Genomic DNA, 56963 nt, shown 5'->3' with positions numbered 1-56963 from the left:
CAGCCGCCCGAGTGGCCTCCCGCGGGCGGTCGAGGACGGCATCATCCCGTGGAAGCTCATCTCCACCTCCAGTCACTACCACCGCGCCGTGACCGGCCTGCGCCCACCCAATGGCGTGCGCGCACACGTCAGCGGCATCGACCTCATCCGCGACGAGGAGGGCACCTTCCGCGTCCTCGAGGACAATGTGCGGGTGCCGTCGGGCGTCTCGTACGTCATCGCCAATCGTCGCGCGATGACCAATGTCTTCCCCGAGGCCTTCGCCACCATGCGCATCCGGCCGGTGCACGACTACCCGCGGATGCTCCTGCAGGCACTGCGCGCCTCGGCGCCCGAAGGGAGGGCCGACCCGACGGTCGTCGTCCTCACCCCCGGCGTCTACAACAGCGCCTACTTCGAGCACACGCTCCTCGCCCGGATGATGGGCGTCGAGCTCGTCGAGGGCCGTGACCTCGTCGTCCGCGGTGGCGAGGTGCGGATGCGCACCACCCACGGGGAGGAGCGCGTCGACGTCATCTACCGACGCATCGATGACGACTTCCTCGACCCGGTGCACTTCCGCCGCGACTCGATGCTCGGCGTGACCGGACTGATCTCCGCGGTCCGCGCCGGCCGCGTTACCCTGGCCAATGCCATCGGCAACGGCGTGGCCGACGACAAGCTCGTCTACTCCTATGTGCCGGACCTGACCCGGTACTACCTCGACGAGGACCCGATCCTGCCCAATGTCGACACCTATCGCCTCCAGGAGCCAGAGGCCCTGCAGGAGGTCCTCGGGCGCTTGGACGAGATGGTCACCAAGCCGGTCGACGGCTCGGGTGGCAAGGGCCTGGTCATCGGCCCGGCAGCCAGCGGTGAGGAGCTCGACGCGCTGCGCACCAAGCTGCAGGAGGACCCCCGCGGGTGGATCGCCCAACCGGTGGTGCAGCTGTCGACGGTCCCCACCCTCATCGACGGCAAGCTGCGTCCGCGACACGTCGACCTGCGGCCCTTTGCGGTCAACGACGGCAACGACGTGCAGGTCCTGCCCGGCGGACTCACCCGCGTCGCGCTCCCCGAGGGGCAGCTCGTCGTCAACTCCAGCCAGGGAGGCGGGTCCAAGGACACCTGGGTCCTCGCCGGTCGCTACAACCGGCTGACCCCTGATGTCGACGAGCGTGAGGTCATCTTCCTCGGTACCGGCGCCGGGACGCACGAGCGTGATGCCGCGCCGGGAGCGACCCAGAGCCAGTCACAGTCGCAGTCGCAGGACCCCAGCGAGGAGGAGCTGTGATGCTCAGCAGGATCGCGGACTCACTCTTTTGGATCGGCCGCTATGTCGAGCGGGCCGACGGCACCGCCCGGATCGTCGACGTCCTGCGCCTGCAGCTGCTGGAGGACCCCGCAGCGGATGAGCAGACCGCCTGCACGATGGTGCTGCGCGGGATCATGGGCTACGAGGAGGTCGGCGAGGTCGACTACACCGGGACGAGCCGGATGCTCGTCTTCGATGCCAACAACCCCAACGCCGTCTCCGGGTCGTGGCACCAGGCCCGCGAAAATGCGCGGCGGGCCCGCGAGACGGTCTCCACCGAGATGTGGGAGGCGATCAACACGACCTACCACCGGTGGAATGCCTTCACCCCCGGGCGGGCCACCCAGCACCACCTCGGCTGGGTGCGGGAGCGTGCTGCGCTCCTCGACGGGCTGACGGACACGACGATGAGCCACGACGACGCATGGGACTTCCTCGTGCTCGGTCGCGCGCTGGAGCGTGCTGACATGACCGCCCGGCTCGTGGCGACGGGTGCCAGCGACTTCGGGCCCGGCTGGGGCTCGGTCCTGGCCAGCTGTGGCGCGCAGCAGGCCATGCTGCGCACCATGCGTGGAGTCGTCACCGACCGGACGGCCGCGGCCTTCCTCACGCTCGACCGGCGTTTCCCACGCTCGGTCATCGCCGCGCTGAAGGAGGCGGAGGACCGGTTGATCAACCTGTCGCCGGACAAGGACCGGGTGGGCTTCTCCGACGAGGCCCGTCGCATCCTCGGTCAGATCCGCACCTCGCTGGAGTTCAGCAACCCCGCCACGGTCCTGCACGACCTTCCCGAGCGGATGCAGCTGGTGCAGGACGCCGTCATGGCGGCATCGGACGCGATCGGCACGCGGTACTTCATGTCCGCGCCGGTCCAGGAGTGGACGGGAGAGATCGTATGAGCAGCAGGCGTCACCGGATCGTCCACCGCACGACCATGCGCTACGACGGAGAGGTCACGGCGGCACACAACGAGCTGCGGATGATCCCTGTCAGCGAGCCGGGCCAGGCCACCCTCGAGGCCCGTGTCCGGGTGCGTCCGCTCAGCTGGAGCAATGTCTACGAGGACCACTGGGGCACGCAGGTCATGGCGATGGAGTCCCAGACGCCCCACGGCGTCCTCGAGATCGAGGCCGTGAGCACCGTCGAGCGCTCTGAGCTGCCGGTCCAGGCGGATGCCGCAGGGTGGGACACCGTGCGTGACGAGGGGACGATCGACCGGCTCAGCGAGTACCTGGCGCAGACGGGGCGCACCGATCCTCCGGAGGAGGTGGCGGCGCTCGCCCGCGATCACGCGGACGCACCGACCCCGCGCGCCGCGGCCATCGCCATCGTCGGGCGGGTTCACGAGGCGCTGAGCTACGAGCAGGGCATCACCGGGTGGCAGGCCACGGCCGCCGAGGTCTGGGAGCGTCGCGGTGGGGTCTGCCAGGACTTCGCGCACCTGACCCTCGGCGCACTGCGGTCCATCGGGATCCCGGCCCGTTATGTCAGTGGCTATCTCACCGTCGAGGACGGCGAGGTCGAGCGTGGCACGACGGTCCAGGCGCGCAACCACGCGTGGATCGAGCTGTGGGACGGCGGGTGGCACCCGCTGGACCCCACCAACGTCGGTCCGGTCGGGCTCGACCACGTGGTGATCGGCCGCGGCCGCGACTATGACGACGTCTCTCCCTTCCGTGGCATGTTCGTCGGCCCGGAGGTCACCGACCTCGAGCTGGAGATCACCTACACCCGCATCGGGTGAGCGGACGTACCCTTGGTGGGCCATGACTGCATCGCCCAAGACCTATGACGTGCGCACCCACGGGTGCCAGATGAATGTCCACGACTCCGAGCGGCTGGCCGGTCTCCTCGAGACGGCCGGTTACGTGGACATCTCGAGCCTGCCCACCGACGACCGGGGTGAGGTGGCTGATGTCGTCGTCTTCAACACCTGCGCGGTGAGAGAAAACGCCGACAACAAGCTCTACGGCAACCTCGGGATGCTGCGTCCCTTCAAGCAGCGCAACCCCGACATGCAGATCGCTGTGGGCGGCTGCATGGCACAGAAGGACCGCGACACGATCGTCGATCGCGCGCCCTGGGTGGACGTCGTCTTCGGCACGCACAACATCGGCTCGCTGCCGGCGCTGCTGGATCGCGCGCGGCACAACGAGCAGGCGCAGGTCGAGATCCTCGAGTCCCTCGAGACCTTCCCCTCGACGCTGCCCACGCGGCGCGACTCGGCCTACTCGGGCTGGACCTCGATCTCGGTCGGCTGCAACAACACCTGCACCTTTTGCATCGTCCCGGCCCTGCGCGGCAAGGAAAAGGACCGCCGCCCCGGCGAGATCCTCGCGGAGCTCGAGGCGCTCGTGGCCCAGGGCGTCCTCGAGGTGACCCTGCTGGGGCAGAACGTCAACAGCTATGGCGTCGAGTTCGGCGACAAGCTGGCCTTCGGCAAGTTGCTGCGCGCCTGCGGTGACATCGAGGGGCTGGAGCGGGTGCGCTTCACCAGCCCCCACCCGGCGGCCTTCACCGATGACGTCATCGAGGCCATGGCCGAGACGCCCAATGTCATGCCGAGCCTGCACATGCCGCTGCAGTCCGGCTCCGACCGCGTGCTCAAGGCCATGCGGCGCAGCTATCGCTCGGAGCGCTTCTTGGGGATCATCGAGCGGGTGCGCGAGCGCATCCCGGACGCAGCGATCACGACCGACATCATCGTCGGGTTCCCGGGGGAGACCGAGGAGGACTTCGCCGAGACCCTGCGCGTGGTGCGCGAGTCGCGCTTCAGCTCCGCCTTCACCTTCCAGTACTCGATCCGCCCCGGCACGCCGGCGGCGACGATGGCCGACCAGGTGCCCAAGGAGGTCGTCCAGGAGCGCTACGAGCGTCTCATCGCGCTGCAGGAGGAGATCTCCTGGGCGGGCAACCGCGAGCAGGAGGGGCGGGAGCTCGAGGTCCTCGTCGCAGTGGGGGAGGGCCGCAAGGACCGAGCCACGGCGCGCCTCAGCGGTCGTGCGCCCGACAACCGTCTGGTCCACTTCGCGCTGCCCGAGGACCTGCCGGAGTCGGAGCGTCCGCGCCCCGGGGACATGGTCACCGTCGGCGTCACCTACGGGGCCCCGCACCACCTTGTCGCGGACTCCGCCCTCGACGGGGGGACCTTCTCGGTCCGTCGGACCACGGGCGGTGACGCGTGGGCAGCCTTGCAGGGCAAGGGTGCCGAGGGCGCGGTCGCCAAGCCGGGCGTCTCGCTCGGCATGCCGAGCATCGGCGCTCCCGACCCGGTGCAGGTCAGCGCACCCGCCTGCGGGGCCTGAGCGCACGCCCGAGCACGCTCCTCAGAGCACGACGAAGGGGGTCGGTCACCACAATGGTGACCGACCCCCTTCGTCATCAGGAGCGGAAGCTCACTCGCCGATCTTGCCGTCGAGGAACTCGCGACCCTGGTCGCTCTTCTCGGAGTCGAGGCCCTTGCCCTCAGCGAACTCGCCAGCCCTGTCGAGGCCCTGGTCGCTCACGCCCTCGACCTTGTCGCCGTGCTCACCGAGAGCGTCAGTGGCCTTGCCCTTGAGATCGTCGAATCCCATGGTGTTCTCCTTCTGTCGTCGGTTGCCCGGAAGGGCTGTGTCTCCACCCAAACACGACATTCCCTGCTCTTCAACCGCTGGCGGCGTATGGTGAAGGTGGTTGAAAAACCAATAGTTGACACAACAACCAAATACCTCTAATGTCGTACGTGTTCACCACACCACCTGATTCGCCCACAAGGAGCTCCACATGACCGATGTCGCCACCACCACCGCCCTGCAGGACCTCGCCGCCGGCACCTACGTCGTCGACGCCAGCCACAGCGAGGTCGGCTTCGTCGCCCGCCACGCGATGGTCACCAAGGTCCGCGGCTACTTCCGCGACCTCGAGGGCACGATCACCGTGGCCGACGACCTGTCCGCCTCCTCCGCGACCGCCACGATGAAGACCGCCTCGGTCGACACCGGCAGCGCAGACCGCGACGGTCACATCAAGTCCGCTGACTTCTTCGACGTCGACAACCACCCGGAGATCACCTTCGTCTCCACGGGCATCGCCAATGTCGAGGGCAACGAGTTCGACCTCAACGGTGACCTGACCATCATGGGCATCACCAAGCCGGTCACCCTCAAGGCCGAGTTCGAGGGCACCGCCCAGGACCCCTTCGGCAACGTGCGTGCGGGCTTCTCCGCGTCCACCGTCGTCGAGCGCGAGGACTGGAACCTCTCCTGGAACGCCCCCCTCGAGACCGGTGGCGTCCTCGTCTCCAAGAAGATCACGCTCAACCTCGAGATCTCGGCCATCAAGCAGGCCTGAGTCCCACCGCTCCCGACGAGCCCCGACGCCACCACGGCGTCGGGGCTCGTCCGCTGCGTGGCGACACAGGTGAGAAGATGCCGCCCATGACGATCCACCCCATCACCATCACGGGAGAGCCGGTCCTGCACACCCGTGCGGAGCCGGTCACCGAGTTCGACGCCCGGCTGCGCACGCTCGTCGAGGACATGTACGCAACGCAGGAGGCCGCCCACGGGGTCGGCCTGGCCGCGCCGCAGATCGGCCTCGGCCTGCGGATCTACACGTGGAGCATGGCCAACGACGACGGCGTCCCCACCCTGGGCCATGTCATCAACCCCTACGTCAAGGCGACGAAGCCAGCCGTCGGCGAGCCCGACCGCGACAACGAGTCCGAGGGCTGCCTGTCCGTGCCGGGGTACTCCTTCCCCCTTCGCCGTGGCGAGAGCGCCGCGGTCACGGGCTACGACTGGGACGGCAACGAGATCGCCTTCTCCGCGACCGGTTGGTTCGCCCGCTGCATGCAGCACGAGTACGACCACCTCAACGGCTTCCTCTACGTCGACCGGTTGGGCGACAAGTGGAAGAAGAAGGCCCGCAAGGCCGTCAAGGCTGAAGGCTGGGGCGTCCCCGGCCTGACCTGGATGCCGGGGGAGGGGCCCGACCCCTTCGGCCACGACGACCCGGACCTTGACGACGAGGACCTCGACACCGAGTGATCCCCCAGGTCATCGCCGTCGTCGGCGCCACGGCGACCGGCAAGTCCGACCTCGCGCTCGACCTCGCCGAGGAGCTTGGTGGCGAGGTCGTCAACGCCGACGCCATGCAGCTCTACCGCGGCATGGACATCGGCACCAACAAGCTGCCGGTCGACCAGCGGCGCGGCATCCCGCACCACCTCTTCGACGTGCTCGAGGTGACCGACGAGGCGACGCTCGCCGACTACCAGTCGCGGGCCGAGGCGACGATCGCCGAGATCCTCGGGCGTGGTCACGTGCCGGTCCTCGCCGGTGGGTCGGGGCTCTATGTCCGCGCGGCCCTCGACCATCTCGAGATCCCGCCGACGGATCCCGCGGTCCGGGCACGTCTCGAGACCCAGGCGCAGGACGAAGGGGGGAGTGACGCCCTTCGTCATCGGTTGCGTGAGCTCGACCCGGCGGCAGCGGAGGCCATCGAGCCCAACAACATCCGACGGATCATCCGTGCGCTCGAGGTCGTCGAGATCACCGGTCGACCTTTTTCGGCCACGGCGCCGACCAAGCGCTACCGCCGCCCTTCGCTCGTCATCGGGCTGCGCGACGACTGGGACGCGCTGACGCAGCGGATCGAGCGCCGGGCTCGCGGGATGTGGGAGGGCGGGCTGCTCGACGAGGTGGCCCGCCTCGACGCAGCCGGTCTGCGCGGCGGGCGCACCGCCTCTCGAGCCATCGGATATGCCCAAGCGCTCGGTGAGCTCGACGGTCGATGGGGTCGCGAGGAGGCCATCGCCGACACCTCGCGCGCCACGCGACGCTACGCGCGCCGGCAGGAGTCGTGGTGGCGTCCCGACCCGCGGGTGGAGTGGCTGGACGCCGCAGGCGCCGACCTGCGTGCCGCGGCGCTGGACCTCACCCGACGTCCGACACAATGGACACCATGAACCTGCCTTTCACCAAGGGCCACGGCACGGAAAACGACTTCGTCCTCGTGCCCGACCTCGACGGCGAGCTCGACCTGACCCCCGCGCAGGTCGCCCTGCTCGCCGACCGCCAGGCCGGCATCGGCGGTGACGGCGTGATCCGCATCGTCCGCACGGCCAAGGCCGCCGAGGAGGACATCCGGGCACTGGCCGACGAGGCCGAGTGGTTCATGGACTACCACAACGCCGACGGGACGCTCGCCCAGATGTGCGGCAATGGCACCAGGGTCTTCGCGACCTGGCTGCGCCGTGAGGGGCTGGTGGGGGAGTCCTTCGCCATCGCCACCCGGGCCGGCATCCGGCAGATCCGCTTCGAGGGTGACGAGGTCGTGACCCACATGGGTACCTGGCGCTTCGTCGACGAGGCCAAGGCGCAGGCGCAGGGCTTCGACTCGCTCGTGCACGTCGAGGAGGCCGAGGACATCACCGAGCCGTACTCCGCGCTCTCGCTCGACCTGGGCAACCCGCACACCGTCGTGGCACTCCCCGAAAACGTGAACCTCAACGGCATCCGGCTCCGTCAACCTCCGATGGTCAACCCGGTGCCGCCGGAGGGCAGCAATGTCGAGTTCGTCAGGGTCCTCGGTCCCGGCCGCATCTCGATGCGGGTCCACGAGCGTGGGGTGGGAGAGACCCGTTCCTGCGGGACCGGCGTGTGCGCGGCGGCGATCGGCACGGCCTTCTGGTCGGGCGATGTCGATGCCACCGGCGAGATGACGGTCGAGGTCCCCGGCGGGACCTTGCGCGTGCGGCTGCTGGCCGGCCGTGAGGTCGAGCTGGCCGGGCCCGCGGTCTTGGTGGCCGACGGGACGACGACGCTCATCTGAGGTCCCCCCTTCGCCATGTCTCGCGGGGCCACCGCGGTCCCCGAGGCGGGGCCACCACCCGTGGGGCATGACCTGCCCAAGATGCCGGTGATGCGAGGCGGTGGCGGGGCGGTGGCCTCCGTCGATCCCATCGTCAGCCAGATCGGGATCGACATCCTCGACAGCGGCGGCAACGCGGCCGACGCAGCGATCGGCATGGCGGCTGCCGTTGGCGTCGTCGAGCCCTACACCTCCGGGCTCGGGGGTGGCGGCTTCTTCGTCCACTACGACGCCACGTCCGGTGAGGTCGAGACGATCGACGGACGCGAGACCGCACCCGGCAGCTTCCACGACAAGGTCTTCGTCGGGGCCGACGGCGCCGCGATGGACTTCGACACCGTGGTCAACTCCGGTCTGTCCGTGGGCGTCCCGGGGACCCCGGCCACGTGGGAGATGGCGGCTGATCGCTATGGCACGAAGTCGCTCAACACGCTGCTCAAGCCGGCTGAGATGGTCGCCCGCAAGGGCTTCGTCGTCGACCAGCCCTTCCACGAGGCCACGGTCGACAACGCCGACCGCTTCGCCAAGTTCCCTGACACTGCCAAGATCTATCTCCCCGGTGGCGAGCCGATCAAGACCGGGGCGATCCTGCGCAACCCCGACCTGGCCACGTCCTATCGGTTGATGCGCACGCACGGTGCCGACGCGATGCAGCGCGGTGACCTCGGCAAGGCCGTCGTCAAGACGGCGCGCAACCCGCGCACCGCCCCCGGGGTCTCCGTGCCGCGGGGCCAGATGACGATGGCCGACATGCGTTCCTACAAGGCTCTGGTCAAGGAGCCCACGCACAGCGAGCACCGAGGTCTGGACGTCTACGGGATGCCGACGCCGAGCTCGGGCGGCATCGCGGTCAGCGAGATCCTCAACCTCCTCGAGTCCTACGAGGAGCGGACCGGCAAGCAGACCGAGGACCTGTCCGAGGGGGAGTGGGCGCACTGGTTCGCCGAGGCCTCGGCCACCGCCTTCGCCGACCGCAACCGCTATGTCGGTGATGTGCCCGGCGTCCCGGCCAAGGAGCTTGTCTCCCAAGGGTTTGCGGACGAGCGGTCGTGCCTCTTCGACGCGGGCAAGGCGATGACACGCCCCGTCCCCTTCGGCTCGCCTGATGGCTCCTACGAGGACTGCCAGACGTCTGGAGAGACCACGCAGGTGGGGGCGCAGGACCAGCACACGACCTCGCTGACCGCTGTCGACAAGGACGGCAATGCCGTCACCTACACGCTGACGATCGAGCAGTACGGCGGCAGCGGCATGGTCGTCCCCGGCTACGGGTTCCTGCTCAACAACGAGCTGACGGACTTCAACTTCACGCCCGTGACCCAGGGTGTCCCCGACCCCAACCTCCCCGGGCCCGGCAAGCGACCGCGCTCCTCGATGGCACCGACCATCGTGCTCAAGGACGGCAATCCGTGGATGACGGCTGGCAGTCCCGGCGGCGCCACGATCATCACGACCGTCGCCCAGCTCGTCGCCGGCGTCACCGACCGCGGGATGCCGATCGGTGACTCCCTGGCCGCGCCACGGATCTCCTCGCGCAACGGGTCCTCGACCGAGCTGGAACCGTCGCTCGCCGACGGGACGGTCGGCGAGTACCTGGAGTCGCTGGGACACACGACCAGGAAGGTCGATCGCCTCGGCAATGCCACCGGCATCCGCGTGCACGACCGACGTGACCACGAGGCCGCGGCCGAGCCGACCCGAGCGGGCGGCGGGTCGGCGATGGTGGTCGACCCGGACTGGTGGCGGTACCTGAGCAAGCCGTGAGGGCGTCCTAGGCTCTCGATGTGGAGCTGATGACGGATGTGACGTGCGGTGACTGGCTGCTGGAGAGGGTCGGTGGCTGGGGGCGGGTCGGTGGGGTGGCTGGCGTGAGCTTCGAGGCGTACGCGCGGGTCCTGCACCCGGTGCCGGCGAGTCTGGAAGACCTCACGATCACCGATGAGTGGGGCATCCACCCGATGCTGCAGCAGACCACCTGGCGGTGGTCACACGTGGCTGAGCGTCAGGGGCTGACCATGCACCCGCTCGTCCAGTGGAACCGGCTTGCGGACATGCACCAGGGGGTGGACTTCGAGGACGGCTGGCAGGTGGGGCAGACCCGGGAGGGTCATCTCGACCAGCATCTGCTGGCGGCGCTCGCAGAGCACCTGGCAGGCGCGACCGCGACACCGCGAGACGTCGCGGCCGGCATCTGGAACGGCTGGGGTGAGCTGCCCGCCGAGGGTGTCACCTATGCCGACGTGCTGCCCCGCACCGTGCGGCAGTGGTGGGAGGGGCGTCGAGCGCGTCGTGCCAGGGCTGCTGCCGGGGGCGACTACTTCGCGTGGCCCGATCGGGAGATGCACCTCTTCGCGACATCGGTGGAGGAGCTCGCCGGCCACCCGGCCTTCGATGACGTCAGCCCGCAGATGATCTGGCCGGCAGACCACTCGTGGGTCGTCGCGAGCGAGATCGACTGGGACAGCACGATCGTCGCCGGGTCTCGGTCACTCGTCGACGCGGTGCTGGCGGACGGGCGCCTCGAGGCCTACGAGGTGGACGAAGACGCCGATCTGACCTGGGACGGCGACCTCGTCAACCCACCTCGGGCCGGCTGGCGCGCAGGACCCTGAAGCCCTTGCTCGTCGTGACGCGCTGCGTCGGCAGGCCGAGCTCGCTGGTGATCCACGAGGCGTAGCCGTCGGCTCCGAGGTTCTTGCCGATGACGAGGTGGGCGTCGGCCCCCTTCGCCAGACGGGGGAGCCACGTGCTCAGCAGCTCCTGTACGGCCGGCTTGCCGATGCGGATCGGCGGGTTGGACCAGATGGCGGCGAAGGGGAGGTCTGCCGGGACCTCGTCCGGCCGGGCAGTCCGCACGTTGTCGAGACCCAGCGACGCGGCATTGCGGCGGGTGAGGTCGAGAGCACGCTCGGTGACGTCCACGGCCCAGACGGTGGCCTCGGGGGAGTGCATCGCGAGAGTGAGAGCGATCGGCCCCCAACCACAGCCGATGTCGAGCAGGTCTCCGGCAGAAGGGGGCTCGGGCACCTCGTCGAGGAGGATCGCCGTCGCGCGGTCGAGACCACCGGGGGAGAAGATGCCGCCCGCGGTCTCGACGGTGACCTCGCGCCCGGCCAGCTCGACGACGTGGGAGCGCCGCTGCTTGTCGGTCGCTGCGGGGGAGTCGGTGAAGTAGTGGTCGGTCACGAGGTCACCCTAGATCCGTTGTCGGTGAGCGGTGGAACACTCGTGGTGTCGAGGAGGTCGTGGGCCGCAGCGATCTGAGCGACTTCGTCACAGAGTTGTCCCCACCCCCTTGCATTGTTCGAACAGGTGTTCGATAATGGGTGGAGCGAAGGGAGGCGCGATGACCGATCAGGTGGAGATCAGCAGCGCGGCGGATGGGTCGCCGGTGCGCGAGTCCTTGTCCGGTCGGCTGGCTGCCTCGCTGGAGGTGTTGTCCGCGGCTCGCGCGGAGGGTTTGTCCGAGGCGGAGCTGTTGGAGGTTGTCTCTGTGTTGGAGGCGACGAAGGGGGCGGCTGCGGCGTTGCAGGCTCGCGCGACGGCTCGTTTTATCGAGGATCGCGATGCTCGGGTGGCGCAGGACCGTGTGGATGAGGTGATCTCGGCGCGTGAGGCGTCGTGTCGCCGGCGTGGGGCGCGGGCGGAGCTGGCTCTGGCTCGGCGGTGCGCGCCGGGGCAGGCGGATCGGCACGTTGGCCTGGCGAAGGGTTTGGTGCATGACCTGCCGCACACGTTGGCGGCGTTGACGTGTGGTGAGTTGTGTGAGTGGCGGGCGACGATCGTGGCTCGTGAGACCGCGTGTCTCAGTCATGAGGACCGCCTCGAGGCTGACCGCAGGCTGGCGGGGTGCCTGACGACGGTCAGTGACAAGGAGCTGGCGGCTGCGGCGCATCGGGCAACGGTGGATCTGGACGCAGAGGCTCTGGTGCGTCGCCGTCGCAGGGCAGTCGCTTCGAGGAATGTGTCGGTGCGTCCGGCGCCGGATGGGATGGCGTGGTTGAGCATCCTGGGTCCGCTGACGGATGTGGTCGGGGCGTTTGCGGCGTTGAAGAAGGCTGAGCAGTCCCGGTGGGTCGCGACGGGTGACCCGGCGGTCGACGCGGCTCGGGTCGCGGATGAGCGGGGCCGGGGCGCCTGGATGGCTGACACGGCCCTGGAGCTGTTGTCCGGTCGCGCGGAGGGCCAGCCCCAGCCGGTCGAGGTCGCCTTGGTGATGCGCGAGGGCGCGGTCGTGCCCACGGACAGCGACACGGAGCCTGTACCGGGTGATGAGGTCGAGGTTCCGGGGTGGGGTGCGATGCCCGGCGTGATGGCTCGTGAGCACCTGCTGCGGTTGTGCGACACCGGGACCGCGACGTGGTTGCGGCGGTTGTGGACCGCTCCGGGCGGCCGGGACCTGGTGGCGATGGACTCCACCCGCAGGCTGTTCTCCGGGGTGTTGAGGCAGTTGGTCGAGCTACGGGACGCGACCTGCCGGGTGCCCTTCTGCGGCGCCCCGATCCGCGACATCGACCACGTGACCGGTCACGCCCGTGGTGGCGAGACGTCAGCGATCAATGCGATGGGTGAGTGTCAGCTGCACAACCTGGTCAAGGAAGCCCCCGGGTGGCGAGCCGAGGTCGTCTCGACCGGGTTGGATCCCGGCGGCGGACCGCACGAAGTCACCCTTACAACACCGACCGGCAAGGACTACTCCTGCGTCGCGCCACCCGTGCTCGGACACGGGCGACCGCAACCATCTGAACCAGAGCACTCACGCTGCGCCGATGGGGCTGATTTGCGGCATCAAGGCCGCGGCTTCGACATCCAGTACTCGCCCCTCGAGGTCCACCTCGCGGGCCTGACGGATGCGGCGTAGCCCGCCTTCGCCACAGCAGGTCAGGTGGACGCGACCAACCCGTGCAGGTGCATGGCGTGCCAGCCGTCAGCATGGAGCAAGGCACTGGCAGCAGTGCCCTCAGCGCGATAGCCGCATGCCTCGGCGACACGACATGACGCAGTGTTGGCTACGGAGTGACGCAGCTCGATGCGGTGCAGGCCGGCGCCGATCGCCCACTCGGTCAGCATTCCGACGGCGCTGACGGCATGGCCGTACCCTCGGGCTCGTGGGAGTGTCCAGTAGGCGATCTCGGCACAGCCCCCGCCCAAGGTCAGCCACCGGAATCCGACCCGGCCGACGACGTGGGCATCCACCTCGCCCGCCCAGTCCGCAGCCGACTCCTGCCGCCAGCTTTCGTCCTTCGTCAGGATCCACTCCCCGGCCTCCCGAAGCGTCATCGACCGGGAGTGCCACTGGCGGATGTCGGGATCCGCATGGGCCTCGACGAGCGCAGGAGCGTCCTGCGCCACCCACGGTCTCAGGATGCGTGAGCCCGACGACAGCACGGGCTGTCGTCGGCTGCCCCACGTACCGGGCGGCACCAACGGTTGAACGAGACGGGACACGCTGCTCAGACCACGTCCTCGTCCACCCAGTCGAGGGTTTTGCTGATCGCCTTGGTCCAGTTGCGGTGCAGCCGTGCCACCTCGTCCTCGTCCATCGACGGCGACCATCGCTCGTCCTCCGACCAGTTGTCGACGATCTCGTCGGTGGATCCCCAGTACCCGACGGCCAGGCCGGCAGCGTACGCGGCACCGAGGGCCGTGGTCTCGGCAATCTTCGGCCGGACGACATCGACCCCCAGCACGTCTGCCTGGAACTGCATGAGGGTCGCGTTGGCCACCATGCCGCCATCAACCTTGAGCTCGGTGAGGCGCCCACCGGCCCGCTCGGCGTCGTCCTGCATCGCGTCCAGGACGTCCTTGGTCTGGTAGGCCGTGGACTCCAGCGCCGCCCGGGCGATGTGGCCCTTGTTGGCGAAGCGGGTCAGCCCGAGGATCGCGCCGCGGGCATCCGGCCGCCAGTGCGGGGCAAAGAGCCCCGAGAAGGCTGGCACGAAGTACACCCCGCCGTTGTCCTCGACGCTGCTCGCGAGCTGCTCGACCTCGGGGGCCTCCTTGATGAAGCCCAAGTTGTCCCGCAGCCACTGGATGAGCGATCCCGTCACGGCGATCGACCCCTCGAGCGCGTACACCGCCGGCTCCTCGCCGAGCTGGTAGCAGACGGTCGTCAGCAGACCGCTGTCACTCGTGACGATCTCGGTCCCGGTGTTGAGCAGCATGAAGTTGCCGGTGCCGTAAGTGTTCTTCGCCGACCCTGGTGTCAGGCAGGCCTGGCCAAAGGTGGCCGACTGCTGGTCGCCCAGGATCCCGGCGATCGGCGTCCCGTTGAGCACGCCGGGCTTGCACTCGCCATAGACCTCGGACGACGAGCGGATCTCGGGCAGCAGCTGCATCGGCACCCCGATCGCCTCGCAGGTCTCCTCGTCCCACGCGAGCGTCTTCAGGTCCATCAGCATCGTGCGGGAGGCATTGGTGACGTCGGTGACGTGGACACCCTCGTTTTCCCCACCGCCGGTGAGGTTCCACAGCACCCAGGTGTCCATCGTCCCGGCGAGCAGCTCGCCGGCCTCGGCCCGCTCGCGCGCGCCCTCGACGTGGTCGAGGATCCAGGCGATCTTGGGTCCGGCGAAGTAGGTCGCCAACGGCAGCCCGCAGACCTCCTTGAAGCGGTCGAGCCCCCCATCCTGCGCCAGCTCGTCGACGAGCCCCTGGGTGCGCGTGTCCTGCCAGACGACGGCATTGTGGATCGGCCGCCCGTCGGCCTTGTCCCACACGACCGTCGTCTCGCGCTGGTTGGTGATGCCGACGGCTTCGATGTGGCCGCTGTTCAGGTTGGCCTTGCCCAGTGCGCCGCCGATGACGCGCCGCGTGTGGTCCCAGATCTCCAGGGCATCGTGCTCGACCCAGCCGGCCCTGGGGAAGATCTGCTCGTGCTCGATCTGGTCGCTCGCGATCACGGTGCCATCCCGGTCGAAGACCATCGCCCGGGTGCTCGTCGTCCCCTGGTCGATGGCCAGCACGTATGTCTTCGGTGCACTCATGTCCGGCATCTTGTCAGGTCGGCTTCACCGATGGAGGGGAGCGCGACTACCGTTGTGCCATGCCGAATCCCACCCCGCTTGACCCAACGCAGCGCGCCGCAGCCTGGCGTCGCATCGCCGAAGAGGACCTGGACGTCCTCGTCATCGGCGGTGGCGTGACCGGCGCCGGCGTCGCTCTCGACGCTGCCACCCGTGGTCTCAAGGTGGCTCTCGTCGAGCAGCGCGACTTCGCGTCGGGCACCTCTTCGCGCTCCAGCAAGCTCTTCCACGGCGGTGTGCGCTACCTCGAGCAGCTGAACTTCGGGCTCGTCCGCGAGGCGCTCAAGGAGCGCGAGCTGATGCTGACGCGCATCGCGCCCCACCTGGTCAAGCCGGTCTCCTTCCTGTATCCGCTCTCGCACCCGATCTGGGAGCGGCCGTACGTGACCGCAGGGCTGACGCTCTACGACACGATGGGCGGCGGCCGGTCGGTGCCCCGCACCAAGCAACTGACGAAGGGGGGAGTGCGGCGGATCGCGCCCGGCCTCAAGCCGTCGGTCCACCACGGTGGCCTGCTCTACCACGACGCCCAGTGCGACGACGCTCGTCACACCCTGACGGTCGTGCGTACCGCAGCCTCCTACGGAGCAACTGTCCTCAACTCCGCAAAGGTCACCGGTCTGCTGCACGCAGGTGAGCGGGTCGTGGGTGCGACGGTCCTCGATGTCGAGACGGGCGACGAGGTCGAGGTCAGGGCCTCGGTGGTCATCAACTGCACCGGTGTGTGGACTGATGACATCCAGCGGATGGCCGGCGGTCGCGGCCGGTTCCACGTCCGCGCGAGCAAGGGCGTGCACATCGTCGTGGCCCGTGACCGGGTCAACTCCGAGACGGGCCTGATCCTGCGGACGGAAAAATCCGTCCTCTTCTGCATCCCGTGGGGCACCCACTGGATCATTGGCACCACCGACACCGACTGGAACCTCTCGCGGGCACACCCGGCGGCGACGTCCGCGGACATCGATTACATCCTCGAGCAGATCAACGGCGTGCTCCTCACCCCGCTGACCCGTGAGGACATTCAGGGCGTCTACGCCGGTCTGCGACCGTTGCTGGCGGGAGAGTCAGAGGAGTCCTCGCAGCTCAGCCGGGAGCACGCGGTCGCCCGCCCCCAGCCGGGGCTCATCTCCATCGCCGGCGGCAAGTACACGACCTATCGCGTCATGGCACAGGATGCGGTCGACGCGGCCCGTGAGGACCTGTCCGCGGGTGTCCCCGACAGCGTCACCGAGCACATCCCTCTCATCGGTGCCGAGGGGTACCCGGCGCTCGTCAACCAGGTGGACACGCTCAGCCGCCGGCACGACCTGCCCGTCTGGCGGCTCACCCACCTGCTCGACCGCTACGGCTCCCTCTCGGTCGACCTCTTCGCGCTCATCGACGAGGACCGCTCTCTCGCAGAGCCGCTCACCGGTGCCGAGGAGTACCTGCGGGTCGAGGTCGTCTACGCGGCGCGGCACGAGGCGACGATCCACCTCAACGACCTGCTGACCCGCCGGACCCGGATCTCCATCGAGACCCCGGACCGGGGTGTGCTGGCCGCCCGGACGGCCGGCCCGATCCTCGCTGCCGAGCTCGGCTGGGACGAAGAGCGGACCAGCTCGGAGATCGAGCACTACGTGCGTCGGGTGCAGGCCGAGATCGAGAGCCAGCAGCTGACCGAGGACGAGCGGGCAGACGCCGAGCGCACCGAGGCGACCGACATCCGCACCCTGGCCAAGGGCTGAGGGGTCACTCCCCGCCGGCAGTGCCCGAGCGCTGATCGACGGTGTGGGGAGGGAGCACGATCGGCTCCCTCCCTTCGCCACGCACGCAGCCGAAGTACGCGGCGGTGAGGAGCAGAAGTGCCCCCGCCCCGACGTAGAACGCATTGCGACCTGCGTCGGTGGTGGCCAGCAGCACGATGACACCGACCATGAAGGCGATCGCGATGGTGTTGAGCACGGGGAAGAGGGGCATGGCGTAGCTCGTCGCCGCAGCGCCCTCGCGGGTCATGCGGGCCCGCATCCGCCAGTGGGCGAGCAGGATCATCAGCCAGGTGAAGACCGTGGCGAACGTGGCGATGGCTGCGACGTAGAAGAAGAGCCGGTCCTCGATGCTCAGGTAGAGCGCGATCCCGACCGCGCCGGTGACGAACATGCACAGGACGGGCACGACGGGGATGTGGCCGTGACGTGAGAGCCGCAGGAAGGACCGCGGCGCGTGCCCCTGCTCGGCGAGGCCGTACATCGTGCGGGAGCAGGCGTAGAAGATCGCGTTCATCGCCGACAGGGCAGCGGTGAGGACGACGAAATTCATGATGTGCTCGGCGGCCGGGATGTCCAGGGCGGCGAAGACCTCGACGAAGGGAGAGGTCTCGCCGGTCACCTCGCTCCACGGGATGATCGACATGATGACCGCGAGGGCCGCGACGTAGAAGAGCAGGATCCGGAAGGGCACCGTGTTGACCGCGCGAGCGATGGAACGGTCCGGGTCATCGGCCTCACCGGCGGTCATGCCCAGCGTCTCGATCCCGCCGAAGGAGAAGACGACGACACTCAGGCTCATGATGATCCCCCACAGGCCGAAGGGGGCGAAGCCGTCGTGGCTCCACAGGTTGGCGAAGTCGGGGGTGGTCCCGCCGACCTCCTTGCCCCAGAAGATGAGTACGAGGCCGCCGATGACGAGCGCGATGATCGCCAAGACCTTGATGAGGGAGAACCAGAACTCCATCTCGCCGAAGACCTGGACCGCCATGAGGTTGAGGCAGCCGATGAAGGCGATCGCGGCGACCATCCACGCCCACCCGGGCACGTCGGGGAACCACAGCCCCATGTAGGTGGCGACGGCCGTCATGTCGGCGATCGCGACGACGGCCAGCTCGAGCCAGAACACCCAGCCGGTGATGAAGCCGGCGAAGGGGCCGAGGAAGGACCCGGAGTACTGGGCGAAGGACCCGGCGACGGGGTGGCGCACGGCCATCTCACCGAGGGCCCGCATGACGATGAAGACCATCGCGCCGGCGACGAGGTAGGCCAGCAGGACCGCCGGGCCCGCGGCCTGGATCGTCTCGGAGGAGCCGAAGAACAGACCCGTGCCGATGGCGGTGCCGAGGGCGATGAACTGCACGTGGCGGGGGTTCAGTCCCCGCTCGAGGTGGTCCGTCGCGGGAGCCGGCTGCGCAGGTGTGGTGTGGGTGGACACGAGCGCCGACCTTACGCCGACGCCTCGAGCACGGCACATCGCGCTCACGCTCCAGGCCCCTGAAAGACTGGCTTGATGGGGATCTTCGACCGCTGGCGCAGGCCACCGCAACCACCACCGGTCGGAGGACACGAGGGGTCGGTGCTGCCGGCTCTGGACCCGCAGGCCGCTGACCGGCCCATGGCCGGCCCGCGCCAACCTGATCGAGCTGCCGCTCCCTGACCACGTGACGACCCTCCTCGACGAGGACGACCCGATGTCGCGCAGGGACGCGGCGGTCTGCTCGTCGCGATGCCGTGCCGCCACGTCCTGGCGGTGCACCCGGTCACAGGGCCCTGGTGCTCGCGATGAACTTCCTGGAGGTTTGCCGAGGGGGAGTACGAGAGCGAGCCCGGCCCCGTCAGCCCGCACGTCTACCACCTGGCCAGTGACGGCCGCACGAGCGGCGTCACGCGCCAGGCGAGTCCGGCAACGGCAACGCCGTCCTCATCGAGGGAGCTTTCCAGGAGGCCCTCATGGACGCGATCGGCGACGACGAGGACTAACCATTGGCCGAAGGGCGTTGCTGGGTGAGACCCTGAGGAGAACATGACAGAACCACTTCACGACCACGACGCGCCCAGCGACGACGCCATCGACGCCACGATCGACCGAGTCCTCTCGCGCCGCGCCCAGGCACTCGCCGAGGACGACGGCTTCATCGACGGCGGAGGCTATGACGGCGACCAGCTCGACCGCGAGGAGCGCTCCGCCCTGCGCCGTGTGCAGGGACTCTCGACGGAGATGGAGGACATCTCCGAGGTCGAGTACCGGCAGCTGCGCCTCGAGCGAGTCGTCCTGGCTGCCGTCTGGACGCAGGGCAGCGTCGAGGACGCCGAGAACTCGATGCGCGAGCTCGCCGCGCTCGCCGAGACGGCCGGCTCCGAGGTCCTCGAGGGGGTCCTGCAGAGGCGGCAAAATCCTGACCCCGGCACCTATCTCGGCTCCGGCAAGGCGCTCGAGCTGCGTGACATCGTGGTGGCGCAGGGCGCGGACACGGTCGTGTGCGACACCGAGCTGAGCCCGAGCCAGCGGCGTGCGCTCGAGGACGTCGTCAAGGTCAAGGTCATCGACCGCACGGCGCTGATCCTCGACATCTTCGCCCAGCACGCCCAGTCGCGTGAGGGTCGGGCGCAGGTCGAGCTGGCCCAGCTGCAGTACCTGCTGCCGCGTCTGCGCGGATGGGGCGAGTCGATGTCCCGTCAGGCCGGTGGCCAGGCGGCCGGTGGTCAGGGTATGGGCTCGCGTGGCCCCGGTGAGACGAAGATCGAGCTGGACCGTCGTCGCATCAACACGCGCATCGCCAAGCTCAAGCGCGACATCGCGGGGATGAAGACGCACCGCGACACCAAGCGCTCCTCACGCCGCAGCAATGGCACGCCCTCCGTCGCCATCGCCGGCTACACCAACGCCGGCAAGTCGACGCTGCTCAACCGCCTCACCCACGCCGGGGTGCTCGTCGACAACCAGCTCTTCGCGACCCTCGACACCACCGTGCGTCGCTCCGAGACGGTCGACGGACGCGAGTACACCCTCGCCGACACCGTCGGGTTCGTCCGCGAGCTGCCGCCGCAGCTCGTCGAGGCCTTCCGCTCCACGCTCGAGGAGGTGGGCGAGGCCGACCTGCTGCTGCACGTCGTCGACGGCTCGCACCCCGACCCCGAGGGGCAGATCTCCGCGGTGCGCAGCGTCCTGACGGATGTCGACGCGACCGATGTCAAGGAGGTCATCGTCATCAACAAGGCCGATGTCGCCGACCCCGAGGTCGTCGACCGCATCCTCCTGCACGAAAAGCACTCGATCGCCGTCTCCGCACGCACCGGCAAGGGCATCCCCGAGCTCCTGGCGCTCATCGCCGAGGAGCTGCCCAAGCCGGACATCGACGTCGAGGTCCTCGTGCCCTACGCGCGCGGCGACCTCGTCAGCCGACTGCACGACGAGGCGGAGATCCTCTCGGAGGACCACGTCGCCGACGGCACCCTGGTGCACGCCAGGGTCAACCCCGACCTCGCGTCCGAGCTGACCCCCTTCGCCGCTGTCGGCTGAGGCGGCTCACCTCGTGACGAGGAGGGCCGCCAGCCCGATCATCGTCACGCCGATGACGGCGTCGAGGACCCGCCAGGTCCCCGGACGAGCGAGGGGGCCCGCCAGGGCACGGGCCCCCAGGCCGAGAGCGGTGAACCAGATCGTGCTGCCGAGCATCGCGCCGCCGGCGAAGGCCCAGCGCTGCTCGCCGTGGCCGTTGGCGATCGAGCCGAGCATGAGGACCGTGTCGAGGTAGACGTGCGGGTTGAGGAAGGTGATCGCCAGCGTCGTCGCCACGACCGAGCCACGTGACGTCGCAGCCGAGGTGCTCAGCCCCTCCGGTCGGGCCGCTCGCCGCAGGGCGAGCAGCCCGTAGCCGATGAGATAGGCCGCGCCCAGCCAGGTGACGGCCCGCACGAGCCCGGGCTGCGCGCTCACCAGCGCGCCGACACCGGCGGTGCCGAGCCCGATGAGCAGCGCGTCTGCCGCGATGCAGATGAGGACGACGGGCGCGAGGTGCTCCCGGCGGATCCCCTGCCGCAGGACGAAGGCATTCTGGGCGCCGATGGCGACGATGAGGGTCAGGCCGGTGAGCAGACCGGCGAGCGTGGAGAGGGGCACGCGATGACACTAGATCGCTGCTGACGTGAAGACCAGCGAATGTTTTGATCGGATCATTAGCATGACTTCATGCACCTCGATCAGCTGCGCGCCCTCTTGGCGGTCCTCGACCACGGCACCTTCGAGGCGGCGGCGCGAGCGCTGCACCTCACCCCGTCGGCCGTCAGCCAGCGGATCAAGGCACTCGAGCGCGACACCGGGCGGGTCCTCGTCGAGCGCACGACTCCCTGCCGCGCGACCGCGGTGGGGGAGACCATCGTGCGGGCGGCGCGCCAGATGGTCCTCCTGGAGGAGGACGTGCGGGTGGCCCTCGGCGACGGGGGCGAAGGGGGTGCTGCCGCCGTCCACCTGCCCGTAGCCGTCAACGCCGATTCCCTCGCGACATGGTTCGTGCCGGTCCTCGCTGCGGCGGCCACGTGGGACGACACCTTGCTCCACCTGGAGGTCGAGGACGAGGAGTACAGCGCCGACCACCTGCGACGTGGCGGTGTGGTCGGGGCGGTGACGGCCGACCCTGTGCCGGTGGCGGGGTGCCGGACCGAGCCGCTCGGTGCGATGCGCTACCTGCCGGTGGCCTCGCCGGGGCTGGCTGAGCGGTTTGCTCGAGGACGTGGCTACGCGTGGGACCAGATGCCGGTGCTGCGCTTCAACGCCAAGGACGACCTGCAGCTCGGGGTCCTGCGGGACCTCGGCGTCGCGCAGCCGCCGCCGACCTCCCAGGTGCCGTCGTCCGAGGGTTTCGTCGCCGCGGTGCGGGCGGGGCTCGGCTGGGCGATGGTCCCCGAAACCCAGCTGGGTGATGACCTGGAGACCGGGGAGCTGGTGCTGCTGCGTCAGCGGGCGCACCGTGATGTCCCGCTCCACTGGCAGGTCTGGACCCTGCAGACGCCGCGGATCGCCCGCCTGACCACGGCCGTCCACGAGGCGGCGCGGGCGCTGCGGGCCGTCCGGCGCACGGATCTTCCGGCTGTCGGTGCCCGGCACTAGCGTCGGTGCATGGCATCGACACTCAACCCGTATCTCAACTTCGACGGCAACGCCCGCGAGGCGATGGAGTTCTACCAGTCGGTCCTCGGCGGTGAGCTGCTCGTCCACACCTTCGGTGAGTACATGCCCGACGCGGGCGACATCGGCGACCAGGTCATGCACGCCAGTCTCCAGACGGAGGCCGGCTACGCGATCTTCGCCAGCGACACCCCGCCCGGCATGCAGGCCTCGTCGGGCACGAGCATCACCGTGAGCATCAGCGGCGACGAGACCGAGCGTCTCCGCGGCTACTGGGCAGGCCTCACCGAGGGAGGCACCATCGAGGTGCCGCTCGAGGTGCAGATGTGGGGTGACGAGTACGGCTCCTTCACCGACCGCTTCGGCATCCCGTGGATGGTCAACATCGCGGTCAGCGAGAGTTGAGGACCTCAGCGCTGCTGACGATCTCGATCTGCGGGGCATAGAGCCCCATGACCTGCAGGGCGGCAGCGTGGTTGTCCTCACTCGAGCCGGCGCAGGCATCGGCGGCCACCACGACGGTGGCGCCGGCGTCGGCGGCAGGCAGGGCCGTCGAGATGACACAGCAGTCCGTCGACACCCCCGCGAGGACGAGCGTGGGCGTGGCGCCGGTGAGACGGGTCAGGCCCTCGCCCCACTTGCCGAAGGTCGAGACATCGACCGTGCCCCGGCTGCTCCACCCGTTGGCGGGGGAAACGAGGTCGAAGAGCGGATCGGTGTCGGGCTGGTCGGCGAAGGGCCACCGCTCGAAGTAGGGCCCCCACGAGCCAGCGCGCTCGGTGCCCGGCAGCCATCGGGTGACGATCGTGTGGTCCGCCCCGAAGCCCGAGCGCAGGCTCTTGATCGGACCGAGCGCGTCGTCAAACATGGGCGAGCCCCACTCGCTCCTGACGTCGGCGAAGATCTTTTGCGGGTCGATGATGACCAGCCAGGCATCGGTCAGGTCGGGGAGAGCGGGCTGCGACCCGCTCTCGGCATTCATGCCGCCTCCTGACGACGCACGACTGCGCGCCGTGCGACATAGGTGATGACGAAGGCCAGCACGAGTGCGGCCAGGACGCCGAGGTTGGCATAGGACCAGTCGCCGGCCCAGTAGTTGCCACCGGGGTCCTCGACGAGGTCGGTGCCCATGAAGGCCTTGAGCAGGTAGCCCTGCCAGTTGTTCCACGTCGAGTCGGGCATGGCATTGGTGACCAGACCCCACCCGATGACCGAGGTGAGCACCATCGTGCCGACCGAGATCCAGTCGACGGCGCCGTAGCGGCCCCGGGAGTCGAAGAGCGCCTCCTCGTCGTAGTCCTCACGGCGCAGTGCCAGGTCGGACAGGAAGATCCCCGCCCAGGCGGCCAGCGGGACGCCGAGGGTGATGAGGAAGGACTGGAAGGGCCCGAGGAAGTTCTCCGCGAAGAAGACGACGTAGATCGTGCCGAGGGTGAGCAGCAGCCCGTCGAGACCCGCGGCCGCGGGGCGGGGGATCCGTACGCCGAGGCTGAGCAGTGTCAGCCCGGAGGAGTAGATGCCCAGCACGGCGCCGGAGACCAGCGCCAGCACTGCGGCGACGCCGAAGATCACGAGGTACCAGGTCGGCAGGATCGTCGCGAGGGTGCCGACCGGGTCGGCGACGATGCCGGCGCGCAGGTCGGCGTCGGACCCGGCGAGGCCGATGCCGTAGACGACGAGCAGGGCGGGCGCGAGGGCGCCACCGAGCGTGTTCCACGCCACGATCGCGCCGGAGGAGGCCTCGCGGCTCTGGTAGCGCGACCAGTCGGCGGCGATGTTGATCCAGCCGAGCCCGAATCCGGTCATCACCATGATGAGCGCGCCGAGCAGCTGCTGGATCGACCCGCCCTCCATCGCGGTGAGGGTCGGGAAGTCGATGTGCCCGACGGTGAGGGCGACATAGACGATCGTCGCCACCCCGGTCAGCCAGGTGAGCAGGGACTGCATCCGCATGATCAGGTGGTAGCCCGCCACGGAGGCGGTGACGATGAGCGCGGCCACGACGAGCATCGCGATGACCTTGGTGGGCGTCCCACCGCCCCACCCGAGCTCGCGCATGACGGTGGCGGTGGCCAGGGTCGCCATGATCGCGAGGAAGGTCTCCCAGCCGATCGAGACGATCCAGGAGACGACACCCGGAAGCTTTTGCCCCTGCACACCGAAGGCCGCCCGCGAGATGACCATCGTCGGAGCCGATCCCCGCTTGCCCGCGACGGCGACGAGTCCGCACAGCAGGAAGGAGATGACGATCCCGATGACGGAGACGACGACGGCTTGGACGAAGGAGATCCCGAAGTCGAGGACGAAGCTGCCGTAGGAGATGCCGAAGACGGACACATTGGCCGCGAACCACGGCCAGAAGAGGTCCGCGGGCCTGGCCGTGCGGTCAGCCTCGTCGATGATCTCGATGCCGGTCGTCTCGACACCGGCACGACGGACGGAGTCGAGGGTGTCGCCTCTGCGGGAGTCAGCGCTCATTCGGGCAGACTGGCATACGTGGACACCCTCAGGAGCCGATGGCACGCCGATGTCATCGCACTGTGCCCGGCTGCGGACGGTCAGCTCGTCGCGGCCGAGGGGACGAGTCTGCTCGATCGCTGGCTCGAGGACCACCGCTCCTACCACGACGCGGTGCACCTGGCGGAGGTCCTCGCGGCACTCGACGAGCTGCACGAAGGGGGCGACCTCCCTGCCCGCGAGCGGCACCTCGCGGGTCTGGTCGCCTGGTATCACGACGCGGTCTACGACCCCGCGGCAGCACCCGGTGCCAACGAGGAGGCCTCTGCGGACGTGGCGCAGGAGCGTCTGACGGCGCTCGGTGCCGACCCGAGCGATGTCGCGGTCATCGTCCGCCTGATCCGTGAGTCAGCGACGCACGAGATGACGACGTCGGATGCGACGACGCGCGCCTTCCACGATGCCGACCTGTGGATCCTCTCGGCGGATGCCGAGCGCTTCGACGCCTACTGCCACCAGGTCCGCATCGAGTACGGGATGTTCGCCGCCGCGGACTATGCCCGTGGACGGATCGCGGTGCTGACCCCCTTCGTCGAGCGGGAGCGTCTCTACCTCACCGACCAGGCGCACGAGCGGTGGACCGAGCGGGCCCGGCTCAACCTGCGTCGGGAGATCGACCGTCTCGCTGGGCCTGCGTGACGCGCAGCCCGCTGCGGATGAGCCGCCGGATCAGCTCGGAGCCGGCGACCTCGGTGGCCCCGGCGGCGACGACCTCGTCGTAGCGCTCCACCGGCACGTCGTAGTGGTCCTCGTCGAAGAGCTTGCGCGGGATGCCCAGGCCTTCGGCGAAGGCATGCAGCTCCTCCAGCGAGGAGTCGGAGACCAGGTGGCTCCAGACCCGTCCCCAGCCGGGCCAGGTGGGTGGGTCGACGAGGATCATCGTCGGCTCACAGCGGGTCGAGGATGCGCTTGAGGAAGGCCTGGGTGCGGGCCTCCTGCGGCTCGAGGATGACCTGCTCCGGTGCGCCCCGCTCCACGACGACGCCACCGTCGATGAAGAGCACGTCGTCGGCCACCTCGCGGGCGAAGCGGATCTCGTGCGTGACGACCACCATGGTCCAGCTCTGCTCCGCGAGGTCACGCATGACGGTGAGGACCTCACCGACGGTCTCGGGGTCGAGCGCGGAGGTCGGCTCGTCGAAGAGCACGACCGCCGGCCGCAGGGCCAGGGCCCGGGCGATGCCGACCCGCTGCTGCTGACCGCCGGAGAGCTGGAAGGGGTACTTGTCGGCGTGCTCGGACAGGCCCACCTGCTCCAGCAGCGACTTCGCCCGCTCCCGGGCGGACTGCGGGTCCTCGCCCTGGACGACGATCGGTCCCTCGGTGATGTTGTCGAGGGTGGTCTTGTGGGCGAAGAGGTTGTGCCCCTGGAAGACGAAGCCGGTCTGCGCCGCGAGGGCGTCTGCCTGCTCGCGCTGGGCACGTGGGAGGCGACCGTGCCGGTTGGGGGTGAGGTCGGCGAAGTCGACGGTGGTGCCGCCGATGGTGATGACGCCGGCGTCGGGTCGCTCGAGCCCGCCGAGCGAGCGCAGCAGGGTCGTCTTGCCCGACCCGGAGGGGCCGAGGACGACGGTGACGCCGCCCTCGGGGACGTCGAAGGAGATGTCCCGCAGGACCTCCAAGCCAGCGAAGCTCTTGCGGACATTGCGCGCGGAGACCACGGGCGTGCTGGCACTGGTGGGTACCTCAGTGGGCGACATAGCGGCTGAACCTCTCCTCGGCGCGGTCCTGCACGAGCGATAGGACGGTGCAGATGATCCAGTAGTAGAGGGCGGCGAGACCGAACATCGGCATGTACTGGAAGGTCGGGGCGGCCGCGAACCTCGCCGCCTGCGTCAGCTCGACGACGAGGATGATCGAGGTGAGCGAGGTGTCCTTGAGCAACGAGATCAACGTGTTGGACAAAGGCGGGATCGCCGTGCGGGCAGCCTGTGGCAGCACGATCCGGCGCAGCGCAGTCGTCCGGCTCATGCCGATCGTCTGCGCCGCCTCCCACTGTCCCTTGGGGATCGACTCCACCGCCGAGCGGATCACCTCGGCCGCGTAGCCGCCCACGTTGAGCGACAGGGCGATCACCGCTGCGACGAAGGGCGGCAGATCGATCCCGATCTCGGGCAGCGCGTAGAAGATCAGGAACAGCTGTACGAGCAGTGGGGTCCCGCGGATGATCGAGATGTAACCGCGAGCCATGGCCCGGGGCAGGGGTGACGACGACATCCGGCCCAGAGCGGCGACCAGCGCGAGGACCAGACCGGCGAGGAAGGAGACCGCCGTGAGCGGGATCGTCACCTTGACAGCTGCCACGGCCATCGGCCAGGCATTGGCCTTGATGAGTTCCCAAGAGCTCGGGGCGGCGTTGTCGGCGGTGAAGTACGTGTCGTAGATCCGCTGGGTGGTGCCGTCCGCCTCCATCTCCGCCAGTGCCTTGTTGATCGCCGGCATGTAGCCGGAGCCCTTTTTCGCGGCGAAGACCGACTGGGCCTGCTCATCGGTCTCGGCGACGATCTTCACCCCGGGATCCGGGCTGGTGGCGATGTAGTTGCGGACGGCGAGCTTGTCGTTGACGATCGCGTCGACGCGGTGCTCCCTGAGGCTGGCCATCGCCTCGTTCATGCCGTCGACGCCGACGATGTCGGCGTCGTATTCCTTGGCCACCTCTGCCCAGCTGCTCGTGATGTTCTGCGCGGACTTCTTGCCCTTGAGATCGGTGAGCTCGGTGATGCCCTTCGGGTTGTCCTCGGCGACGACGAGGACACCAGCGGTGTCGACGTACGGGTCGGACAGGTCGTAGAGCTGCTTGCGCTCAGGGTTGACGTTCACCTGGTTGGCGACGATGTCGAAGCGACCCGCCCCGAGGGCGGCAAACATCGAGTCCCACGGTGTCCCGACGAACTCGACCTCGACCCCGAGGCGCTCGCCGACGGCCTTGATCACCTCGACGTCGAAGCCGGTGAACTCGTCACCCTGCTTGATGGAGAAGGGCGCGTACACCCCTTCGGTCCCGACCCGCAGTGGGTTGGGGAGCTGGTCCGAGGCGGTTGACGGCGTGGTCGAGACCGCAGCGGGGGCCGCGGCAGCACCGGGTGCGGACAGCAGCGCGGGAGCCAGCGCGATCGCGAGGGCGAGCAGGAGGTGCGCGAGGCGCCGGGGGAGGGTGATCATCAGGCGCTCAGGATAGGCCCGATGTCACAGTCGTCGCAGGGCGGTCGCGAGGACGACGGCCTCCCCGATGCGGTCGGAGGCATCGAGGTCGACCTCGGCCTCGATGACCCAGTCGTGGTCGCCGGCGGGGTCGGCGAGCGTCTGGCGCACCCGCCACAGCCGCGCGTCGTCGACCTCGAGCGTGTCGCTGATGCCCGGCGGACGGCCGGTGGTCTCCTCAATGTGGAGGTGGTGCGGACCGCGTGCGTCCTGGTCGGTGCCGATGCGGTCGTGCTCCTCCCAGTAGTCGCCGAGGGCCGTGTCCCAGTCGTCGTAGCGCATGGCCGGCGCCCGGTCGTCGTCGGCCAGTTCCGCCGCGGCGGTCTCGATCGCGCTGAGGGCGGACAGGTCGTCGCGCGCGGCCTTGTCGACCCGCTGCCACAGGGCGCCGCGCACCATCGTGCGGAAGGGGCCGGTGCGGGCGGACAGGGGCCGCGGCGGCGGGGCGGCGTCGCGCCCTTCGGCGAGGGCTGCCGCAGACTCCGGGTCGGCGAGCGCCTCCCACTCGTCGAGCAGCGACGAGTCGGTCTGGCGCACGCTCTCGCCGAGCCAGTCGATGATCTCCTCGAGCTCGGGGGAGGAGTGCACATCGGGCACGGTGCGCATGAGCGTGCGGTAGGCGTCGGTGAGGTAGCGCAGCACGAGCCCCTCGCGCGGACCGAGGGTGAAGCGCCGCACGAAGTCGGCGAAGGACATCCCCTCCTCCCACATCAGCCGCACGATCGACTTCGGGATCAGTGCCTCCTCCGGCAGCCACGGATGGGTCTGCCGGTAGGTCTCGAAGGCTGCGGCCAGCTCCTCGGCGAGCGGTCGCGGCCAGGTGATCTCCTCGAGGAGCTTCATCCGCTCCTCGTACTCGATCCCGTCGGCCTTCATCTCGCCGATCGCCTCGCCACGGGCGGCGTGCTGCTGTGCCATGAGGATGGCGAAGGGGGCCTCCAGCACCGCCTCGATGGTGGAGACGACGTCGAGGGCGTGGGTGGGGGAGTCCGGGTCGAGCAGGTCCAGTGCCGCCAGCGCGAAGGGGGCCAGCGGCTGGTTGAGTGCGAAGTCGCGGGGCAGGTCGAGGGTGAGCGCCACGGTCCGCCCGGTCTCGTCCGGCTCCGGGAGGCGCTCCAGCACACCGGAGTCGAGCAGGCTGCGGCCCAGGCGGATGGTGCGCTGGGCCAGGCGGGTGCGTCCTCTCGCGTCCTCGTGGTTGTCCCGGGTGAGTCGGGAGAGCGCGGCGACCGGGTCGCCGGGACGGGCGACGAGGTTGAGGATCATCGAGTTGTCGACCTTCATCCGCGAGCGCAGCGTCTCGGGTGCGGCGGTCGTCAGCTTGGCGAAGGTCTCCTCGGTCCACACGACGAAGCCCTCCGGCGGCTTCTTGCGCTGGACCTTCTTGCGCTTCTTCTCGTCATCGCCGGCCTTGAGCAGCGCGCGGTGGTTGTCGATGACGTGCTCGGGGGCCTGGACGACGACATAGCCCTCGGTGTCGTAGCCGGCGCGACCCGCACGGCCGGCGATCTGGAGGAACTCCCGCACGCGCAGCACTCGGTGGCGGGAGCCGTCGAACTTGGTCAGGGAGGTGAAGAGCACGGTCCGGATCGGGACATTGATGCCGACGCCGAGGGTGTCGGTACCGCAGATGACCTTGAGCATCCCGGCCTGGGCGAGCTGCTCGACGAGGCGCCGGTAGCGCGGGAGCATGCCGGCGTGGTGCACGCCGACCCCGCGGCGCAGCATGCCGTTCAGCGTCCGGCCGAAGCCGGCGGAGAAGCGGAACCCGGCGAGCCGGTCGGCGATGGCCTGCTTCTCGTCGTTGTCGAGCAGCTTGAGGGTCTGCAGCAGTCGGGCGTGCTCGGCGGCGTTGGCCTGCGTCTGGTGGACGACGTAGACCGGCGCGCGGCGCCACTCGAGGATCTCCTCGATCGTCTCCTGGATCGGGGTGAGCGCCCACGAGAAGGTCAGGGGCACGGGCCGCTCGGCGTCCTTGACGACCACGACATCGCGGTCGGTGCGCTCGCGCAGGTCCTCTTCGATGGCGCGGGTGTCACCGAGCGTCGCGGACATCAGCAGCATCTGCGCCTGCGGCAGCTCCAGCAGCGGGACCTGCCAGGCCCAACCACGCTCGGGCTCGGCGTAGTAGTGGAACTCGTCCATGACGACGAGACCGACGTCGGCGTCACTCCCTTCGCGCAGGGCGAGGTTGGCGAGCACCTCTGCGGTGCAGACGATCACGGGGGCGTCGGCGTTGACCGAGGCATCGCCGGTGAGCATGCCGACGTTGTCCGCGCCGAAGGTCGCGCACAGGTCGAAGAACTTCTCGGAGACGAGGGCCTTGATGGGCGCTGTGTAGAAGGCGACCTCGTCCTTGGCCATCGCGTGCGCGATCGCGCCCGTCGCGACGAGGGACTTGCCGGAGCCGGTGGGGGTGGCCAGGACGACGTGGTCGTCACCGAGGAGGGCGAGGAGGGCCTCCTCCTGGTGGGGGTAGAGCGTGAGGTCGCGCCCGGCCGTCCAGGCCGAGAACCGCTCGAAGAGGTCGTCGGGTTCGGTGCCGACGGGGACGATGAGCGGATCTGCCATCCGCCCATCGTCCCAGCGGAGTTACCCGGGTGTCACCATGGGGTCCGTGACTGCACCACAGACGATCACCACCGACGCCATCTCCCTGCACCCGCCCGTCGACGACGACGCCCAGCTCGTGGCCGAGCTGATGGACGTGCCGGTCTCCGCCGACCGCCCCGCGCAGATCGTGCGCGGCTGGCGCGAGCACTGGGACGAGCACGGCTACGGCGCCTGGATCGTCCAGGACGCCGACGGACGCCGGGTCGGTTTCGTGGGCCTGCGGTCACACCCCGACTTCATCCGGGTGACCATCCGCGTCGTCGAGGGCGAAGGGGGTGACGACCTGGCCGCGCAGGCGCTGCGGCTGGTCGTCGGGCACTCCTTGGAGTGGCTGCCCGACCTGCCCCTGCGCATCCGTGTCGCCCCCGAGGACATCGCCACGCGCTTCGTCGCGGAGTCCGCGGGGCTGGTGCACGTGCCGGACCTGGACCACGTCGTCGACGGCGACGAGTGGCAGGTCCTCGAGCTCCCCTATGTCCGCATCGCCGACCGCATCCCGCCGCGGGCCCGCGAGGCGATGCTCACGATGTGGGTCGAGGTCAACGACGCGGGCGGCGCGGTGGGCTTCGTCCCCGGTGCCAGCGAGGAACAGGTGGCGGCCGTCCTCGACGGTTATGCCGCCAAGCTCGCTGACGGCAGCACGGTCTGCGTCGCGCTCAACTCGCCCCTCGGCGAGCTCCTCGGCTTCGGCTTCGTCGCGCGCGCGACCGGAGCCACCGTCGCCCACACCGCCAACCTCGAGCGGATCATGACCGACCCGGCGCGTCGGGGCACCAACCACGGCGCACTCCTCATGGCCGGTCTCCACCGCGGCGCTCGGGAGATGGGCGTCGAGCTGGTGACCCTCGACTACCGGGGCGGTACCGGGCTCGGCGAGTTCTACACCCGCTACGGCTACACCGAGGTCGGCCGCATCCCCGGTGGGGTGCGGGTCGCTCCCGGCGACGACCGGGACGGCGTGATCATGGCGCGCTCGCTGTGACGCACCTCGAGCCCTACGGGGACACGACGGCCTGGCTCGCGGTCCTGGACAGCTCCCAGGCCGAGGTCGCGGAGGCCCTCGGGCTGACCGGCGGCCGCACCGTCCCGGCGCCCGACGCCACCGGGGCCACGTCGGGGACCGGGCTGCTGCCTCCGGTGGCCGGGGTCGACGGTCGATGGACCCTCGCCGTCAGCACGGGGCTGGCCAGCATCTCGTCGAGGCGCCTGACCGCGCTCACCGCGCTCCTGGGCACACGGGTGCTCCTCTACGACACGATCAGCGATCCCGGCCGTCGGGACGACGTGCTCGCTCGTGCCGCGGCCGAGAGCGTCGACCCGAGGACCCTGTCCGGCGAGGTTCCCGGGCACGCGCTGCTCTTCGACGACCTCGACGAGGGCCTGCCGGCGGACGACCCGGTCGAGCTGCCTTCGCGCACACCGTGGCTGTGGTCCAAGCTCACTCGACGCTGACCTAGCATTCGGCGCATGACCCAGACCGATCAGGACACCGAGACCCGACCCCCCTTCGGCCTGGGGTGGCGCCTGCACGGCGACGGCCGCGAGGTCCTGCCCGGCGAGGTCGTCACCCCGGGGGAGCGGCTGTCGTGGCCGCGGACGATCGGTCTCGGGGCACAGCACGTCGTCGCGATGTTCGGCGCGACCTTCCTCGTCCCGCTCATCACCGGGCTGCCGCCCGCGACGACCCTCTTCTTCAGCGGCGTCGGCACGATGCTCTTCCTGCTCATCACGGCAGGGCGGGTCCCGAGCTATCTCGGCAGCTCCTTCGCCTTCATCGCGCCGCTCGCGGCTGCCTCGACGAGCCACGACATGCCGACCGCGCTCGGTGGTGTCGTCATGGCGGGCATCGCGCTGGCGCTGCTCGGCGTCGTCGTACAGCTCGCCGGTGACCGCTGGCTGCGCGCGATCATGCCGCCGACGGTCACGGGTGCGATCGTCGCGCTCATCGGACTCAACCTCGCACCGAGTGCCAAGACCAACTTCATCGTCTCGCCCGTCACCGCCCTGGTGACCGTCGCGGTCATCCTGCTGGTCACCGTCGCGACGCAGACCCTCTTCTCCCGCATCGCGATCCTCGTCGGCGTCGCGGCCGGGTACCTCACGGCGGTGCTGCGTGGCGAGGTCGACTTCGCCAAGGTGCAGGCGGCCGACTGGGTCGGGCTGCCGGCCTTCCACGCGCCCCACTTCGACATCGCTGTCGCTGGTCTCTTCATCCCGGTGGTCCTCGTCCTCGTGGCGGAAAACGTCGGGCACGTGCGATCGGTCGCCTCCATGACGGGTGAGGACCTCGACCCGATCACCGGGCGTGCGCTCATCGCCGACGGGCTGGCGACGACCCTCGCCGGGGCCGGTGGCGGGTCCGGCACGACGACCTACGCCGAGAACATCGGGGTCATGGCGGCCACCCGCGTCTACTCGACGGCGGCCTACTGGGTCGCGGCGGTCGTCGCCCTCCTGCTGTCCTTCTCGCCCAAGTTCGGCGAGGCGATCGCGACCGTCCCCCAGGGCGTGCTCGGCGGGGCGGGAGTCGTCCTGTACGGGATGATCGGCCTGCTGGGCGCCAAGATCTGGGTGGAGGCCAGGGTCGACTTCGGCAACCCGATCAACCTGATGACGGCCGCTGTCGCCCTGATCATCGGCGTCGCCGACTTCACGTGGCAGATCGGTGACCTGCAGTTCGCCGGCATCGCCCTCGGCACGGTCGCCGCGCTCGTCGGCTTCCACCTCATGCGGAGCATCAACCTCGTGACCCGGGCCGTGCCCGATCCGCTCACGCCGACCGACTGACCAGCCAGGATGAAGATCTCTTCATCCCACGCTCACGCAGGGCTCATCCCACCTGCCTAGGGTGACGGCCATGAAGCCCAGCCCACGCCGTCGCATCGGTCGCGACGGGATGCTCCTCGCGGTCATGCTCTGCGTGCCCTTGCTCGTCCTCCTCGGGTTCCGGGTCGCGGCGGCGCCGTCGGACCCGCCGCCCGTCGAGGAGCGACCGATCCAGCTGACGAGCGAGACCACGACACCGCGCCCGACCTCGACGTCGTCTGCGCCCACCTCCTCGAAGACGACCCCGAAGACCACCTCCAAGACCACGTCGACGACGAAGTCCTCGACGTCCACGAGGTCACGGACCTCCGCGCCGCGCTCGACGTCGACCCCGACTCGCACGCCGACCTGGACCTCCCGCACCCAGGCGCCGGCACCCTCGTACGGTGACGACGACGATGATGATGACGACGACGAGGCGGACGACGACGATGAGTGGGATGACGACTGAGCCCGCCCCCGCCCCCGGCCGGGCACGTCGTTCGCGTCCGCGGCTGGCCCGCGACACCATCGTCGGCTGGATGCTGCTCGTCCTGTGCGTCAGCCTGCTGAGCGTCGTCATCGTCGTGCGGGAGAGCCTGCACCTGTCGGTGGGTGAGCGGGCCAACGCTGCCGTGACCCAGGAGATCGAGGAGTTTCGCACCTTCACCCAGGAGGGCGTGGACCCGGAGACCTCCCGGCCCTTCACCACCGCTGACCGACTGCTCGAGGTCTACCTGTCACGGCAGAGCCCGAGCCACGGCGAGGTGATCGTCGGCTATGTCGGTCAGGAGGGGGTGGTGACCATCTCCCACGGACCGGGCGCTCCCTCGGTCGAGGAGTACGACCTGACCCGCGACTCCGCCCTGCTGCGAGCGGCGGAGCGATCGACGTCCGGTACGACGGACACCGCTGCCGGTGAGATGCGCTGGGCCCGCACGGTCGTCGACGTCGAGGGCGGTGACGACGCGATGCTCCTCGTGGCAGTGTTCACCGATGCTGATCGTGCCGAGGCCGATCGCATCGTGCGCACGCTGGCCCTCGTCTCGCTCGTCGCGCTGCTCTTTGCCGGCGTCGTCTCGTGGCTCGTCGCCGGTCGCCTGCTGTGGCCGGTGCGACTGGTCCAGACCGCGGCCGAGGAGATCACCGAGCAGGACCTCACTCGACGCATCGACGTCGGCGACGACGACGTGTCCGGGCTGGCCTCGACCTTCAACCGGATGCTCGACCGGCTCGAGGAGGCCTTCCGCGCGGAGCAGCGCTTCGTCGACGACGCCGGGCACGAGCTGCGCACACCGATCACCGTGATCCGTGGCCACCTCGAGCTGATGGATGACGACCCGGAGTCGCGCGCGGTCACCCTGCGGATCGTCACCCAGGAGCTGGACCGCATGGGACGGATCGTCACGGACCTGCTCGCCCTGGCCACGTCCGAGCGTCCCGACTTCATCCGCCCGACCGACGAGGTCGACCTGTCGATGCTGACCGTCTCGCTCGACGCCAAGATCTCCGCGCTGGCCGATCGACGCTGGGGGGTGAGCCAGGTGGCCGAGGGTACGGCCCGGCTGGACACCCAGCGGATCACCCAGGCCGTGCTCCAGCTCGCGCAGAACGCGGTGCAGCACACCGCCGACGGGGACGCCATCACGCTCTCCTCCGACCTCGTCGAGGACCCCGTCCTCGGGCGGGCGCTGACCATCTCGATCCAGGACACCGGACCGGGTGTCCCTGAGTCCGACCGTGAGCAGATCTTCCAGCGCTTCGCGCACGGCGACCTGCCCGACGGTCGGCGCCACAGCGGAGCGGGCCTCGGCCTGGCCATCGTGCGGGCGATCGCCGAGGGACACGGCGGTCGCGTCGACGTCGGCGGACGCCCCGGTCAGGGCGCCGTCTTCACCATTGTCGTCCCCGTCGCGGAGGACACCGGCCGAGCGCCGGACGAGCAGGAGGCACCATGAGCAGCATCCTCATCGCCGAGGACCACACGGAGATCTCGAGCTTCATCGACAAGGGGCTGCGGGCCAACGGATATCGCACGACGATCACGGAGGACGGCCGCCAAGCCTGGGCGCTGGCCGGCACGGGTGCCTTCGACCTGCTCGTGCTCGACGTCGGCCTGCCCGGGCTCGACGGCTTCGAGGTGCTGCGGCGCCTGCGTGGCGACGGCGTCGACATCCCGGTCATCATCCTCACGGCCCGGGACGGGATCGACGACACCGTCTCCGGTCTCGAGGGCGGGGCCAACGACTACATGACCAAGCCCTTCCAGTTCGCCGAGCTGCTCGCGCGGGTGCGCCTGCGTCTGCGCGAAGGGGGCGCCGCGCCCGCCGACGACGCCGGCCTCACCGCGGGTGACCTCAGCCTGGACATCCGCCGGCGCACGGTGCGCGTGGTCGACCGCGAGATCGAGCTCACTGCCCGTGAGTTCGCCCTGCTGGTGGCCTTCGTCGAGCATGCCGACCAGGTCCTCTCCCGCGAGCAGCTGCTCGGCATGGTGTGGGACATGGACTTCGACCCCGGGTCCAATGTCGTCGACGTCTTCGTGCGCAGCCTGCGGTCCAAGATCGGGGCCGACCGGATCCTCACCGTGCGCGGCGTCGGCTACCGCCTGCGCCCGCTCACCGGCTGATCCCGTCCACGATCCCGGCGGCTGTGGCACCGTGGTCCCGTGAGCGACGCGCAGCCGACCGCAGAGCACCAGCGACTCGCCGAGGCGCCCGGCACCGATGACGCGTGGCGCCTGTGGGGTCCCTATGTCGCCGGCCGCCAGTGGGGGACCGTCCGCGAGGACTACAGCCCCGACGGGGAGGCCTGGGCCCACTTCCCCTTCGACCAGGCCCACACCCGGGCCTACCGCTGGGGCGAGGACGGCATCGCCGGGCTCACCGACCGCTACGGCTTCCTCAACGTCGCCACGGCGATGTGGAACGGCCGTGACGACCGGCTCAAGGAGCGCCTCTTCGGTCTGAGCGGGCCGCAGGGCAACCACGGCGAGGACGCCAAGGAGTACTGGTGGCATCTGGACGCCACCCCGACCCACTCCTTCGGCGAGTATCTCTACCGCTACCCGCAGGCCGCCTTCCCCTACGCGGACCTCATCGCCCGCAACGCCGAGCGCGGTCACGGGGACGACGAGTACGAGCTGAGCGACACCGGGGTGCTCGAGCAGGACCGCTTCTTCGACATCGTCACCCGGCACGCCAAGGCGAGCGAGCGCGATGTCGTCATCGAGATCGAGGCGACCAACCACGGCCCCGACCCCGCGCCGCTCGACCTGCTCCCGCAGGTGTGGTTCCGCAACACCTGGTCCTGGGGCCGGGACGACCGGCGCCCCTCGATCACTGCGCAGGACGAAGGGGGGACCCGCCTGGTCCTCGAGCACGGCTGGCTCGGCCGCTACGTCCTGCACGCCGAGGGCAGCCCCGAGATCCTGCTGTGCGACAACGAGACCAACGAGGCTGCCACCTTCGGTTCTGCCGGCGACGACGCGTCACCGCACCCCAAGGATGCGGTCGACGCGGCGATCGTCCACGGCGACCGGTCGCTGCTCGCGCCGCCGCAGCACCGCGCGACCAAGGCTGCCCTGCGCTACCACTACGACGCCGTCGCGCCGGGGGAGAGCGTGCGGGTGCGCCTGCGGCTCGTGCAGGTGACCGAGGACGAAGGGGGCGCCCCCGCACCCTTCGCCGATGTGGACGAGATCATCGCGAGCCGCCGCAGCGAGGCCGACGAGTTCTACGCCGCGGTGATCCCGGAGCACGCCGGCGAGGAGGACCGCTTCATCGCGCGGCGGGCCTTCGCGGGGCTCAACTGGTGCAAGCAGGTCTATCGCTACGACGTGCGCGAGTGGCTCGAGGGCGATCCCGCACAGCCGCCCGCGCCGGAGAGTCGGCGGGCACCGCAGCCGCAGGGCCGCAACACCGACTGGACCCACCTCGCGCTCGCCGATGTCATCTCGATGCCGGACGAGTGGGAGTACCCGTGGTTCGCGACCTGGGACTCCGCCTTCCACGCGGTGGGGATGGCGCACATGGACCCGGCCTTCGCCAAGGAGCAGCTTGTCCTGCTGTGCCGCGAGTGGGCGATGCACCCCAACGGACAGATGGCCGCCTACGAGTGGAACTTCTCCGACGTCAACCCGCCCGTCCACGCCTGGGCGGCCTGGCAGGTCTACGCCCTCGAGGGAGCCCACGACCCGGGATTCCTCGTACGGATCTTCACCAAGCTGGCCCTCAACTTCGGCTGGTGGGTGGGCCGCAAGGACTCCGACGGGTCCTACCTCTTCGAGGGCGGCTTCCTCGGGATGGACAACATCGGGCCCTTCGACCGGTCGGAGCCGCTGCCGGACGGGCAGCGGCTCGAGCAGTCCGATGCGACGAGCTGGATGGCCTTCTTCTGCCTCAACATGCTGCGCATCGCGTGGGAGCTGGCCCGCTCCGACCATGCGTGGGACGAGGTCGCGACCAAGTTCCTCGAGCACTTCCTGCACATCGCCGAGGCTGTGGAGCACTTCGGGACCGATGACGTGCACCTGTGGGACGAGCAGGACGGCTTCTTCTACGACGTGGTGGTCGACGCGGGCGGCGGCGCCACCCCCATCCGGGTGCGCTCGATGGTCGGGCTGCTGCCGATCATGGCCGTGGCCAACGAGCCGGACTGGGTGCCTCGGGAGCTGACCGACTTCACCGCTCGCCTGGCATGGCTGCGCAGGCACCGCCCCGACCTCACCGACGCGCTCCTGCAGGTGAGCCGGGGTGAGGAGCAGGACACGACCCTGGCCCTCGTCGACCCGGAGCGGCTGCAGCGACTGCTCACCCGGCTGCTGGACGAAGGGGAGTTCCTCTCACCCCACGGGTTGCGCAGCCTGTCGGCCGGCCACCGCGACGGGGTGCACGTGGCCCTCGACGGACGCGATCTGTCGCTGCGCTATGTCCCCGGTGAGTCCGACACCGGGATGTTTGGTGGCAACTCCAACTGGCGCGGTCCCGTGTGGTTCCCCGTCAATGTCCTGCTCACCGATGCGCTGCGCACGCACGCGGTCGACGCCCACGAGCAGCTCACCGTCGAGATGCCCACGGGATCGGGCCGGCACATCTCGCTGCGTCAGGTGGCGCTCGAGCTCGAGGACCGGCTCGTCGACCTCTTCCGGCTCGGAGAGGACGGGCGCCGTCCCGCCGACCCGATCCATGTGCCGACCGGTGACCTGTGGGGGCGGGCGCACCCGACCTTTTCGGAGTACTTCCACGGCGACACCGGGCGCGGGCTCGGTGCCTCCCACCAGCTCGGCTGGACCGGCATGGTCGCGCACCTGGTCTGCACGAGCCGACGTGATGTGCACACCGAGCGCAACCGTGGGCGGAGCCGCTGAGCGTCAGCCGATCAGTCCGTCCTCACGGGCGCGGGCGACCGCGGCCGTCCGCGAGTCGACGTCGAGCTTGGTGAAGACGTGCACGAGGTGGGTCTTGACGGTCGCCTCGGAGATGAAGAGCGTGCGGGCGATCTGCTTGTTGCCCAGCCCTTGGGCGACGGCCGTGAGGATCTCGACCTCGCGGGCCGACAGGTCTGCCTGCTGCCGGCCCATCCGGGCGACGACGCGCTGGGCGAGGGCGGGGGAGAGGACGGACTCCCCGCGCGCTGCTGCGACGACCGCTCCGACGATGTCGGCCGGGTCCGCGTCCTTGAGCAGGTAGCCGGCGGCTCCGGCCTCGACCGCCCGGACGATGTCGCGGTCGGTGTCGTAGGTGGTCAGGACGAGCACGGCCGGCGCGCCGCGCATGGCACGCACCGCGCTCGTCACCCCCACGCCGTCCATCCCGTCGCCCAGGCGCAGGTCGGTGACGACGACATCGGGGCGCTCGGTCTCGACGACTGCGAGAGCCTCCTCGCCGGTGCCGGCCTGACCGACGACGGACAGGCGCTCGTCCTGCCCGAGGAGGGCCACGATGCCCATCCGGGTGACCGGGTGGTCCTCGACGACGACGACCCGGACGGTGCTGGTGCTCATGTGCGCTCCTTGGCGGTGTGCGACAACGGGATCCACGCCGACAACGCAGTACCCTCTCCGGGGGCGGACTCGATGGCCAACCCGCCACCGAGCTCGCGCAGCCGTGCTCGGGTGGCGCGCAGGCCGTAGCCCCCGTCGCGGGGGGACCCGGGAGTCGTGGCCGTCCAGAGGACGGTGTCGAAGCCGCGACCGTCGTCGACGACGTCGACCCGGACGGAGTCCTGCGTCTCGTCGAGGCTGACGACGACCTGCTGGGCGTCGGCGTGGGTGCGGACATTGGCGAGGGCGCCCTGCACGCAGCGCAGCAGGGTGACCTCGGCGGTGGTGGGCAGTGAGCTGAGCTGCCCGGAGACGGAGACCCGCGCGGCGACACCGGACTCCTGGGCGAAGCGCTCGGTGACCCGGCGGACGGCGCCGGTGAGGCTCCCTTCGTCCAGGTCTGCGGGAGCGAGGGCCCCGACGACGCGCCGTGACTCCTCGAGGCCCTCGGCGGCGCCGGACTCGACATGGCGCAGGATCTCGCGCAGCCGGTCGGGATCCTGCTCGGCCAGCGCGGCGCGGGCGAGCAGCAGGATCGAGGAGAAGCCTTGGGCGATCCCGTCGTGGATGTCGCGGGACAGGCGCGTGCGCTCGCTCGAGGCTCCCTCCGCGCGCTGCACCCGGGCGAGCTCGTCGGTCAGTGCCGCGGACTCCTCCTGGGCCGCGTAGAGCGAGGTGATCAGTCGCTGACGCTCCATGCCGTCGCGCACGAGGGCCTGCTGGGCCTTGGCCACGCCCAGCGCCACGACCATGCCGATGAAGGGGCCGATGATCGCGGCGAAGGTGGCCTCACCGGTGGCTCTGACGGGCTCGAGGGCCACGACGACGAAGACGACGAGGGAGACGATCACGGCGGGCAGGAGGGGCAGGACGTGGCCGGCGAGCAGCCAGAGGGAGAAGGCGAGCCAGACATTTTCGGGGGAGACGACGACGAGCACCGCCCACAGCAGGGTCAGCCCGACGAACCACACCGTGCCGCCGCGGCCCTCCCTGGCCAACCTCGGGCCGGCGGCGTACCAGCCGACGAAGACGGCGAGGGCGCCGATCTCGGCCAGCGGGTGCGCGCCGTCGGCGATGGCCCGCAGCCCGCAGACGAGGGCCAGCACGCCGAGGAGGGCGTGCTGGCCCAGGCGCAGCCAGCGGCTGGTGCCCGTCCGGTCGATGGTCTCGCTCACCGACGTGACGCTACCCGGCCCGGCCACCAGAAGCGGTCGCCGATGAGTGCCGTCGCGGCGGGCACGACGACCGTGCGCACGAGCAGGGTGTCGAGCAGGACACCGAGCCCCACGATGAGACCGAGCTGGCCGAGGACGACCAGGGGCAGGACCCCGAGGGCGGCGAAGACGGCCGCCAGGACGATCCCTGCGCTGGTGATGACGCCGCCGGTGCGGGCGACGGCGCGGGCGACCCCTTCCCTCGTCCCGTGCTCGGCGGACTCCGCCCTGGCGCGGTGCATGAGGAAGATCGTGTAGTCGATCCCCAGGGCGACGAGGAAGAGGAAGGCCACGAGCGGCACCTGCACGTCGAGTGCGGGATGGCCCAGCAGGTGCTCGTCGAGCCACGCCCCGAGGCCGATGGCAGCCAGGGCGCTGGCGGCGTTGAGCGCCAGGAGCACGACCGGTCCGATGACGGCGCGCAGCAGCAGGACGAGGACGGCGAAGCTCACCAGGAGGATGAGCGGTGCCACGGTCCTCAGGTCGCTCTCGGCTGCGGTGCGCGCGTCGAGCAGCTGCGCGGAGCCCCCGCCGACCAAGGCATCGGCACCGGGGACCTCGTGGGCCACGGCGCGCAGGTCACGGGCGAGGTCGAGGCTGGCGGGCGTCCCGGGGGAGGGCTCGCCGATGACGGTGAGACGGGCCAGGCCGGCGCCGTCCGTCCCTGACGGGATGACCGCGGTGACGCCGTCGACGGACTCGAGGGCGGACGCGGTCGCGGCGGTGCTCCCTTCGCTCGTCGTGACCGCGAAGGGGGCGGCGGACCCGGCGGGGAAGTGCTCGCCGACCGTGACGAGACCGTCGGCGGACTCGGAGGCGGTGCGGAAGGAGTCGGTCTGGCTCAGACCGACGCTCGCGCCCAGCAGCCCCGAGGCGAGGACGGCCAGGACGGCCAGGCCGCCGACGAGGTGGGCGCCCGGGCGCGCCACGACGCGGCGCGCGATCCCGGCCCAGAGGCCTTCGTGGCTCAGCTCCTCACCGGGGCGCGGGACGAAGGGCCAGAAGACCGTGCGACCGACGAGGGCCAGGGCCGCGGGCAGGACGAGGACGACGGCCAGCAGGGCGATGACCAGGCCGACGGCGGAGGCGAGCCCGAGGCCACGGGTCCCGGGGACGCTCGCGAGGAGCAGGGTGCCCAGGGCGAGGACGACGGTGGCATTGCTCGCGAGGATCGCGAGGACGGTGGCCCGCCAGGCCGCAGCGAGCGCGATGCGGTGGTCGTCGTGCTCGTGCAGCTCCTCGCGGTAGCGCGAGATGAGCAGCAGCGCGTAGTTGGCGCCGGCGCCGAAGACGAGGACGGACACGATCCCGGCGTCGAAGGGCAGGCCGCTCCAGTCGCCGACGGCCGCGGTGACCGTGCCGGCGAGCTGGTCGGCGATGCCGACGACCGCGAGCGGGACGAGCCACAGCACGGGGGAGCGGTAGGTGAGCAGCAGCAGGATCGCCACGACGCCGATGGTCACGGCGAGCAGGGTGAAGTTGGCGCCGTCGAAGGAGGAGGCGATGTCCGCGCCGAAGGCGGGTCCACCGGTGACCTGGACGGTGAGGTCGTCCGGTGCTTGGTCGGCGACGTCGGCGCGCAGGTCCTCGATGGTTTGGACCTGGGTGTCGCTGTCCTCGCTCGTGCGTACCGGGACGGTGACCGTCGCGGCCCGGCCGTCCTCGCTGACCTGCGCGTGGGCGGTGCTCGCACCGAGCTGCTCGGCGAGGGCGGTGAGGGAGGAGGTGTCGGCGCTGGTGAGGTCGGCGTCCCCCTTCGTCGCGACGAGGACGACGGGGGCGGTGTCGCTGCCGGGGAAGGTCTCCAGCTGGTCGGCGACGACGGCCGACTCGGCGGTGGCCGCGTACCCGTCACCGCGGGCCGGCGCCTCGGCGGAGCCGAGGAGCGTGCTCGCCAGCCCGACGAGCAGGACGGCCAGGACGAGCACGAGGGCGGCTGCGCGGCGCCCGGTCAGGCGCTGCGCGACGGTCGGGCGGGGGGCTCGAGGTGGTGAGCCGGGGGGGTGGGGGCGCAGGGTCGCTGTCATGACATCCAGTCCACCGCCGAAGGGGGTGCCGGCACATCGCGCGGGAGGTTGGTCCTGGGGTCAACCTTTTGATGGACCCTGTGGATGGCTGCATGGGGCTGTCGCTCTGGGGACTTAGGGTGGTCGCGTGTCCTCGACTGTCGAATCCCTGCTCGCCGCCGCCGTCGGGGGACTCGGTGGCTCCACCCGTGAGGGTCAGGTCGAGATGGCCGTGGCCGTCGCCCGGGCCATCGACACGCAGGAGCACCTGCTCGTCCAGGCCGGCACCGGTACCGGCAAGTCGCTGGCCTACCTCGTCCCCGCCGTCGAGCACGCCCAGCGGGTCGGCAAGCCCGCCGTCGTCGCCACGGCGACCCTCGCGCTGCAGGGCCAGATCGTCGACCGCGACATGCCTCGGCTCGCTGATGCCCTGGCCGGCCACCTGAAGCGTCGCCCGACCTACGCGATCGTCAAGGGACGGCGCAACTACGTCTGCAAGCACAAGACGGATGGCGGTTTCCCCGATGACGAGGACGGGCTCTTCGACGTCGGCGAGGCCGACGCCCAGGCCGGGTGGCTGGGCAAGGAGGTCGTGCGCGTGCGCGAGTGGGCCGGCGAGACCGAGTCCGGTGACCGCGACGAGCTCGTGCCCGGTGTCTCGGAGAAGGCCTGGCGTCAGGTCTCCGTCTCCGCGCAGGAGTGCCTGGGCTCCAAGTGCCCGATGGTCGGTGAGTGCTTCGTCGAGCGCTCCCGCGAGGCGGCCAAGGACGTCGACGTCATCGTCACCAACCACTCCTTCATGGCCATCGACGCCTTCGAGGGGCGCCCGATGCTCCCGGATCACGACGTCCTCGTCATCGACGAGGCGCACGAGCTCGTCGACCGGGTGACTTCGACGGTCACCGACGAGCTGGCGCCGGGAGGCGTGCGGGCCGCGGCCAAGCGTGCGCGCAAGTTCGCCGAGTCCTCCGACGCGCTCGACGACCTGGCCACGGACCTCGAGGCCGTGCTCGAGGAGGCGCCCGAGGGGCGCCTGACGACCGGGATCCCCGACGCCCTGGCCACGGTGCTCGGGCGCTGCCGCGAGGTCAGCCGCAATCTGCTCACCGAGATGAAGCCACCCAAGGGCGAGCAGGTCGATGGCGCACGCCAGATCGCGCTCGCGTCCGTCGACGAGGTGCACGAGACCGCTGGCCGGATGCTCCAGGAGCACGAGCTGGACGTCATCTGGGTCAGTCGGGACATGCGCCGTGGGCCGCTGCTGCGGGTGGCCCCGATGAGCGTGGCGATGCGGATGCGCGAGCGGATCTTCGGCACCGGCGCGACCGACGAGGACGAGGCGGTGCGCGACCGCACGGTCATCCTCACCTCCGCGACGCTCGAGCTGGGGGGCACGTTCGACGCCGTCGCCGGCACCCTCGGTCTGCGCGGACCGGGCGCCCCGGAGTGGACCGGGCTGGACGTCGGGTCGCCCTTCGACTACCAGCAGCAGGGCATCGCCTACGTCGCCGAGCACCTGCCCGCACCCGGCCGGGACGGGCTCGCGTCGCAGACCCTCGACGAGATCGAGGCCCTCGTCCGGGCCGCCGGTGGGCGCACCCTCGGTCTCTTCTCCTCCATGCGCGCGGCCAAGGAGGCCTCCGAGGCGATGCGCGAGCGGCTCGACGACGACTACACCGTCCTGTGCCAGGGCGAGGACATGATCGGCACGCTCGTGCGCGACTTCGCGCGCGACCCCAAGACGATCCTCTTCGGCACGCTCACCCTGTGGCAGGGCGTCGACGTGCCCGGCAGCAGCTGCCAGCTCGTGCTCATCGACCGCATCCCCTTCCCCCGCCCGGACGACCCGCTGTCCTCCGCGCGCACGCAGGAGATCGCTCGGCGCGGTGGCAACGGCTTCATGGCCGTGTCGGCGACGCATGCCGCGCTGCGGCTCGCGCAGGGAGCCGGGCGCCTCATCCGACGGGGTGACGACCGGGGCGTGGTCGCCTTCCTCGACAACCGGATGATCAAGGCGCGCTACGCCGGCTTCCTGCAGCGCTCCCTTCCTCCCTTCTGGCCGACGACCGATCGTGACCTCGTCCTCGGGGCTCTGCGACGACTCGACGAGATCGCCCCAGAGGTGCTGCCGGTCGCTGATCCCGTCAAGCGCGGCCTCACCGGCACGGTCGCTGATCCCGGCACGGCGGGCAGCGTGCGCACCGCCGTGGTGCTGGGCGATGGCTGGTCCGCGCAGGACGACGACGAGCTGCGTGACGGGGCCGATCTCGGACTGCCGCTCGAGGAGCTGGCCGCCTCGCTGGACCGAGACGAGTCCGCGGTCGTGGCCAGGGCCGAGGCGCTCGGGCTGGTTGTCCCGACCCGCGGCTAGCCTGTCGACCCATGGAACTTCGTCGCCTCGGTCACTCCGGTCTGTCCGTCTCCGTCGTCGGCCTCGGCTGCAACAACCTCGGGCGCCGTGGTGCGGTCACGCAGACCCAGGAGGGCACGGACGCGATCATCCACGCGGCGCTCGATGCCGGCGTGACTCTCTTCGACACCGCGGACACCTACGGCGCCGAGCCGGGGCTGTCCGAGACGATGCTCGGCAAGGCGCTGGGCAGTCGGCGTGACGAGATCGTGCTCGCGACCAAGTTCGGCATGGACCTGTCCGGGGCCAATGGCCCTGACTTCGGGGCGCGCGGCTCGCGGCGCTACATCACGACCGCTGTCGAGGCCTCGCTGCGGCGCCTGGGCACCGACCACATCGACCTGTACCAGCTGCACACCCCCGACCCGCTGACCCCGATCGAGGAGACCCTCGACGCTCTGGACGACCTCGTCCGCTCGGGCAAGGTGCGCTACATCGGTCACTCCAACCGGGCCGGCTGGCAGATCGCGGAGGCCGAGTTCGTCGCCCGTGCCCGCGGAGGTGCCCGCTTCATCTCGAGCCAGAGCCACTACAACCTGCTCGACCGCCGGGCCGAGCTCGAGGTCGTGCCGGCCGCTGAGGCTTACGGACTGGGGGTGCTGCCGTACTTCCCGCTGGCCAGCGGACTGCTCACCGGCAAGTACTCCTCCGGCGCGGCACCCGAGGGCAGCCGGCTGACCCACTCGCGGCAGTACCTGCTGCAGGAGGCCGACCTCGACCAGCTGCGAGCCTTCGGTGACTTCGCCCGCGAGCGCGGTCTCACCGAGCTGCAGGTGGCCTTCTCCTGGCTGGCCTCCCGGCCGCGCGTCGACAGTGTCATCGCCGGCGCCACCCGGCCCGAGCAGATCCAGCACAATGCCGAGGCGGTGTGCTGGGTTCCGACCCCCGAGGACGAGGCCGCGCTCGAGGAGATCTTCCCGGCGGCGCCCAAGGTCGCGCTCTTTTGAGCACCTCGCCGCTCGTCCTGGTCCAGGGTCCCGAGGCGGTCCTCGCCGATCGCGCGATCGACCAGGTCATCGCCGACGTCAAGGTCACCGCTCCGGAGCTCGAGGTCATCACGCTGAGGGCCGAGGGCTACGAGGAGGGCGAGCTGAGCGTCCATGCCAGCCCGTCCCTCTTCGGTGAGGACAAGCTGATCGTGGTGCGTGACCTGCACCAGGCGCCCGATGCCCTCCAGGTCGACCTGCTGGACTACCTCGCCGACCCGGCGGACTCGGTGACGTTGGTCGTCACCCACGCCTCGGGCAACAGGGGCAAAAAGGTCCTCGACACCCTCAAGAAGGCGAAGGCGCTCATCCTCGAGGCGCCTGCCATCAAGAGCGACCGCGACAAGGCGGACTTCGTGTCCAACGAGTTCCGCCGCGCCCGCCGCAAGGCGGCGCCCGAAGCGATCCAGGCGCTCGTCGAGGCCGTGGGCAAGGACGTGCGCGAGCTAGCCTCGGCCTGCCAGCAGCTCGTCGACGACACGACAGGCGTCATCGACGCCGATGTCGTGGAGCGCTATCACGGTGGTCGTGTCGAGGCGACGGGCTTCAAGGTCGCCGATGCCGCGGTGGCGGGTCAGACCGGGGAGGCACTGCGTCTGCTGCGGCACGCGGTCAATGTCGGCGTGGACCCCGTGCCGATCGTCGCGGTCCTGGCCCAGCAGCTGCGCCAGCTGGCCAGGGTCGGGGGAGCGGGGCGTGGCCGCAGCGCCGACCTCGCCCGCGAGCTCGGCATGGCGCCGTGGCAGGTGGACAAGGCACGCCGCTCCCTCCAGGGCTGGGGCGGTGACGCCCTCGGGCGCAGCATCCAGGCGGTCGCGGCAGCCGACTTCGAGGTCAAGGGTGGCGGGCGCGACCCCGTCTATGCGGTGGAGAAGGCGGTCCTGACGATCACCCGGGAGCGCAACGGCGGCTGACGTGATGGCCACCGCCGTCCGCGGTTTTGGTGAGGGTGCCTGACCGCTGCTAGATTGATCCTTCGCGTGCGCGCATGGTCGTGCGCGCATCGCAAGCAGCATCCAGGGCGACTCTCCCACGGTATCCCCACGCCGGTCCCGAGCCGCCTTGCCGCCCTCTAACGGCAAAATTTTCGACGACCAAGAGAGACATTTCCTGTGGCAAACATCAAGTCCCAGATCAAGCGCGTCAAGACCAACGCCGCCCGGACCGAGCGCAACCGCGCCGCCAAGTCCGAGCTGCGCACGTGGATCCGCAAGGTCCGCACGGCTGTCGACGCCGGTGACGCCGAGGCGGCCAAGGCCGCGCTCGTGACCGCCAGCACCAAGCTGGACAAGGCCGTCACCAAGGGCGTCCTGCACGCCAACCAGGCGGCCAACAAGAAGTCGCGTCTGGCCAAGCGCGTCAACGCTCTCTGAGCCGACGCCAGCCAGACCTCGAAGGGGGCCGGTCACCATCACGGTGACCGGCCCCCTTCGTCATGCCGTGGGGGAATGCGCATCTCCCTGAGGTCGTGCGGTCACACGGGGTCGTCGTCGTAGCTGCGTCCCTCGGCGACCGCGCGCACCGCGTCGGTGACCGCGGTGAAGACCTGCTCGTCGAGCACCGCGCCGTCCCGACGGACCGCAGCCGGGTCCACCCGCAGCACGCGGTTGATCCGGGCCTCGCTGCGCCGGCCCTTGCTGTCCCAGGCGCCGGAGCCGATGTCGATCCACCGTCGGCCCGCCCGGGCCTCCTGCTCGGCATCCAGGTCGTGGTCCGAGCTGGTCAGCTGCAGCCCGAGGAGCCACTCGCCGTCCGTGCCGATGAGCAGGACCGGGCGATCCTTGCCCTGGCTGTGGTCCTCCTCGTAGGGGACCCAGGCCCACACGACCTCGCCGGGTGAGGGCGTCGGGTCGTCGGGCGTCGGGGCCCACTGCAGCTCGGGGGTGCCGGCGAAGTCGCCGGGGTAGGTGTCGTCCATGTCGTCCACGCTAACCACGCCAGGGGGCAAGTGGCCCGGTGCGCGGCGGGGATTCCGGGCGGGACGCCTCCTCATGGGAGGATGGTCGAAGCCCTGTCCCGTCGAAACCGAGGTCCGCCACCCGTGTCACCCCAGGCCCGTGAGGCCCTCCAGCCCAACGCGACTCCGCCGGAGCAGATCCGCAACTTCTGCATCATCGCGCACATCGACCACGGCAAGTCCACGCTCGCCGACCGGATGCTGCAGATCACCGGAGTCGTCGAGGCGCGGGCGATGCGCGCGCAGTACCTCGACCGCATGGACATCGAGCGCGAGCGCGGGATCACGATCAAGTCCCAGGCCGTCCGCATCCCCTGGGAGCAGGACGGTCAGACCTACTGCCTCAACATGATCGACACCCCGGGGCACGTCGACTTCACCTACGAGGTCTCCCGGTCACTCGCCGCGTGCGAGGGTGCCGTCCTGCTCGTCGACGCCGCACAGGGGATCGAGGCGCAGACCCTCGCCAACCTCTACCTGGCGATGGAAAACAACCTGACGATCATCCCGGTGCTCAACAAGATCGACCTGCCGGCCGCCCAGCCGGAGAAGTACGCGGAGGAGATCGCCGGACTCATCGGGTGCGAGCCCGAGGACGTCCTGCGGGTCAGCGGCAAGACGGGCGACGGGGTCGAGGAGCTCATCGACGAGATCGTCGCCAAGCTGCCGCCGCCGGTCGGCGACCCCGATGCGCCCGCCCGAGCGATGATCTTCGACTCCGTCTACGACAACTACCGCGGTGTCGTCACCTATGTGCGGGTCGTCGACGGTGACCTCAACCCCCGCGAAAAGATCGTCATGATGTCGACGAGGGCCACCCACGAGCTCCTCGAGATCGGTGTCAGCTCCCCGGAGATGCACGCGAGCAAGGGCCTGGGGGTCGGCGAGGTCGGCTACCTCATCACGGGTGTCAAGGACGTGCGTCAGTCCAAGGTCGGTGACACCGTCACCAATGCGGGCAAGCCCGCGGAGAGCGCGATCGGTGGCTACAAGGACCCCAAGCCGATGGTCTTCTCTGGGCTCTACCCGCTCGACGGCAGCGACTACCCGACCCTGCGGGATGCTCTCGACAAGCTGAAGCTCAACGACGCCGCCCTGGTCTACGAGCCGGAGACCTCCGTCGCCCTCGGGTTCGGCTTCCGCTGTGGCTTTCTGGGTCTGCTGCACCTGGAGATCGTGCGTGAGCGCCTCGAGCGCGAGTTCAACCTCGACCTCATCTCGACCCAGCCCAATGTGGTCTACGAGGTGACGATGGACGACGGCTCCGAGATCATCGTGACCAACCCCAGCGAGTTTCCCTACGGCAAGGTCTCCGAGGTCCGTGAGCCGGTCGTCAAGGCCACGATCCTCGCGCCGAGCGAGTTCATCGGCGCCATCATGGAGCTGTGCCAGTCCAAGCGTGGCCAGCTCGGCGGCATGGACTACCTGTCCGAGGACCGGGTGGAGCTGCGCTACACGCTGCCTCTTGCCGAGATCGTCTTCGGATTCTTCGACCAGCTGAAGTCCAAGACCCGCGGCTATGCGTCGCTGGACTACCAGGAGTCCGGTGACCAGGTCGCCGACCTGGTCAAGGTCGACATCCTCCTGCAGGGCGAGGCCGTCGACGCCTTCAGCGCCGTCGTCCACAAGGACAGGGCCTATGCCTATGGCAACATGATGGCCGGCAAGCTCAAGGAGCTCATCCCGAGGCAGCAGTTCGAGGTGCCGATCCAGGCCGCCATCGGCGCCCGGATCATCGCCCGCGAGACCATCCGCGCCATCCGCAAGGACGTGCTCGCCAAGTGCTACGGCGGTGACATCTCCCGCAAGCGCAAGCTGCTCGAGAAGCAGAAGGAGGGCAAGAAGCGGATGAAGAACATCGGCACCGTCGAGGTCCCGCAGGAGGCCTTCATCGCTGCTCTCTCGGCCGACGACGACGCGGTGGACAAGGCCAAGAAGTAGGCCTGCCTCAGCTCGCCCGGGAGTAGCGTGGCGGGCATGGTGCAGTTCGTCGAGGCATCCCTCCCCGGTGGCCTGACCCCCTTCGTCGAGTCGATGGTCGGGTACCGCATCACGGGCGCGCGACCGGGCACGCAGATCGGGATGCCCTCGGACACGATCACCCTCGTGCTCTCGCTCGACGCCCCGCTCGACCTCGTCGACGCGGACGGCCGCGAGGGGCGTCATGACGCGATGGTGGCCGGGCTGCACGCTGGTCCGGCGCTGCTCCTCGGCGGCCCTGCCGGCGAGCTGGCCGGCACGTCCGTCGACCTCGACGTCCTCGTGGGCCCGACGGCCCGCCGGCTGCACGAGCAGCTGTCCGGGACCGAAGGGTGGGAGTCCCGGTTCGCCCTCGTCGTCGAGGCGCTCTTCGCCCGCCGTGAGGTGACGCGGCGGCCGCGCCCCGAGGTCGAGCACGCCTGGCGCCTGCTGCGGCGCAGCCACGGGCGGGCACCGATCCGCGAGATCGCCGCCGAGGTCGGGTGGTCCACGCGGCACCTGAGCACCCAGTTCCGTCAGGAGTACGGCCACGCACCCAAGACGACGGCCCGCGTCATGAGGTTCCAGGAGAGTCGGCACCTGATCGGTCAGGGGCGGCAGCTCGCCGACCCGGTGGATCCAGGACGATGAGATCGCATTCGTCCAAGACGCGCTGGGCGCGGACGCGTCATCCTGAGGTCATGGACACCGCGACCGAGACCACACCCCGCGCCGACCACAACATCTGGAGCGGCCCGCGATCCGCTGGCCCTGAGGGCATGGCTGCTCTCGCTCGGGTTCGCCGAGGGCATCCTCGTGGACGGTGAGGGCGGGATCGTGCAGCACAGCGAGATGCTCTGGCCCGAAGGGGGCCGGGTCATGATCTCCAGCGCGCGTCCCGACGACCCGCACTTCACGATGCCGGTCGGTGGCGCGATGCTCTACGTCGTCACCGACGAGCCGGATGCCGTGCACGCCCGTGCCGAGGCGGAGGGAGTCACCTTCACCCGGCCGATGGAGGACAGCGACTACGGGTCGCGCGGCTTCAGCATCCTCGACCCCGAGGGCAACTCCTGGAGCTTCGGCACCTACGCGGGGTAGCCCTGCGTGACGCAGCCGACGTCGTGTGGGCTTCCAGCGCAAGGGTGCCCGAGCCTAGGGTGCGACACATGGCCCAGCAGACCTTCGACCTCTACCAGCGCATCGCCAAGCTCCCGGCGGGCAAGCGCATCTTTTCCCTCCTCTACAGCGTCAAGGCGCCGTACTTCGCGACCGTGCGTCCCGTCGTGCGCGAGGTGCGACCCAACTACGCCGAGCTGTCGATCCGCAATCGCAAGCGGGTGCACAACCACATCGGCACCCTGCACGCCATCGCGGTGTGCAACGGGCTGGAGGCCGCGATGGGCCTGGTCGCCGAGGCGACCTGCCCGGCCGACAAGCGCTGGCTGCCCCGCGGCCTGCAGGTCAGCTACCTCGCGAAGTCGACGACCGACCTGCTCTGCGTCGCCGAGACCGACCCCAAGCAGTGGGCAGCGACTCCGGGCGATGTGGACATCAAGGTCAAGGCCGTGCGCACCGACGGTGTGGTCGTCGTGGAGGGCGTCATCCCGGTCTACGTCACCGAGAAGCCGAAGAAGGCCTGAGGCTCAGACCGTCAGGCGCACGCGCAGCGCCTCGACATCGGCCTCGGTCCACCCGCTGGCCGTGAGCCAGCCGACCGTGCCGCCGTACCCCTCGTCGAGGTGGGTGAGGACTGACTCCATCGACTCCGCGCGGGGCAGCTGCTCGTCGAGGGTGTGGCTGGGCAGTGAGCGCTTGTACGGCTCGACCTCGATGAGCCGCCCCATGATCCGCTCCAGCCGCTCGGCCGTGCGGACGTAGTCGGAGATGATCTCTTCCTCCGGGACCCCGGCGACGGACAGGGCCATCCCGACGACCGTCCCGGTGCGGTCCTTGCCCGCAGCGCAGTGGACGACGGCACCGCCCGCGCTGTCGCGGACCGCGGCCAGGGCCGCAGCGACGGAGTCGGGCCGCTTGGTGAGGTAGCCGGTGTAGTGACGCCCCCAGAAGTCGCCATCGCGTGGAGCCGACTCCTCCCGTCCCCAGCGCAGTGCGAGGGCCTCCTCGACGGTCCGGTCAGGGTCCTCGTCCTCGGCGAGGAGGCTGAAGTGGTGGTGCGTCAGCGGAGTGGCCCGCAACGGGCCCTGCCCGGTGACCTCGTACTCGACATTGCTGCGCAGGTCGACCACGTCACTCACGCCGACCTCCTCGATGAGGCGACGGACGTCCCCTTCGCTCAGGTCCTGCAGGTTGTCGCTGCGGATCAACCGCCCCTCTCGCGTACCGCGCCCATCGCGGGTGGGCAGGCCACCGAGGTCACGCATGTTGACGACGCCATCGAGCTCGATCCATCGGGTCATGAGCCCACCGTAGCCACCGGGTGGGAGGATGGCCGCGTGCGTCCCCCCTTCGGCATCTACCTCCACGTGCCCTTCTGCACGGTCCGTTGCGGGTACTGCGACTTCAACACCTACACCGCTACTGAGCTCGGCCCCGTGGGCGGTGCGCAGGGTGCGAGCGTCGCGACCTTCGTCGACGCCGCGATCCTCGAGCTGGACCTGGCGGCCACCACGCTGCCGGACGCGCCACCGGTCTCGACGGTCTTCGTCGGCGGTGGCACGCCGACCCTCCTGCCGCCGCAGGACCTCGTGCGCTTCCTCGACGCGGTGCGCGAGCGCTGGGGGCTGGCCGACGACGTCGAGGTGACCACCGAGGCCAACCCCGACAGCGTGACCGAGGAGTCGCTGCGGACTCTGGCTGACGGCGGGTTCACCCGGGTGAGCATCGGCATGCAGTCGGCGGTGCCGCAGGTGCTCGCCACGCTCGACCGCACGCACGACCCGGCCAATGTCTCCCGCGCGCTGACGGCAGCCCGCGCCGCTGGTCTCGCCGTGAGCCTCGACCTCATCTACGGCACGCCGGGGGAGAGCCTGGACCAGTGGCGCACCTCGCTCGAGACGGCCATCGCCCTGCAGCCCGACCACCTCTCCGCCTATGCCCTCACCGTCGAGGAAGGCACCAAGATGGCCGTCCGCGTGCGCCGCGGCGAGCTGCCGATGCCCACGGGTGACGACGAGGCCGACAAGTACGAGCTCGCCGACCAGCTGCTCGCGGACGCCGGGTACGACTGGTACGAGATCAGCAACTGGGCGCGCACCGGCGCCGACCACTGCCGGCACAACGAGGCCTACTGGCGCAGCCACGACTGGTGGGGAGTGGGTCCCGGCGCCCACAGCCACGTCGACGGCGCGCGCTGGTGGAACCGCAAGCACCCCGCGACCTGGGCCAAGGGCCTCGCCGAGGGCCACCCGGAGGCCGAGCGCGAGGAGCTGACGGCCGAGCAGCGAGCCGACGAGGAGATCCTGCTCGGGGTGCGGTTGCGCGAGGGGCTCCCGACCGGTCTCCTGACGGCGCAGGGGCGAAGGGCGGTCGCCGGGCTCGTCGCGGACGGTCTCGTCGATGGTCGCGCGGCCATCGCCGGTCGGGTCGTCCTGACTCGTCGTGGCCGCCTCCTCGCGGACACGGTCGTCCACCAGCTCATCGCCGGTGAGCCCGACCCCGTGGTGGTCAGCGGTGCCTGATGTGCCGCAGATCCCGGACCTCATCGCCTTCTTCGACCTGCTGGGGGTCCTGGCCAACGGACTGCTGGGTGGCGCCGTCGCGCGCCGCTACCAGCTCGACCCGGTCGGCTTCACCGTGCTCGCCGTCGTCTCGGCCCTCGGCGGTGGGGCGATCCGCGATGTGCTGCTCAATGTGCAGCCGGTGGCACTGACCGACCTGCGCTATCTCACGGTCGCGCTCGCCGCCGCCGCCATCGCCTATCTCGTCAGGCTCGAGGGGCGACGCTGGCGACAGGTCTTCCCCTGGGTGGATGCCGTCGCGCTGGGGACCTGGGCGGTCGTCGGCACGCAGAAGGCGCTGCTCCACGACATCCACTGGCTGCCGGCGATCCTGCTGGGCGTGCTGACCGCCTGTGGTGGTGGCGTCGTGCGCGACATGATGCTCGGCAATGTGCCGGTGATCCTGCAGCGCTCTGAGCTCTACGCCACGGCGGCCTTTGCCGGGGGAGTGACCCTGGTGCTGCTCCACCTGGTGACCACCGGTCCGCTGGCCTCGCTCGGTGCGCTCCTCGTCGGCGGCGGGGTCTGCCTGCTCTCCCGCAAGCGCGGGTGGATGCTGCCGACCGAACCCAGGTGGAAGCCGAGCCGGATCCACTGCCGATGACCGGTCCTCGGACTGGGGTGTGACTCGCGGGTATCCGTGACGCACGATGAGGGTATGACCACGACTCGTACTGCCATCGTCACCGGAGCCGCCCGCGGGATCGGCCGGGCCATCGCCCTGCGCCTCGCAGAGGAGGGCCACCACATCGCCGTGCTCGACCTCGACGAGTCGGCCTGTCAGGTCGTCGTCGACGAGATCACCGAGGGCGGCGGCACCGCCCTCGCCGTCGGCGTCGACGTGTCCGACCCCGAGCAGGTCGAGGCCGGCGTCGCCCGGGTCGCCGAGGAGCTCGGCGCCCCCACGCTGCTCGTCAACAACGCCGGGATCATCCGCGACAACATGCTCTTCAAGATGTCCGTCGACGACTGGGACTCCGTCATGGCGGTGCACCTGCGTGGCGCCTTCCTCATGACCAAGGCTGCCCAGGCGCACATGACGCAGGAGAAGTACGGCCGCATCGTCAACCTGTCCTCGACCTCCGCCCTGGGCAACCGCGGGCAGGTCAACTACTCCGCGGCCAAGGCCGGCATGCAGGGATTCACCAAGACCCTGGCGATCGAGCTCGGCAAGTTCGGTGTGACGGCCAACGCGATCGCGCCCGGATTCATCCAGACGGACATGACGGCTGCGACGGCCGAGCGGATGGGTGTGCCCTTCGAGGACTTCCTCGCCTACGCGGCCAAGGAGACCCCGGTCGGCCGGGTCGGCCAGCCCGAGGACATCGCCGCCACCGCGGCCTTCTTGCTCTCCGAAGAGGCCGGCTTCGTCTCCGGTCAGGTCATCTACGTGGCGGGCGGTCCGCGCGACTGATCGCCTCGCGCGTAACATCCTGAGCCGACCAGGGCCTGAGCGTGCGGACGGGTTACTGGGGCGCAGTGACGAAGTCGATGAGCTCCTCGACCCGACCGAGCAGGGCGGGCTCGAGGTCGGCGTAGGAGCGCACGGTCCCGAGGATCTGCTTCCACGCCCGCGCGATGTCGGTCTGCGAGTCGTGGGCCCAGCCCAGGTGGGCGCAGATCCCGCGCTTCCACTCCATGGAGCGGGGGATCGTCGGCCAGGCCTCCATGCCGAGGCGCTGGGGGCGCACCGACTGCCACACGTCGACATAGGGGTGCCCGACGACGAGCACGTGGTCGGGCGCCACCGTGTTGGCCTCGGCGACGATGCGCGATTCCTTGCTGCCGGGCACGAGGTGGTCGACGAGTACGCCCATCCGGCGGCCGCGGCCGGGGGAGAAGTCGCGGATCGCGGCGGCCAGGTCGTCGACCCCGTCGAGCGGCTCGACGACGATGCCCTCGACGCGCAGATCGTGGCCCCAGACCTTCTCGACGAGCTCGGCATCGTGGCGACCCTCGACGAAGATCCTGGATGCGAGGGCGACCTTGGCCTTGCCGTCGTGGACGGCCACCGATCCGCTCGCGGTGCGCGAGGACTGCTGCTGGACCGTGGCGAGGGCCGCGCGCTGGGCCCCCTTCGGCGCGGTGAGCGTGACCGGGCGCCCGTCGACGTGGAAGCCGGGACCGAGGGGGAAGGCCTTGACCTTGCCGCGGCGGTCCTCCAGGTGGACGACGTGCACGCCGCCGGCCTTCTCGACCGAGACGACGGCGCCGACCCAGCCGGTCTCGACGTCCTCGACGACGGTTCCGCGGGTGGCCTCCAGGGCCTGGGACGTTGGGCGTGACAACCTCCCCGTGGACTTCCAGTCACCGGAGAGGACATCCTTGCCATATCGATCGCTCACGCTGGGACCGTAGGCGCAAGAGACCGGCCTCGCGGTGGCGGCACGCCGGATTCCGGGGAATGCCTGCCACGGTCGTAGACTTGGCACTCAGGTGGACCGAGTGCCAGCGGTCCGATCGGGTGTGTCGAAGGGAGGTCAGGATGAGTCAGGAGCATCGCCGCATGGCCGTGCTGAGCGCCATCGTCGAGGACTACGTGCAGACCTCCGAGCCCGTCGGCTCCAAGGCACTGCTCGACCGCCACCAGCTCAATGTCTCGGCAGCGACCGTGCGCAACGACATGGCGGCACTCGAGGACGAGGGCCTGATCGCCGCCCCGCACACCTCTGCCGGACGCATTCCCACCGATGCCGGCTACCGCCTCTTCGTCGACCGTCTGGCGGCCGTGCGGCCCATGTCCCGCGGCGAGCGCGCCGCGATCACCGACTACCTCGAGGGTTCTGACGATCTCGACGTCGTCCTCGATCGCACCGTGCGCCTGCTGTCGACCCTGACCCGTCAGGTCGCGGTCGTGCAGTACCCGTCCCTGACCCGCAGCACGGTCAAGCACATCGAGCTCGTGCCCATGAGCGAGACCCGGCTCATGGTCGTCGTCATCATGGGCAGCGGCCGGGTGGAGCAGCGGGTCGTGCCGATCGGCGTCGACTACATGACCGCTGACGGCGCCGCCACCCTGGCCAGCGCCCGGGCCCGGATCAATGCCGCGACCCGGGACCGCCGGTTGGCCGACGCGCTCGCCTCGCTGGGGACCCTGCACGACGAGGACGCCGACACCGAGGACGCACTCACCGCGGGTGTCCTCGCCTCGATCGAGGAGGCCCTGGCCGAGGAGCGCGCGACCAAGGTGACGCTCGCCGGCACCGCCAACCTCGCGCGCAGCTCCAGCGACTTCCCGATGACGCTCGAGCCGGTGCTCGACGTCCTCGAGCAACATGTCGTCCTGCTCCGGCTCCTCAGCGCCGAGGCCACGCAGGACATCTCGGGTGTCTCGGTGCGCATCGGCTCGGAGAACCCCGTCTCCGGTCTGCAGAGCACCTCGCTCATCACCTCCGGTTACGGGTCCGGCGACGAGCAGGTGGGCGCCGTCGGGGTGCTCGGGCCGACCCGCATGGACTATCCGGCGACGATGGCGCAGGTACGTGCCGTCGCCGCCTATCTCTCGCGGATCGTGGACGCCTGACC

Annotated in this window: 53 protein-coding genes (1 of these 53 running past the window's edge); 35 read left to right on the top strand and 18 right to left on the bottom strand. The window is 70.1% G+C overall.

What is annotated here, in order from left to right; genetic code table 11:
* The 4 genes in view from JLI01S_RS07965 to miaB are tightly spaced (at most 22 nt apart) and all read left to right on the top strand, a layout consistent with a single transcriptional unit that may run on beyond the window.
* Window positions 1-1273, top strand: the 3' portion of a protein-coding gene (locus JLI01S_RS07965; RefSeq protein WP_084349289.1) for a circularly permuted type 2 ATP-grasp protein. 269 nt of this gene lie to the left of the window's left edge; 1273 of the gene's 1542 nt are visible here — the last part of the coding sequence; the start codon falls outside the window, past its left edge; it ends in the stop codon at window positions 1271-1273.
* Complete coding sequence (locus JLI01S_RS07960; RefSeq protein ID WP_068262745.1) at window positions 1273-2193, top strand: alpha-E domain-containing protein; 921 nt, start codon at window positions 1273-1275, stop codon at window positions 2191-2193. The genes JLI01S_RS07965 and JLI01S_RS07960 overlap by 1 nt, the downstream gene beginning before the upstream one ends.
* Window positions 2190-3038: a transglutaminase family protein gene (locus JLI01S_RS07955; protein WP_068262743.1), complete on the top strand. Its 849-nt coding sequence runs from the start codon at window positions 2190-2192 to the stop codon at window positions 3036-3038. Before JLI01S_RS07960 ends, JLI01S_RS07955 begins: the two co-directional genes overlap by 4 nt.
* A 22-nt stretch (window positions 3039-3060) precedes the next feature.
* Window positions 3061-4599, top strand: a complete 1539-nt coding sequence (miaB, locus tag JLI01S_RS07950; RefSeq protein WP_068262740.1) for a tRNA (N6-isopentenyl adenosine(37)-C2)-methylthiotransferase MiaB — start codon at window positions 3061-3063, stop codon at window positions 4597-4599.
* Window positions 4600-4689: 90 nt separating this feature from the next.
* On the opposite strand, the gene JLI01S_RS07945 is transcribed toward miaB, so the two are convergent.
* A complete protein-coding gene (locus JLI01S_RS07945; protein ID WP_068262737.1) occupies window positions 4690-4869 on the bottom strand; it encodes an Rv0909 family putative TA system antitoxin in 180 nt (59 codons plus the stop codon).
* A gap of 190 nt (window positions 4870-5059) precedes the next feature.
* Between JLI01S_RS07945 and JLI01S_RS07940 the strand changes: the two genes are divergently transcribed.
* The 6 genes from JLI01S_RS07940 to JLI01S_RS07915 all read left to right on the top strand — a co-directional run bounded on the left by JLI01S_RS07940 (window position 5060) and on the right by JLI01S_RS07915 (window position 10761).
* The gene (locus JLI01S_RS07940; protein ID WP_068262734.1) at window positions 5060-5626 is read left to right on the top strand and encodes a YceI family protein; all 567 of its coding nucleotides are present in this window, start codon (window positions 5060-5062) and stop codon (window positions 5624-5626) included.
* Window positions 5627-5712: 86 nt separating this feature from the next.
* Window positions 5713-6324 carry a peptide deformylase gene (def, locus tag JLI01S_RS07935; protein ID WP_068262808.1) on the top strand — a complete coding sequence of 204 codons (612 nt, stop codon included), beginning with the start codon at window positions 5713-5715 and terminating at the stop codon, window positions 6322-6324.
* Complete coding sequence (gene miaA / locus JLI01S_RS07930; protein WP_068262731.1) at window positions 6321-7244, top strand: tRNA (adenosine(37)-N6)-dimethylallyltransferase MiaA; 924 nt, start codon at window positions 6321-6323, stop codon at window positions 7242-7244. The genes def and miaA overlap by 4 nt, the downstream gene beginning before the upstream one ends.
* Window positions 7241-8110 (top strand): diaminopimelate epimerase, encoded by an 870-nt coding sequence (gene dapF, locus JLI01S_RS07925; protein ID WP_068262728.1) that lies wholly within the window; start codon window positions 7241-7243, stop codon window positions 8108-8110. The genes miaA and dapF overlap by 4 nt, the downstream gene beginning before the upstream one ends.
* Window positions 8111-8125: 15 nt before the next feature.
* Complete coding sequence (gene ggt, locus JLI01S_RS07920) at window positions 8126-9913, top strand: gamma-glutamyltransferase (RefSeq protein WP_084349288.1); 1788 nt, start codon at window positions 8126-8128, stop codon at window positions 9911-9913.
* A gap of 29 nt (window positions 9914-9942) precedes the next feature.
* Window positions 9943-10761: a hypothetical protein gene (locus JLI01S_RS07915; protein WP_068262725.1), complete on the top strand. Its 819-nt coding sequence runs from the start codon at window positions 9943-9945 to the stop codon at window positions 10759-10761.
* Here the strand turns inward: JLI01S_RS07915 and JLI01S_RS07910 are convergent.
* Window positions 10724-11335, bottom strand: a complete 612-nt coding sequence (locus tag JLI01S_RS07910) for a class I SAM-dependent methyltransferase (RefSeq protein ID WP_068262722.1) — start codon at window positions 11333-11335, stop codon at window positions 10724-10726. The two genes, JLI01S_RS07915 and JLI01S_RS07910, sit on opposite strands and share 38 nt — an antisense overlap.
* 814 nt (window positions 11336-12149) lie before the next feature.
* Here JLI01S_RS07910 and JLI01S_RS17795 point away from each other — a divergent pair.
* Complete coding sequence (locus JLI01S_RS17795; RefSeq protein WP_439645564.1) at window positions 12150-13010, top strand: HNH endonuclease; 861 nt, start codon at window positions 12150-12152, stop codon at window positions 13008-13010.
* A 20-nt stretch (window positions 13011-13030) separates the two neighbouring features.
* On the opposite strand, the gene JLI01S_RS07900 is transcribed toward JLI01S_RS17795, so the two are convergent.
* The gene (locus tag JLI01S_RS07900) at window positions 13031-13705 is read right to left on the bottom strand and encodes a GNAT family N-acetyltransferase (RefSeq protein ID WP_084349286.1); all 675 of its coding nucleotides are present in this window, start codon (window positions 13703-13705) and stop codon (window positions 13031-13033) included.
* Complete coding sequence (gene glpK / locus JLI01S_RS07895) at window positions 13603-15135, bottom strand: glycerol kinase GlpK (RefSeq protein ID WP_157074869.1); 1533 nt, start codon at window positions 15133-15135, stop codon at window positions 13603-13605. Before glpK ends, JLI01S_RS07900 begins: the two co-directional genes overlap by 103 nt.
* A 59-nt stretch (window positions 15136-15194) precedes the next feature.
* On the opposite strand from glpK, the gene JLI01S_RS07890 reads away from it, so the two are divergent.
* A complete protein-coding gene (locus JLI01S_RS07890) occupies window positions 15195-16901 on the top strand; it encodes a glycerol-3-phosphate dehydrogenase/oxidase (RefSeq protein ID WP_068262709.1) in 1707 nt (568 codons plus the stop codon).
* A 4-nt stretch (window positions 16902-16905) separates the two neighbouring features.
* Here the strand turns inward: JLI01S_RS07890 and JLI01S_RS07885 are convergent, their stop codons facing one another.
* A complete protein-coding gene (locus tag JLI01S_RS07885; protein WP_245634560.1) occupies window positions 16906-18357 on the bottom strand; it encodes an amino acid permease in 1452 nt (483 codons plus the stop codon).
* A gap of 588 nt (window positions 18358-18945) precedes the next feature.
* On the opposite strand from JLI01S_RS07885, the gene hflX reads away from it, so the two are divergent.
* On the top strand, window positions 18946-20442 hold the full coding sequence (hflX, locus tag JLI01S_RS07880) for a GTPase HflX (protein WP_068262706.1): 1497 nt from the start codon (window positions 18946-18948) through the stop codon (window positions 20440-20442).
* Window positions 20443-20448: 6 nt separating this feature from the next.
* On the opposite strand, the gene JLI01S_RS07875 is transcribed toward hflX, so the two are convergent.
* Window positions 20449-21042: a LysE/ArgO family amino acid transporter gene (locus tag JLI01S_RS07875; RefSeq protein ID WP_245634559.1), complete on the bottom strand. Its 594-nt coding sequence runs from the start codon at window positions 21040-21042 to the stop codon at window positions 20449-20451.
* 69 nt (window positions 21043-21111) lie between these two features.
* Between JLI01S_RS07875 and JLI01S_RS07870 the strand changes: the two genes are divergently transcribed.
* The gene (locus tag JLI01S_RS07870; protein ID WP_068262703.1) at window positions 21112-22029 is read left to right on the top strand and encodes a LysR family transcriptional regulator ArgP; all 918 of its coding nucleotides are present in this window, start codon (window positions 21112-21114) and stop codon (window positions 22027-22029) included.
* Between the two features lie 9 nt (window positions 22030-22038).
* Window positions 22039-22452 carry a VOC family protein gene (locus tag JLI01S_RS07865; RefSeq protein ID WP_068262700.1) on the top strand — a complete coding sequence of 138 codons (414 nt, stop codon included), beginning with the start codon at window positions 22039-22041 and terminating at the stop codon, window positions 22450-22452.
* On the opposite strand, the gene JLI01S_RS07860 is transcribed toward JLI01S_RS07865, so the two are convergent.
* Complete coding sequence (locus tag JLI01S_RS07860; protein WP_281177455.1) at window positions 22439-23029, bottom strand: cysteine hydrolase family protein; 591 nt, start codon at window positions 23027-23029, stop codon at window positions 22439-22441. The two genes, JLI01S_RS07865 and JLI01S_RS07860, sit on opposite strands and share 14 nt — an antisense overlap.
* Window positions 23026-24525, bottom strand: coding sequence for a purine-cytosine permease family protein (locus JLI01S_RS07855; protein WP_068262697.1), 1500 nt, complete (start codon window positions 24523-24525; stop codon window positions 23026-23028). Before JLI01S_RS07855 ends, JLI01S_RS07860 begins: the two co-directional genes overlap by 4 nt.
* 18 nt (window positions 24526-24543) lie before the next feature.
* Here JLI01S_RS07855 and JLI01S_RS07850 point away from each other — a divergent pair, with 18 nt between their 5' ends.
* The gene (locus JLI01S_RS07850; RefSeq protein ID WP_068262694.1) at window positions 24544-25203 is read left to right on the top strand and encodes an HD domain-containing protein; all 660 of its coding nucleotides are present in this window, start codon (window positions 24544-24546) and stop codon (window positions 25201-25203) included.
* Here JLI01S_RS07850 and JLI01S_RS07845 read toward each other — a convergent pair.
* From JLI01S_RS07845 to JLI01S_RS07830, 4 genes are read right to left on the bottom strand one after another with little or no spacing between them, the layout of a single operon-like run.
* Entirely contained in the window at window positions 25160-25444 is a 285-nt protein-coding gene (locus JLI01S_RS07845; RefSeq protein WP_068262691.1) for a DUF4031 domain-containing protein, read from the bottom strand. The two genes, JLI01S_RS07850 and JLI01S_RS07845, sit on opposite strands and share 44 nt — an antisense overlap.
* 7 nt (window positions 25445-25451) lie before the next feature.
* Window positions 25452-26264 carry an amino acid ABC transporter ATP-binding protein gene (locus JLI01S_RS07840; RefSeq protein ID WP_068262688.1) on the bottom strand — a complete coding sequence of 271 codons (813 nt, stop codon included), beginning with the start codon at window positions 26262-26264 and terminating at the stop codon, window positions 25452-25454.
* Complete coding sequence (locus tag JLI01S_RS17715; RefSeq protein WP_084349284.1) at window positions 26251-27726, bottom strand: ABC transporter substrate-binding protein/permease; 1476 nt, start codon at window positions 27724-27726, stop codon at window positions 26251-26253. The genes JLI01S_RS07840 and JLI01S_RS17715 overlap by 14 nt, the downstream gene beginning before the upstream one ends.
* A 24-nt stretch (window positions 27727-27750) precedes the next feature.
* Window positions 27751-30336 (bottom strand): DEAD/DEAH box helicase, encoded by a 2586-nt coding sequence (locus tag JLI01S_RS07830; protein ID WP_068262685.1) that lies wholly within the window; start codon window positions 30334-30336, stop codon window positions 27751-27753.
* A gap of 46 nt (window positions 30337-30382) precedes the next feature.
* On the opposite strand from JLI01S_RS07830, the gene JLI01S_RS07825 reads away from it, so the two are divergent.
* The 7 genes from JLI01S_RS07825 (at window position 30383) to JLI01S_RS07795 (ending at window position 38551) form a co-directional block, all read left to right on the top strand.
* Window positions 30383-31360, top strand: a complete 978-nt coding sequence (locus JLI01S_RS07825) for a GNAT family N-acetyltransferase (protein WP_157074868.1) — start codon at window positions 30383-30385, stop codon at window positions 31358-31360.
* The gene (locus JLI01S_RS16915; protein ID WP_068262678.1) at window positions 31357-31830 is read left to right on the top strand and encodes a hypothetical protein; all 474 of its coding nucleotides are present in this window, start codon (window positions 31357-31359) and stop codon (window positions 31828-31830) included. Before JLI01S_RS07825 ends, JLI01S_RS16915 begins: the two co-directional genes overlap by 4 nt.
* Window positions 31831-31845: 15 nt before the next feature.
* Window positions 31846-33165: a uracil-xanthine permease family protein gene (locus JLI01S_RS07815; RefSeq protein WP_068262674.1), complete on the top strand. Its 1320-nt coding sequence runs from the start codon at window positions 31846-31848 to the stop codon at window positions 33163-33165.
* A 70-nt stretch (window positions 33166-33235) separates the two neighbouring features.
* On the top strand, window positions 33236-33655 hold the full coding sequence (locus JLI01S_RS16910) for a hypothetical protein (protein WP_157074867.1): 420 nt from the start codon (window positions 33236-33238) through the stop codon (window positions 33653-33655).
* Window positions 33645-35141 (top strand): sensor histidine kinase, encoded by a 1497-nt coding sequence (locus JLI01S_RS07805; protein WP_157074866.1) that lies wholly within the window; start codon window positions 33645-33647, stop codon window positions 35139-35141. Before JLI01S_RS16910 ends, JLI01S_RS07805 begins: the two co-directional genes overlap by 11 nt.
* On the top strand, window positions 35138-35812 hold the full coding sequence (locus tag JLI01S_RS07800; RefSeq protein WP_068262665.1) for a response regulator transcription factor: 675 nt from the start codon (window positions 35138-35140) through the stop codon (window positions 35810-35812). Before JLI01S_RS07805 ends, JLI01S_RS07800 begins: the two co-directional genes overlap by 4 nt.
* 39 nt (window positions 35813-35851) lie before the next feature.
* Window positions 35852-38551 (top strand): MGH1-like glycoside hydrolase domain-containing protein, encoded by a 2700-nt coding sequence (locus JLI01S_RS07795; protein ID WP_068262662.1) that lies wholly within the window; start codon window positions 35852-35854, stop codon window positions 38549-38551.
* A gap of 3 nt (window positions 38552-38554) precedes the next feature.
* Here the strand turns inward: JLI01S_RS07795 and JLI01S_RS07790 are convergent, their stop codons facing one another.
* The 3 genes from JLI01S_RS07790 to JLI01S_RS07780 are packed head-to-tail and all read right to left on the bottom strand — an operon-like array spanning window position 38555 to window position 42467.
* Window positions 38555-39187: a response regulator gene (locus tag JLI01S_RS07790; protein ID WP_068262659.1), complete on the bottom strand. Its 633-nt coding sequence runs from the start codon at window positions 39185-39187 to the stop codon at window positions 38555-38557.
* A complete protein-coding gene (locus JLI01S_RS07785) occupies window positions 39184-40401 on the bottom strand; it encodes a sensor histidine kinase (RefSeq protein ID WP_068262657.1) in 1218 nt (405 codons plus the stop codon). Before JLI01S_RS07785 ends, JLI01S_RS07790 begins: the two co-directional genes overlap by 4 nt.
* Window positions 40398-42467 (bottom strand): MMPL family transporter, encoded by a 2070-nt coding sequence (locus tag JLI01S_RS07780; RefSeq protein WP_245634558.1) that lies wholly within the window; start codon window positions 42465-42467, stop codon window positions 40398-40400. The genes JLI01S_RS07785 and JLI01S_RS07780 overlap by 4 nt, the downstream gene beginning before the upstream one ends.
* Window positions 42468-42594: 127 nt before the next feature.
* On the opposite strand from JLI01S_RS07780, the gene JLI01S_RS07775 reads away from it, so the two are divergent.
* From JLI01S_RS07775 to rpsT, 4 genes are all read left to right on the top strand, one after another.
* Window positions 42595-44817, top strand: a complete 2223-nt coding sequence (locus JLI01S_RS07775) for an ATP-dependent DNA helicase (protein ID WP_068262654.1) — start codon at window positions 42595-42597, stop codon at window positions 44815-44817.
* A gap of 11 nt (window positions 44818-44828) precedes the next feature.
* The gene (locus JLI01S_RS07770) at window positions 44829-45803 is read left to right on the top strand and encodes an aldo/keto reductase (protein WP_068262651.1); all 975 of its coding nucleotides are present in this window, start codon (window positions 44829-44831) and stop codon (window positions 45801-45803) included.
* On the top strand, window positions 45800-46756 hold the full coding sequence (gene holA, locus JLI01S_RS07765) for a DNA polymerase III subunit delta (protein ID WP_068262648.1): 957 nt from the start codon (window positions 45800-45802) through the stop codon (window positions 46754-46756). Before JLI01S_RS07770 ends, holA begins: the two co-directional genes overlap by 4 nt.
* A 198-nt stretch (window positions 46757-46954) precedes the next feature.
* The gene (gene rpsT / locus JLI01S_RS07760) at window positions 46955-47215 is read left to right on the top strand and encodes a 30S ribosomal protein S20 (protein WP_068262645.1); all 261 of its coding nucleotides are present in this window, start codon (window positions 46955-46957) and stop codon (window positions 47213-47215) included.
* A gap of 101 nt (window positions 47216-47316) precedes the next feature.
* Here the strand turns inward: rpsT and JLI01S_RS07755 are convergent, their stop codons facing one another.
* On the bottom strand, window positions 47317-47760 hold the full coding sequence (locus JLI01S_RS07755; RefSeq protein WP_068262642.1) for a type II toxin-antitoxin system PemK/MazF family toxin: 444 nt from the start codon (window positions 47758-47760) through the stop codon (window positions 47317-47319).
* A gap of 81 nt (window positions 47761-47841) precedes the next feature.
* Between JLI01S_RS07755 and lepA the strand changes: the two genes are divergently transcribed.
* The 4 genes from lepA (at window position 47842) to JLI01S_RS07735 (ending at window position 51401) form a co-directional block, all read left to right on the top strand.
* On the top strand, window positions 47842-49740 hold the full coding sequence (gene lepA / locus JLI01S_RS07750; RefSeq protein WP_245634557.1) for a translation elongation factor 4: 1899 nt from the start codon (window positions 47842-47844) through the stop codon (window positions 49738-49740).
* A gap of 36 nt (window positions 49741-49776) precedes the next feature.
* A complete protein-coding gene (locus tag JLI01S_RS07745) occupies window positions 49777-50409 on the top strand; it encodes a helix-turn-helix domain-containing protein (protein WP_157074865.1) in 633 nt (210 codons plus the stop codon).
* Between the two features lie 186 nt (window positions 50410-50595).
* Window positions 50596-50859, top strand: a complete 264-nt coding sequence (locus JLI01S_RS07740) for a VOC family protein (RefSeq protein WP_245634556.1) — start codon at window positions 50596-50598, stop codon at window positions 50857-50859.
* A 68-nt stretch (window positions 50860-50927) separates the two neighbouring features.
* Window positions 50928-51401: a hotdog fold domain-containing protein gene (locus tag JLI01S_RS07735; protein WP_068262634.1), complete on the top strand. Its 474-nt coding sequence runs from the start codon at window positions 50928-50930 to the stop codon at window positions 51399-51401.
* A gap of 3 nt (window positions 51402-51404) precedes the next feature.
* On the opposite strand, the gene JLI01S_RS07730 is transcribed toward JLI01S_RS07735, so the two are convergent.
* A complete protein-coding gene (locus JLI01S_RS07730) occupies window positions 51405-52178 on the bottom strand; it encodes a tyrosine-protein phosphatase (protein WP_068262791.1) in 774 nt (257 codons plus the stop codon).
* 36 nt (window positions 52179-52214) lie between these two features.
* On the opposite strand from JLI01S_RS07730, the gene hemW reads away from it, so the two are divergent.
* The 3 genes from hemW to fabG are packed head-to-tail and all read left to right on the top strand — an operon-like array spanning window position 52215 to window position 54852.
* Window positions 52215-53399, top strand: a complete 1185-nt coding sequence (gene hemW, locus JLI01S_RS07725; protein WP_084349281.1) for a radical SAM family heme chaperone HemW — start codon at window positions 52215-52217, stop codon at window positions 53397-53399.
* Entirely contained in the window at window positions 53392-54042 is a 651-nt protein-coding gene (locus JLI01S_RS07720; protein ID WP_068262630.1) for a trimeric intracellular cation channel family protein, read from the top strand. The genes hemW and JLI01S_RS07720 overlap by 8 nt, the downstream gene beginning before the upstream one ends.
* Before the next feature lie 54 nt (window positions 54043-54096).
* Entirely contained in the window at window positions 54097-54852 is a 756-nt protein-coding gene (gene fabG / locus JLI01S_RS07715; protein WP_068262627.1) for a 3-oxoacyl-ACP reductase FabG, read from the top strand.
* Between the two features lie 52 nt (window positions 54853-54904).
* Here fabG and JLI01S_RS07710 read toward each other — a convergent pair whose 3' ends face one another.
* A complete protein-coding gene (locus tag JLI01S_RS07710; protein WP_068262623.1) occupies window positions 54905-55783 on the bottom strand; it encodes a DUF3097 domain-containing protein in 879 nt (292 codons plus the stop codon).
* A 140-nt stretch (window positions 55784-55923) separates the two neighbouring features.
* On the opposite strand from JLI01S_RS07710, the gene hrcA reads away from it, so the two are divergent.
* Window positions 55924-56961, top strand: a complete 1038-nt coding sequence (hrcA, locus tag JLI01S_RS07705) for a heat-inducible transcriptional repressor HrcA (protein WP_068262620.1) — start codon at window positions 55924-55926, stop codon at window positions 56959-56961.
* Window positions 56962-56963: the final 2 nt, after the last annotated feature.

Source organism: Janibacter limosus NBRC 16128, assembly GCF_001570985.1.
Classification (GTDB): Bacteria; Actinomycetota; Actinomycetes; order Actinomycetales; family Dermatophilaceae; genus Janibacter; species Janibacter limosus.
The sequence above is the reverse complement of the archived record's forward strand: the minus strand, read 5'-3'. Positions and strand labels throughout refer to the sequence as shown.

Bases quoted from the DNA above. Each gene is read 5' to 3' on its own strand.
- JLI01S_RS07855 (WP_068262697.1), bottom strand. From the start codon at position 24,525: ATGAGCGCTGACTCCCGCAGAGGCGACACCCTCGACTCCGTCCGTCGT.
- JLI01S_RS07730 (WP_068262791.1), bottom strand. From the start codon at position 52,178: ATGACCCGATGGATCGAGCTCGATGGCGTCGTCAACATGCGTGACCTC.
- JLI01S_RS07815 (WP_068262674.1), top strand. From the start codon at position 31,846: ATGACCCAGACCGATCAGGACACCGAGACCCGACCCCCCTTCGGCCTG.
- JLI01S_RS07900 (WP_084349286.1), bottom strand. From the start codon at position 13,705: ATGGTCGCCGTCGATGGACGAGGACGAGGTGGCACGGCTGCACCGCAA.
- JLI01S_RS07745 (WP_157074865.1), top strand. From the start codon at position 49,777: ATGGTGCAGTTCGTCGAGGCATCCCTCCCCGGTGGCCTGACCCCCTTC.
- JLI01S_RS07860 (WP_281177455.1), bottom strand. From the start codon at position 23,029: ATGAATGCCGAGAGCGGGTCGCAGCCCGCTCTCCCCGACCTGACCGAT.
- def (WP_068262808.1), top strand. From the start codon at position 5,713: ATGACGATCCACCCCATCACCATCACGGGAGAGCCGGTCCTGCACACC.
- JLI01S_RS07945 (WP_068262737.1), bottom strand. From the start codon at position 4,869: ATGGGATTCGACGATCTCAAGGGCAAGGCCACTGACGCTCTCGGTGAG.
- JLI01S_RS07955 (WP_068262743.1), top strand. From the start codon at position 2,190: ATGAGCAGCAGGCGTCACCGGATCGTCCACCGCACGACCATGCGCTAC.
- JLI01S_RS07940 (WP_068262734.1), top strand. From the start codon at position 5,060: ATGACCGATGTCGCCACCACCACCGCCCTGCAGGACCTCGCCGCCGGC.
- JLI01S_RS07845 (WP_068262691.1), bottom strand. From the start codon at position 25,444: ATGATCCTCGTCGACCCACCCACCTGGCCCGGCTGGGGACGGGTCTGG.
- JLI01S_RS07780 (WP_245634558.1), bottom strand. From the start codon at position 42,467: ATGACAGCGACCCTGCGCCCCCACCCCCCCGGCTCACCACCTCGAGCC.
- ggt (WP_084349288.1), top strand. From the start codon at position 8,126: ATGTCTCGCGGGGCCACCGCGGTCCCCGAGGCGGGGCCACCACCCGTG.
- JLI01S_RS07755 (WP_068262642.1), bottom strand. From the start codon at position 47,760: ATGGACGACACCTACCCCGGCGACTTCGCCGGCACCCCCGAGCTGCAG.
- glpK (WP_157074869.1), bottom strand. From the start codon at position 15,135: ATGAGTGCACCGAAGACATACGTGCTGGCCATCGACCAGGGGACGACG.
- JLI01S_RS16910 (WP_157074867.1), top strand. From the start codon at position 33,236: ATGAAGCCCAGCCCACGCCGTCGCATCGGTCGCGACGGGATGCTCCTC.
- JLI01S_RS07890 (WP_068262709.1), top strand. From the start codon at position 15,195: ATGCCGAATCCCACCCCGCTTGACCCAACGCAGCGCGCCGCAGCCTGG.
- dapF (WP_068262728.1), top strand. From the start codon at position 7,241: ATGAACCTGCCTTTCACCAAGGGCCACGGCACGGAAAACGACTTCGTC.
- JLI01S_RS07735 (WP_068262634.1), top strand. From the start codon at position 50,928: ATGGCCCAGCAGACCTTCGACCTCTACCAGCGCATCGCCAAGCTCCCG.
- lepA (WP_245634557.1), top strand. From the start codon at position 47,842: ATGGTCGAAGCCCTGTCCCGTCGAAACCGAGGTCCGCCACCCGTGTCA.
- fabG (WP_068262627.1), top strand. From the start codon at position 54,097: ATGACCACGACTCGTACTGCCATCGTCACCGGAGCCGCCCGCGGGATC.
- JLI01S_RS07800 (WP_068262665.1), top strand. From the start codon at position 35,138: ATGAGCAGCATCCTCATCGCCGAGGACCACACGGAGATCTCGAGCTTC.
- hrcA (WP_068262620.1), top strand. From the start codon at position 55,924: ATGAGTCAGGAGCATCGCCGCATGGCCGTGCTGAGCGCCATCGTCGAG.
- JLI01S_RS07840 (WP_068262688.1), bottom strand. From the start codon at position 26,264: ATGTCGCCCACTGAGGTACCCACCAGTGCCAGCACGCCCGTGGTCTCC.
- JLI01S_RS07830 (WP_068262685.1), bottom strand. From the start codon at position 30,336: ATGGCAGATCCGCTCATCGTCCCCGTCGGCACCGAACCCGACGACCTC.
- JLI01S_RS17715 (WP_084349284.1), bottom strand. From the start codon at position 27,726: ATGATCACCCTCCCCCGGCGCCTCGCGCACCTCCTGCTCGCCCTCGCG.
- hflX (WP_068262706.1), top strand. From the start codon at position 18,946: ATGACAGAACCACTTCACGACCACGACGCGCCCAGCGACGACGCCATC.
- JLI01S_RS07865 (WP_068262700.1), top strand. From the start codon at position 22,039: ATGGCATCGACACTCAACCCGTATCTCAACTTCGACGGCAACGCCCGC.
- JLI01S_RS07960 (WP_068262745.1), top strand. From the start codon at position 1,273: ATGCTCAGCAGGATCGCGGACTCACTCTTTTGGATCGGCCGCTATGTC.
- JLI01S_RS07770 (WP_068262651.1), top strand. From the start codon at position 44,829: ATGGAACTTCGTCGCCTCGGTCACTCCGGTCTGTCCGTCTCCGTCGTC.
- JLI01S_RS07870 (WP_068262703.1), top strand. From the start codon at position 21,112: ATGCACCTCGATCAGCTGCGCGCCCTCTTGGCGGTCCTCGACCACGGC.
- JLI01S_RS07790 (WP_068262659.1), bottom strand. From the start codon at position 39,187: ATGAGCACCAGCACCGTCCGGGTCGTCGTCGTCGAGGACCACCCGGTC.
- miaB (WP_068262740.1), top strand. From the start codon at position 3,061: ATGACTGCATCGCCCAAGACCTATGACGTGCGCACCCACGGGTGCCAG.
- JLI01S_RS07915 (WP_068262725.1), top strand. From the start codon at position 9,943: ATGACGGATGTGACGTGCGGTGACTGGCTGCTGGAGAGGGTCGGTGGC.
- JLI01S_RS07805 (WP_157074866.1), top strand. From the start codon at position 33,645: ATGACGACTGAGCCCGCCCCCGCCCCCGGCCGGGCACGTCGTTCGCGT.